The organism is Planifilum fulgidum (assembly GCF_900113175.1).
In the GTDB taxonomy this organism is placed as follows: domain Bacteria; phylum Bacillota; class Bacilli; order Thermoactinomycetales; family DSM-44946; genus Planifilum; species Planifilum fulgidum.
In genome coordinates this window covers 1-50,437 of sequence record NZ_FOOK01000026.1, presented here as the reverse complement: position 1 = coordinate 50,437, position 50,437 = coordinate 1, and the positions used below count along the sequence as shown (strand labels likewise).

The 50,437-nt window shown below is 58.2% G+C and carries 48 protein-coding genes, 1 pseudogene and 2 riboswitches; of the genes and pseudogenes, 11 read left to right on the top strand and 38 right to left on the bottom strand.

The window, feature by feature from the left end:
• The coding region (locus BM063_RS13275) for a transposase (RefSeq protein ID WP_143085360.1) at window positions 1-285 on the top strand (285 nt) is incomplete at its 5' end.
• Window positions 286-398: 113 nt separating this feature from the next.
• Here BM063_RS13275 and BM063_RS17350 read toward each other — a convergent pair.
• The 3 genes from BM063_RS17350 to BM063_RS13265 form a co-directional block, all read right to left on the bottom strand.
• Window positions 399-521 (bottom strand): MetS family NSS transporter small subunit, encoded by a 123-nt coding sequence (locus BM063_RS17350; RefSeq protein WP_143085359.1) that lies wholly within the window; start codon window positions 519-521, stop codon window positions 399-401.
• Window positions 521-2,002: a sodium-dependent transporter gene (locus tag BM063_RS13270; protein ID WP_092039872.1), complete on the bottom strand. Its 1,482-nt coding sequence runs from the start codon at window positions 2,000-2,002 to the stop codon at window positions 521-523. Before BM063_RS13270 ends, BM063_RS17350 begins: the two co-directional genes overlap by 1 nt.
• Before the next feature lie 212 nt (window positions 2,003-2,214).
• Complete coding sequence (locus BM063_RS13265; RefSeq protein WP_092039868.1) at window positions 2,215-3,522, bottom strand: serine/threonine-protein kinase; 1,308 nt, start codon at window positions 3,520-3,522, stop codon at window positions 2,215-2,217.
• A gap of 373 nt (window positions 3,523-3,895) precedes the next feature.
• On the opposite strand from BM063_RS13265, the gene BM063_RS13260 reads away from it, so the two are divergent.
• Window positions 3,896-4,246, top strand: coding sequence for a hypothetical protein (locus BM063_RS13260; protein WP_092039866.1), 351 nt, complete (start codon window positions 3,896-3,898; stop codon window positions 4,244-4,246).
• A 72-nt stretch (window positions 4,247-4,318) separates the two neighbouring features.
• On the opposite strand, the gene BM063_RS13255 is transcribed toward BM063_RS13260, so the two are convergent.
• The 9 genes from BM063_RS13255 to BM063_RS13215 all read right to left on the bottom strand — a co-directional run bounded on the left by BM063_RS13255 (window position 4,319) and on the right by BM063_RS13215 (window position 12,918).
• The gene (locus tag BM063_RS13255; protein ID WP_092039863.1) at window positions 4,319-5,329 is read right to left on the bottom strand and encodes an ArsA family ATPase; all 1,011 of its coding nucleotides are present in this window, start codon (window positions 5,327-5,329) and stop codon (window positions 4,319-4,321) included.
• The gene (locus BM063_RS13250) at window positions 5,320-5,535 is read right to left on the bottom strand and encodes a cory-CC-star protein (protein ID WP_092039888.1); all 216 of its coding nucleotides are present in this window, start codon (window positions 5,533-5,535) and stop codon (window positions 5,320-5,322) included. The genes BM063_RS13255 and BM063_RS13250 overlap by 10 nt, the downstream gene beginning before the upstream one ends.
• A gap of 87 nt (window positions 5,536-5,622) precedes the next feature.
• On the bottom strand, window positions 5,623-7,302 hold the full coding sequence (locus tag BM063_RS13245) for a carbon starvation CstA family protein (protein ID WP_092039860.1): 1,680 nt from the start codon (window positions 7,300-7,302) through the stop codon (window positions 5,623-5,625).
• A gap of 208 nt (window positions 7,303-7,510) precedes the next feature.
• Window positions 7,511-8,284, bottom strand: a complete 774-nt coding sequence (locus BM063_RS13240; protein WP_092039885.1) for a lipoate--protein ligase family protein — start codon at window positions 8,282-8,284, stop codon at window positions 7,511-7,513.
• Between the two features lie 119 nt (window positions 8,285-8,403).
• Complete coding sequence (locus tag BM063_RS13235) at window positions 8,404-9,384, bottom strand: NAD-dependent epimerase/dehydratase family protein (protein WP_092039858.1); 981 nt, start codon at window positions 9,382-9,384, stop codon at window positions 8,404-8,406.
• Between the two features lie 13 nt (window positions 9,385-9,397).
• Window positions 9,398-10,165 (bottom strand): 2,4-dienoyl-CoA reductase, encoded by a 768-nt coding sequence (gene fadH / locus BM063_RS13230; RefSeq protein ID WP_092039855.1) that lies wholly within the window; start codon window positions 10,163-10,165, stop codon window positions 9,398-9,400.
• 221 nt (window positions 10,166-10,386) lie between these two features.
• Entirely contained in the window at window positions 10,387-11,055 is a 669-nt protein-coding gene (locus BM063_RS13225) for a methionine ABC transporter permease (protein WP_245752274.1), read from the bottom strand.
• Window positions 11,033-12,070 (bottom strand): methionine ABC transporter ATP-binding protein, encoded by a 1,038-nt coding sequence (locus tag BM063_RS13220; RefSeq protein ID WP_092039850.1) that lies wholly within the window; start codon window positions 12,068-12,070, stop codon window positions 11,033-11,035. Before BM063_RS13220 ends, BM063_RS13225 begins: the two co-directional genes overlap by 23 nt.
• Window positions 12,071-12,105: 35 nt before the next feature.
• A complete protein-coding gene (locus tag BM063_RS13215) occupies window positions 12,106-12,918 on the bottom strand; it encodes a MetQ/NlpA family ABC transporter substrate-binding protein (RefSeq protein ID WP_092039844.1) in 813 nt (270 codons plus the stop codon).
• A 144-nt stretch (window positions 12,919-13,062) separates the two neighbouring features.
• Window positions 13,063-13,177: riboswitch (SAM riboswitch) on the bottom strand.
• 770 nt (window positions 13,178-13,947) lie between these two features.
• Between BM063_RS13215 and BM063_RS13210 the strand changes: the two genes are divergently transcribed.
• Window positions 13,948-14,403: a ferritin-like domain-containing protein gene (locus tag BM063_RS13210; protein WP_092039842.1), complete on the top strand. Its 456-nt coding sequence runs from the start codon at window positions 13,948-13,950 to the stop codon at window positions 14,401-14,403.
• Window positions 14,404-14,545: 142 nt separating this feature from the next.
• On the opposite strand, the gene gcvPB is transcribed toward BM063_RS13210, so the two are convergent.
• The 3 genes from gcvPB to gcvT are packed head-to-tail and all read right to left on the bottom strand — an operon-like array spanning window position 14,546 to window position 18,512.
• Entirely contained in the window at window positions 14,546-16,015 is a 1,470-nt protein-coding gene (gene gcvPB / locus BM063_RS13205; protein ID WP_092039838.1) for an aminomethyl-transferring glycine dehydrogenase subunit GcvPB, read from the bottom strand.
• Entirely contained in the window at window positions 16,012-17,358 is a 1,347-nt protein-coding gene (gcvPA, locus tag BM063_RS13200) for an aminomethyl-transferring glycine dehydrogenase subunit GcvPA (protein WP_092039836.1), read from the bottom strand. The genes gcvPB and gcvPA overlap by 4 nt, the downstream gene beginning before the upstream one ends.
• Window positions 17,359-17,417: 59 nt before the next feature.
• Window positions 17,418-18,512, bottom strand: a complete 1,095-nt coding sequence (gcvT, locus tag BM063_RS13195) for a glycine cleavage system aminomethyltransferase GcvT (RefSeq protein ID WP_092039833.1) — start codon at window positions 18,510-18,512, stop codon at window positions 17,418-17,420.
• A gap of 176 nt (window positions 18,513-18,688) precedes the next feature.
• A riboswitch (glycine riboswitch) is annotated at window positions 18,689-18,779 on the bottom strand.
• 240 nt (window positions 18,780-19,019) lie between these two features.
• Between gcvT and BM063_RS13190 the strand changes: the two genes are divergently transcribed.
• The 3 genes from BM063_RS13190 to BM063_RS13180 all read left to right on the top strand — a co-directional run bounded on the left by BM063_RS13190 (window position 19,020) and on the right by BM063_RS13180 (window position 22,513).
• The gene (locus BM063_RS13190; RefSeq protein WP_092039830.1) at window positions 19,020-20,735 is read left to right on the top strand and encodes a DEAD/DEAH box helicase; all 1,716 of its coding nucleotides are present in this window, start codon (window positions 19,020-19,022) and stop codon (window positions 20,733-20,735) included.
• Window positions 20,725-21,528, top strand: coding sequence for a YqhG family protein (locus BM063_RS13185; protein ID WP_092039827.1), 804 nt, complete (start codon window positions 20,725-20,727; stop codon window positions 21,526-21,528). The genes BM063_RS13190 and BM063_RS13185 overlap by 11 nt, the downstream gene beginning before the upstream one ends.
• 280 nt (window positions 21,529-21,808) lie before the next feature.
• Window positions 21,809-22,513: a hypothetical protein gene (locus tag BM063_RS13180; protein WP_143085358.1), complete on the top strand. Its 705-nt coding sequence runs from the start codon at window positions 21,809-21,811 to the stop codon at window positions 22,511-22,513.
• Between the two features lie 135 nt (window positions 22,514-22,648).
• Here BM063_RS13180 and BM063_RS13175 read toward each other — a convergent pair whose 3' ends face one another.
• The 3 genes from BM063_RS13175 to mobB form a co-directional block, all read right to left on the bottom strand.
• Window positions 22,649-23,986, bottom strand: a complete 1,338-nt coding sequence (locus tag BM063_RS13175) for a vWA domain-containing protein (RefSeq protein WP_143085357.1) — start codon at window positions 23,984-23,986, stop codon at window positions 22,649-22,651.
• A 65-nt stretch (window positions 23,987-24,051) separates the two neighbouring features.
• On the bottom strand, window positions 24,052-24,834 hold the full coding sequence (locus BM063_RS13170; RefSeq protein ID WP_245752272.1) for a carbon-nitrogen family hydrolase: 783 nt from the start codon (window positions 24,832-24,834) through the stop codon (window positions 24,052-24,054).
• Window positions 24,835-24,934: 100 nt separating this feature from the next.
• Window positions 24,935-25,450 (bottom strand): molybdopterin-guanine dinucleotide biosynthesis protein B, encoded by a 516-nt coding sequence (gene mobB / locus BM063_RS13165; protein ID WP_092039817.1) that lies wholly within the window; start codon window positions 25,448-25,450, stop codon window positions 24,935-24,937.
• A 79-nt stretch (window positions 25,451-25,529) separates the two neighbouring features.
• On the opposite strand from mobB, the gene BM063_RS13160 reads away from it, so the two are divergent.
• Together BM063_RS13160 and BM063_RS13155 are read left to right on the top strand one after the other, a co-directional pair.
• A complete protein-coding gene (locus BM063_RS13160) occupies window positions 25,530-25,970 on the top strand; it encodes a DUF4395 domain-containing protein (protein WP_092039814.1) in 441 nt (146 codons plus the stop codon).
• A 153-nt stretch (window positions 25,971-26,123) separates the two neighbouring features.
• Window positions 26,124-27,131: a zinc-binding dehydrogenase gene (locus BM063_RS13155; RefSeq protein ID WP_092039883.1), complete on the top strand. Its 1,008-nt coding sequence runs from the start codon at window positions 26,124-26,126 to the stop codon at window positions 27,129-27,131.
• A gap of 70 nt (window positions 27,132-27,201) precedes the next feature.
• On the opposite strand, the gene BM063_RS13150 is transcribed toward BM063_RS13155, so the two are convergent.
• The 10 genes from BM063_RS13150 to BM063_RS13115 form a co-directional block, all read right to left on the bottom strand.
• Window positions 27,202-27,714, bottom strand: a complete 513-nt coding sequence (locus tag BM063_RS13150; RefSeq protein WP_092039811.1) for an adenine phosphoribosyltransferase — start codon at window positions 27,712-27,714, stop codon at window positions 27,202-27,204.
• On the bottom strand, window positions 27,653-30,052 hold the full coding sequence (recJ, locus tag BM063_RS13145; protein ID WP_092039808.1) for a single-stranded-DNA-specific exonuclease RecJ: 2,400 nt from the start codon (window positions 30,050-30,052) through the stop codon (window positions 27,653-27,655). Before recJ ends, BM063_RS13150 begins: the two co-directional genes overlap by 62 nt.
• Window positions 30,053-30,910: 858 nt before the next feature.
• Window positions 30,911-31,168, bottom strand: coding sequence for a hypothetical protein (locus BM063_RS17345; RefSeq protein ID WP_143085356.1), 258 nt, complete (start codon window positions 31,166-31,168; stop codon window positions 30,911-30,913).
• Window positions 31,169-31,776: 608 nt separating this feature from the next.
• Window positions 31,777-32,679 (bottom strand): protein translocase subunit SecF, encoded by a 903-nt coding sequence (gene secF, locus BM063_RS17720; RefSeq protein WP_177199159.1) that lies wholly within the window; start codon window positions 32,677-32,679, stop codon window positions 31,777-31,779.
• Window positions 32,669-33,907: a protein translocase subunit SecD gene (secD, locus tag BM063_RS17715; RefSeq protein WP_177199158.1), complete on the bottom strand. Its 1,239-nt coding sequence runs from the start codon at window positions 33,905-33,907 to the stop codon at window positions 32,669-32,671. Before secD ends, secF begins: the two co-directional genes overlap by 11 nt.
• A gap of 136 nt (window positions 33,908-34,043) precedes the next feature.
• Window positions 34,044-34,355 carry a post-transcriptional regulator gene (locus tag BM063_RS13135; protein WP_177199162.1) on the bottom strand — a complete coding sequence of 104 codons (312 nt, stop codon included), beginning with the start codon at window positions 34,353-34,355 and terminating at the stop codon, window positions 34,044-34,046.
• Window positions 34,356-34,589: 234 nt separating this feature from the next.
• The gene (locus BM063_RS13130) at window positions 34,590-35,102 is read right to left on the bottom strand and encodes a DUF2269 family protein (RefSeq protein WP_092039806.1); all 513 of its coding nucleotides are present in this window, start codon (window positions 35,100-35,102) and stop codon (window positions 34,590-34,592) included.
• 244 nt (window positions 35,103-35,346) lie between these two features.
• Window positions 35,347-36,039 (bottom strand): response regulator transcription factor, encoded by a 693-nt coding sequence (locus BM063_RS13125; RefSeq protein ID WP_092039803.1) that lies wholly within the window; start codon window positions 36,037-36,039, stop codon window positions 35,347-35,349.
• Window positions 36,036-37,493 carry a sensor histidine kinase gene (locus tag BM063_RS13120; protein WP_092039800.1) on the bottom strand — a complete coding sequence of 486 codons (1,458 nt, stop codon included), beginning with the start codon at window positions 37,491-37,493 and terminating at the stop codon, window positions 36,036-36,038. The genes BM063_RS13125 and BM063_RS13120 overlap by 4 nt, the downstream gene beginning before the upstream one ends.
• A gap of 143 nt (window positions 37,494-37,636) precedes the next feature.
• The gene (locus BM063_RS13115) at window positions 37,637-38,515 is read right to left on the bottom strand and encodes a hypothetical protein (protein ID WP_092039797.1); all 879 of its coding nucleotides are present in this window, start codon (window positions 38,513-38,515) and stop codon (window positions 37,637-37,639) included.
• A gap of 240 nt (window positions 38,516-38,755) precedes the next feature.
• On the opposite strand from BM063_RS13115, the gene spoVB reads away from it, so the two are divergent.
• The gene (gene spoVB / locus BM063_RS13110; RefSeq protein WP_092039794.1) at window positions 38,756-40,339 is read left to right on the top strand and encodes a stage V sporulation protein B; all 1,584 of its coding nucleotides are present in this window, start codon (window positions 38,756-38,758) and stop codon (window positions 40,337-40,339) included.
• On the opposite strand, the gene BM063_RS13105 is transcribed toward spoVB, so the two are convergent.
• The gene (locus tag BM063_RS13105; RefSeq protein WP_092039791.1) at window positions 40,336-41,049 is read right to left on the bottom strand and encodes a DUF421 domain-containing protein; all 714 of its coding nucleotides are present in this window, start codon (window positions 41,047-41,049) and stop codon (window positions 40,336-40,338) included. The genes spoVB and BM063_RS13105 overlap by 4 nt on opposite strands.
• Window positions 41,050-41,174: 125 nt before the next feature.
• On the opposite strand from BM063_RS13105, the gene BM063_RS13100 reads away from it, so the two are divergent.
• Together BM063_RS13100 and BM063_RS13095 are read left to right on the top strand one after the other, a co-directional pair.
• The gene (locus tag BM063_RS13100) at window positions 41,175-41,570 is read left to right on the top strand and encodes a TIGR04086 family membrane protein (protein ID WP_342713752.1); all 396 of its coding nucleotides are present in this window, start codon (window positions 41,175-41,177) and stop codon (window positions 41,568-41,570) included.
• Between the two features lie 202 nt (window positions 41,571-41,772).
• The gene (locus tag BM063_RS13095) at window positions 41,773-42,612 is read left to right on the top strand and encodes a phosphatase PAP2 family protein (RefSeq protein WP_177199157.1); all 840 of its coding nucleotides are present in this window, start codon (window positions 41,773-41,775) and stop codon (window positions 42,610-42,612) included.
• Window positions 42,613-42,665: 53 nt separating this feature from the next.
• Here the strand turns inward: BM063_RS13095 and yajC are convergent, their stop codons facing one another.
• The 9 genes and pseudogenes from yajC to BM063_RS18015 all read right to left on the bottom strand — a co-directional run.
• Entirely contained in the window at window positions 42,666-42,959 is a 294-nt protein-coding gene (gene yajC, locus BM063_RS13090; RefSeq protein ID WP_092039786.1) for a preprotein translocase subunit YajC, read from the bottom strand.
• 56 nt (window positions 42,960-43,015) lie between these two features.
• Complete coding sequence (gene tgt, locus BM063_RS13085; RefSeq protein WP_092039783.1) at window positions 43,016-44,149, bottom strand: tRNA guanosine(34) transglycosylase Tgt; 1,134 nt, start codon at window positions 44,147-44,149, stop codon at window positions 43,016-43,018.
• 84 nt (window positions 44,150-44,233) lie between these two features.
• On the bottom strand, window positions 44,234-45,265 hold the full coding sequence (gene queA, locus BM063_RS13080; RefSeq protein ID WP_092039780.1) for a tRNA preQ1(34) S-adenosylmethionine ribosyltransferase-isomerase QueA: 1,032 nt from the start codon (window positions 45,263-45,265) through the stop codon (window positions 44,234-44,236).
• Between the two features lie 115 nt (window positions 45,266-45,380).
• Window positions 45,381-45,599, bottom strand: coding sequence for a DUF2905 domain-containing protein (locus BM063_RS13075; protein WP_092039777.1), 219 nt, complete (start codon window positions 45,597-45,599; stop codon window positions 45,381-45,383).
• Window positions 45,596-46,591, bottom strand: coding sequence for a Holliday junction branch migration DNA helicase RuvB (gene ruvB / locus BM063_RS13070; RefSeq protein WP_092039774.1), 996 nt, complete (start codon window positions 46,589-46,591; stop codon window positions 45,596-45,598). The genes BM063_RS13075 and ruvB overlap by 4 nt, the downstream gene beginning before the upstream one ends.
• Window position 46,592: 1 nt before the next feature.
• Window positions 46,593-47,219 carry a Holliday junction branch migration protein RuvA gene (gene ruvA, locus BM063_RS13065; RefSeq protein WP_092039875.1) on the bottom strand — a complete coding sequence of 209 codons (627 nt, stop codon included), beginning with the start codon at window positions 47,217-47,219 and terminating at the stop codon, window positions 46,593-46,595.
• A complete protein-coding gene (gene ruvC / locus BM063_RS13060) occupies window positions 47,216-47,716 on the bottom strand; it encodes a crossover junction endodeoxyribonuclease RuvC (protein ID WP_092039771.1) in 501 nt (166 codons plus the stop codon). Before ruvC ends, ruvA begins: the two co-directional genes overlap by 4 nt.
• A 337-nt stretch (window positions 47,717-48,053) precedes the next feature.
• Window positions 48,054-49,029 (bottom strand): annotated as a pseudogene (locus tag BM063_RS18020) (ISNCY family transposase); the annotation flags it as partial.
• A gap of 916 nt (window positions 49,030-49,945) precedes the next feature.
• A partial coding sequence (locus tag BM063_RS18015) for a hypothetical protein (protein WP_245752270.1) occupies window positions 49,946-50,437 on the bottom strand: 492 nt, incomplete at its 5' end.

Sequence of the window (50,437 nt, the reverse complement as noted above, 5' to 3'; positions counted from 1 at the left end):
AAAACGATCACTCGTCATGTTTGGGAAGACGCAAAAGAGTGGGCACGTCAAAACCGTTTAAGTGAAAGGGGCAAACAACTGTATAAACGACGGAGTCAGACCATTGAGCGCAGCTTCGCTGACGCCAAAGAACTTCATGGGCTTCGTTATGCACGCTACAGGGGGCTTGCCAAAGTCAGAGAGCAATGCCTCCTTATTGCCGTGGCTCAAAACATCAAAAAAATGGCCTTGCTCCTCTCGAAGAGAGGAAAAGGCTTTGTGATCCGCCTAATTTACCAAATCTGATTTCCTTTATCTGTTTATTTCCCATAAACATGCAACCCCTGGCGCTTTTCTTGCGAAAAGAGCCAGGGGGTTTGTCATCAATCTCAGCCCCCTGGTCGGGGGCTTTTTTTTGGTCAGGACTGACCTTCTTGCTGGACTTGCTTTTCCGCCTTGATGTGATGCCACAGGAAATAGGCCAATCCGCCCCACAAACCGGCGGCGCCGAGCAAAAACATGATCCACGCCGAAACGCCCATCACGCATTTCCTCCTTCCTGCCGCAATCTCGTGAAGTACAGGGCACCGATCAGGATGATTCCCAACACGCTCCACCCGAAGGCGAGCAGCCCGCTGTAGGGATAATCTTCATAGGGCTTGCTGAACTCGTTGAGCAGCGTCATCAACAGCATGCAGGTGAGCAGGACCGGCGTGATCCACCGGAGGCAGATGTTCCACCAGCCCCCGAGCCGCACATAGGAAATCCGGTTGGCGTGCTCGCGGTATTCGCCCAGTTTCCCGGCAATCCATGCGACCAGAATCACTTCAAGCAGCCCGCCGAGGACAATCCCGTACTGGTTGGTGAAATGGTCCACCACGTCGAGGTAACGGAGCCCCCCGCTGGTCGTATAGAGCAGTCCGACCAGGAAAGCGAAACCGCACACCCAGTTGACCGCGCTTTTGCGGGACAGGTGGAATTTTTCCCGGACCGCGGCGACAACAGGTTCCAAAATCGAAATGGCCGATGTGAACCCGGCGAAAAGAAGCGACCCGAAAAACAGCACCCCGAACAGGGAATTCCAGAAGGGAAAGGCGTTGATCACCTGCGGGAAGACGACAAAGGCCAAACCGACCCCCGCCGTTGCCACTTCCTCCACGGCAACCCCCTGCACGGCCGCCAAAAAGCCCAGGGTGGCGAAAACCCCGATGGCGGCCATAAATTCAAAGCCGCTGTTGGCCAACCCGGCGATCAAGCCGGAGTTGGTCAGGTCCGTCTTGTCGGGCAGATAGCTGGAGTAGGTAATCATGATGGCAAAGGCGATGCTGAGAGAAAAGAACACATGGCCGTAGGCCTGCACCCACACCTTCGGATCGGCCAGGGCCCCGAAATCCGGGGTGAACAGCACATTCAACCCCTCAGCCGCCCCGGGCAGCGTCACCCCGCGGATCGTGATGATGATCATCATGGCGATCAATACAGGCATCAGGATTTTGTTGGCCACCTCAATCCCGCGGCTCACGCCCCGCTGCATGATCCAGTAGGTGACGGCCCAAACGATGACGAAGGGAATGAGGACCTTCCACTGAATGCCTCCGAATCCCCAGAAACCCTCGGAAATGCTGAGATAATGGTTGAAGAAGAATCCTTCCGTGTCCTCTCCCCACTGGGTTCCGAAGGAATAGTAGGTGTAGCTGAGCGCCCACCCGAGAATCGCCATGTAGTACGTGATTACAAAAAAGGCCACGATAACCTGCCACCAGCCGATCCATTCCGCTCCTCTGCGAATTTTTCGAAATCCGAAAGGCGGAGAAGCCTTATATTTGTGGCCGATCACGTACTCCAGGAGCAAAATCGGAATCCCCGCGGTCAACAGGGCGACGAAATAGGGAATCAGAAAGGCGCCGCCTCCGTTTTCATACACCACGTACGGATAACGCCAGATGTTTCCCAATCCGATCGCCGAACCGACCGCGGCAAGAATAAAGCCCGCTTTAGACGCCCAACGTTCTCGCTGTTCCATAAACCATCTCTCCTCCACTCCACAAGTCATATTAATATTTTGTTTTTTTCTACATACGGAATACCATATTCGACAATACTCGACAAATTTCCTTCTTCAGAAAAAGGGTAATCCTTGCCAAAAACAAACTTGTCCGTCCGCTTCCCCAAAAAGCTGCATCTCCCGAGCAAAGTCGGCCCGGGAGATGATCTCGGCCCGCATCTCCACATTTTTCAGGAAAGACTGCTCGCGGTGCCGCCCTGGCTGTCCGTTTCGCTCAGATCGTCCAACCGGATCGCCTTCAACTGGTGCAGCACGATTCCCTCTCCCCCTTGAAACTGCACCCGGGAAGGGCTGACGGCCGGAATCGGACCGACGGCTCCCCTCTTGTTTCTCCCGCTGTTCTCCATGACGGTGACGTAGAGGGGTTCGTCCGGAATGTACACCATTTCAAGAACATATCGTTTGCCCGGCTCGACGGGAGGGGTTGTCCGATCCTGACCGCTTAGGAGGGGGTCCTCTCCATCCGCTTTTTCCAAAAACAGAACCTTCCCCTGCTCGTCTATGTATATTCCATATCCACGCCGCTGCTCTTCCGACACCAAGGCGAGGGTGAAGGAACGATTATCCACCCGGGTCAGCTCCGCCCGGATCCGGACCGGTTCCCCCTCCGGCAGGCCGAGGGAATACACCTGGCTTGCATCATCCAGCCGGAGCTGAGAAACGGTGGCCAGCCGGCGGGGTTCGGCTTCCAGGTTCAACGGTTCGGACATCGCCGTGTTCGATGTGAGCTGAATCCCCAGGAGGGCGCCGAACACCACCAGAACCGCCGCCGCCACCGGATACAGCCACTTCTTCAAGGGGTTTTTCTTCTCCGGCAGCTGAATGCGGGTGGATTCCGCGAGCGCCAATACATCGTGAATGGTGTTGGCGGGATCGAAGCAGGCGGCGATCAGCCGCCTCAATTCCGGAGGGATGTCCTGATGATCCTCGATCGACCGGCGCACATCCCCTTCCGGTTCCTTTCCGGTCAGCAAAAAATAAAGCAGTTCCCTCCACTTTTCATGAAATCGAGGCGGTGACAACTTCTTGAAATTGAGGAACAGGACATACGGGTTGTTTTCGTCCATGATCACGTTTCTCGGATCCAACGTGGTGGTCATCGGAAGGGGAAGATTGTACAAATCGACCATCGTCCTCAACAACCTGCGAAAAATGCGAAGCGCTTGGATGGGTGGCATCGGATGGTCCGGATCCACAAGCATGGAGAGGGGTTCCCCGATCATGGGCGGATGAACCAAAATGATCCGCCGATGTTCCTCGATGACGTCCTGGATGGGGGCCACATGGGGATGATCGAAATTTCGCAGCACCTCCCGGATTCCCGGGGGAACGAAGTGATTCATTTCGATCTCCTGGAGAAAAACCTGCCTGCCGTTCGGCTCCTTGGCGAGAATTAATTTTCTGTTAAAAAAATGGATGGTGTCCAGGACCTGAAATCGTTCATAATACCGCCCCGCTGCTCGGTTTTCCGACTGCATCGATGCACTTCCTTCCCACAAACAGATTTGCTCCGGCGGAGAAGCGGCAACGAAAAACGAAAAGAAGTCCTCTCCTTTGTCGCCCTAATGCGAAAAAATATTCTTCTATCAATGTAGCATAATTTCAGGATGACATACAGGGCATTAAGCGACGTTCTCGGTTTGATTCATCAATATCGATATGCTACACAATGATGCGGCCGATTGGCAATTCCGCTCCGGGCTGGAACCCGGCTTCTGTCCGGATTTGCCGCATAGAAAGGCGCCGATCGCGTCAAAATATAAAAAGATTTGACTCGGATCCAAAAAACGGAATTCCCCGCGCGCCCCTTCGCACCGCGAAGGATGCGGCAAACGGACGGGAGGTGAAGACTTGTCCCTTCGCAGAGGAGTGATCGCCGCCGTCACCCTTTTGTTTCTGTTGATGAACGCCGCCTGCCAGCTGACCGAACGGCCGGAACATCGGGAAGGCCTGTCCAACGACAGCCGCTCCTACAGTTACGTCTCCTATCAGAAGGACTATATCAAACGGGCGGCCCTCCAGACGCCGGGGGTAAAGGAGGCGGAGGTGTACTACACCGGTCGCCGGCTGATCGTGAAAATCACGCCGAAGCCGGAGGTGCGTCCCGACCGGTACGATGCCCTCCGGCGGGAAGCCCGCAGGAGAATTGCCGCCTCCGCCCCGAGAAACCCCGTTCACATCGTCATCGATCGGAAACGGTAACCTTCTCCGCGGAAGCAAAAAGGCCTCGCCTCCAAAAGGGCGGGGCCGTTAAAATGGGGCAGGCATCCCGGGTCAGATGCCCCCGAAATTTTCCCGTCGAAAGCGTTCGGAAACCGCGCGGATCCCTTCCATCCCTTGAATGTCTTTGGGTTCCAGAGGGATATGCAGAAGGGGAAGGTCGCCGAAGCGTTTCTCCACCTCCTGCAAATGCACCTTTTCCTGTTCCCGGCGTTGGGCCAAAAAAGCGCCGTCCGCCTGTTCGGGAATCACCCGGTTCACCACGACCCCTCCGACGGGAATCCCATATTTGTTCAACAGATTCCGGGCCTTGAAAGCTTCCAGGATGGACAGCCTTTCGGGATTGACCACGAAATAAAAGGAAGTGAAAGACGGATCGAGAAGCCGCTTCCGGGCGAAGGCAAACCGGTTTTTCCGCCTCTGGAGCAATGCGTACACCCGGTCCTCCGGTTGATCGTCATCGGCCAGTCCGGAGGCGTTGTGGAGCATCTTACGCAACTCGCGGGTTTTTCTGCGGCGGGCGAGCATCCCCTCGATCCAAACCCCCATCAGTTCCGGCAAAGAGAGCAGTCGCAGGGTGTGACCGGTCGGAGCGGTGTCAAACACAATCCGGTCGTAAGCCCCTTCCGCCTCCAGGATCACCGACACCATCTCATCGAAGAGCGCCGCCTCATCCGCCCCCGGGGAAGCGGCGGCAAAATCCATCTGCCGCTCCACCTCGTTCCACAATCTGGGCGCCGCCAGACCCCGCATATTTTCTTTCGCTTCCTCCAGATAACGGCGGGAAGCCCGCTCCGGATCGATTTCCCGCACATAGAGGAAATCGCGTACCTGACAGGCCTCATCCCCGGTCCGCACATTCAGCAAATCGCCCAGGGAATGCGCGGGATCCGTGGAGACCAGGAGCGTCCGCCGTCCCTTTTCCGCCAGCGCCAAGGCATAGGCGGCGGAGCAGGTCGTTTTTCCCACTCCGCCCTTTCCGCCGAAAAAGGCGATCCGTTCACCCGTGTGTTCCTTCACATCCGACGACTCCTTCTGTTTTTCCGAACCGGTTCCTAGCAGCATCGAAAACCATCCAGGGGCGATTTCTCCATTCCCATGCGCCGGTGCCAATCATGGAAATCCTCCAGCATGAAGGGGATCAGCTCCAGGGTGTAGTAAGAGACCGGATTGGGAATCCCCAGCATTTCGGAAAACGCCAACAGCTTGAAGACATCTTCTTCGTCCCGGATCTCCCGTTTCATCGTCCTGCGGTAGGGGACGAAATACATTTCCTCGTAGAAGTTCTTGACCTGTTTAAGATGCTTACGCCATTTCGAAAGGAAGGTTCGGCTCAACGGAAATTTCCTCCCTCCGGCTCATGTCGAAAGCCGGTTTTCTTGTCTCTGGCGGTTCACCGCCAGCAGCCCCTCCAAGATCAGCCAGGCATTCAGAGCCAGAATGATCGTTCCGATCACCACCAGCAGGGTGTTCCCTTGGCGGGTGAAATCGATGATGCTGAGCACCATGCTGGACATGGTCATGGCGACGATAAAGATCAGCGGAATCAGGGAAACGAGAAAGTTCCGCCCCCAGCGCCACAAAATGAGCGTCAGCACCAGCAGGGACAAACCGGCCGTCAGCTGGTTGGTCGTCCCGAACAGGGGCCACAGGATCATTCCTCCGGCTCCCGGATTGGAGGGATCCGCCAAAAAGGCCAGAGCGGCACAGGTGATCAGTGTGACGACGGTGCTTATATTGATGTTTTGCAGGGATTTGATCTTATATTGTTCCCCGATCTCGGACAGGATGAACCGCTGCAGCCGCATCGAGGTGTCCAGAGTGGTCGCGGCAAAGGCGATCACCATGATGGAGATGAAGGTCGTCCCGATCTCCGCGGGAATCCCCAGGTTGGACAGGAAGTTTCCGGCCCCCGTCACAAAGGCGGCCGTCCCGCCCGCACTGGCCGATTTCCAGCTGCCATAATGTTCGTTCCAGGCATCCAGGGAGGCAAAGCCCGCCGCGGTGGCCATGATGGCGGCAAGGGCCAGCATGCCTTCGCCCATCGCTCCGAAGTATCCGACAAAGCGGGCATCCGTTTCCTTATCGATCTGCTTGGAGCTGGTTCCGGAACCGACCAATCCGTGGAAACCGGAGATGGCGCCGCAGGCAACCGTGACGAACAAGAGCGGCAAAAGCGGCGGCGCATCCGCCGGGGCCTCCCGGAACGCGGGGGCGATGAAGTCCGGATTGGTGGCGAACAGCCCCAGATAAATGATGATCAGCCCCAAAAACAGCATGTGGGAGTTGATGTAATCCCGGGGTTGCAGCAGCAGCCACACCGGCAGGCGGGAGGCGATGGCCCCGTAAAGGAGCATGATCAGCACCCACCAGGCCGTGGAGGAAAGGTCGCCGATCTCCTTCGGCAGCTCCACCGGAAAGGCCGCCCCGACGAAAATAAAGGCGAACAGGAGGAAAAGGGCGACGATGGACGGCCAGAACAGTCCCACTCCCCGCTTGTACACCAACACCCCGACCGCGATGGCCACGGGCACCTGCAACCAGTACGGCAGCACGCTGGCCGGGAAGGCGGTGAACAGATTGGCGATGGTCACCGCAAAGACCGCGTTGACCAGAACCAGCAGGAAGAAAATGATCAGCAAAAACAGGTTTTTGGCGCGGTCGCCGATCACCTTGCGGGTGATCGATCCGATCGACTCGCCCCGGTTGCGCACCGAAGCCCACAGGGTGCCGAAATCGTGCATCCCCGCAAAGAAAATCGTCCCCAGGGTCACCCACAAAAGCGCCGGCCCCCAACCCCAGATCATCGCGATGGCCGGCCCGACGATCGGCGCCGCCCCCGCCACTGAACTGAAGTGGTGCCCCCAGAGCACAAACTTGTTGGTGGGAACATAGTCCACCCCGTCGTTAAATTCGTGGGCCGGGGTGCGAAAATTGGGATCCAGCCGGAACACCTTTTCGGCGAGATACTTTGAATAAAACCGATATCCCAGAAAAAACAAAATAAGTACGCCAATTGCGACAACTATCGGGCTCATTCTTGACCCCCCTGTTCAATTCAGAAAGTGGACGCTTTGCACATAATTATCGTAATCTGAATCATCCAACTTATCAAGGGCAATCCCTCCCCTGAAAAGGAATTGATTTCCATTTTAGGGCGCCCGGCTGCGCGTTCCGCCGAACCCTACAGAAAACCCCCGCGAACGCGCGTTCACGGGGGGCTTGCGTGCAGGGATTGCCTTCCCTTTATCTCCTCATGTTCCATTCATCGGAGGCATAGCGGTTTTCCGCCAGTTCCTCCGCCAACTTTTGTTCATAGGGCGTCAGCTCTCCTTCGACGAGTCGGACGCCCAATCCGCGGGCAAACCCTTCGGCGAAGGCCTCCTCCGCCTCCTCCGGGGTCACCGGCGACCGGCGAAGCTGGTTGATCGCCGCCGCCTTGTCCAAAAAGGTCCGCTTCATCCGCTCCTTGACCCGTTCCGAAGGGAACCTCAGCACATCGAACAGCAGATCCACATCCAGATCAAGCAGAATGGACCCGTGCTGCAAGATCATTCCCCGCTGCCGGGTCTGGGCGCTTCCGGCCACCTTCCTCCCCTCCACGACCAACTCGTACCAGGAAGGGGAATCGAAACAGGCGGCGGAATCGGGGGAGCCGCTTTGCGCCGCCTTTCCCTCGAGGGAAACCATCTCCGCCGCCAGTCCCAGCAGGCGGAACCCCTCCAAAAGCCCCGTGCTGATCACCCGGTAGGATTGAATCACCGAGGAGGGCATCCCCGGAACATCCTCCGCCACGATGACGCTGTAGGTCAGTTCCTGATCATGCAGCACGGCCCGGCCGCCCGTGGGCCGCCGCACAAATCCCAATCCCCGGTCCTTCAGCCGCGCAAAATCCACTTCGCGGGCTGCCCGCTGAAAATATCCGATGGAGAGGGTGGGGGGATCCCATCCGTAAAAGCGGATCGTCGGCGGAGCCTTGCCCTCCCCTCCGGCAATGAGAATCGCCTCATCGATGGCCATGTTTTCGGCGCCGCTCCTTTTTCCGGTGCGAAGCAGGCGCCACTGCTGTCCCGTCGCCAATGCGCGTCACACTCCCAGTCATTGTCCACCTCCCATTGTAGCCGGATGTCCGGGGCCGCTCAACCGCGGCCGGCCGACTTCCACCGCTCCTTCAGCCACCGCACCGTCTTCTCCACCGTCTTCTCGAAGGGGGTGGGGGAATATCCCAACTCCCGCGCGGCCTTGTCGGAGGAATAATAGAGCTTCCGCCCGGAAAGCTTGGCCAGATCCCACGCGAGGGCCGGTTCCCCGCCGCTCAGCATCGCCGCCGCCTCCGCCGCCAGCGATAGGGGAATCGCCACCGGCTTGCGGAGGAGGCGCATCCTCCCCCCATGTCCCCCCGCCTCGGCGATTTTTTGGAACGCCTCCAGGAAGGACAGGTTGGTTCCTCCCAACAGGTACCGTTCTCCCACCCTTCCCTTTTCCGCGGCCAGCAAATGCCCGCGGGCCACGTCCTCCACATCCACCAGGTTCACCCCGCCGTCGGGAGCGATCCTGAGCCGCCCCTTGGCCACCGCGGCAAAAAAGGAGGAGCTGTAGGTGCGGATGCCGATGACGACCGTCGGATTGACCACCACGGCGGGAAACCCTTGCGCCGCCCGGGACAAAACCGCCTCCTCCGCCTGGCGCTTGGCGATGGCGTAGCCCACGTTCAGGTCGTATCCGTTGAAGGGAAACGTTTCATCCGCCGGCTGCTCGGAATCGGGAAGGCCGACGGCGGCCGCGGAACTGGTGTAGACAAAGCGCTTGACCCCGCTTCGCTCCGCCTCGTCGAGGAGATTTCGGGTGGCTTCCAAATTGTTGGCAAACATCCGCTTCCGCAGGCGTCGCCCCCAGGTGACGTCCCCGGCCACGTGAAAAACCCAGTCCATTCCCCTGCAAACGTCGCGAATCGTCTCGGGGCGGGTCAAATCGCCCGTCACGCAGCGGATTCCCTCCGGCAGATCGATCAACCGGGAGGTGGGACGATGAAGCAGGGTGATGTCGTGTCCCTGTTCATGCAGGTGATAAAGCAGGTTTCTTCCGACAAAACCGGTTCCGCCCGTTACCAGCACGCGCATTCCGCCACCCCCTTCAAATCATCCGCCGCCCCGCCAGCCACAGGCCGGCGTCGACGGTGATGCATGCGCCGTTGATGTACTCGGCCCGGTCGGAAAGGAGGAACGCCACCACATCGGCCACTTCCTCCACCCGTCCCAGCCGGCCGAGGGGAATGTGGTCCAGCAGTTGTTTCCTCATGTCGTCGGAGAGAATCAGCTTCTCGGCACCGCCGGTGTTCTCGATCGGTCCCGGGGCCACGCAGTTGACGCGGATTCCGTACTTTTTGCCCCACTCCACCGCCAGGGTCTGGCTCATGGCCAGCACCCCCGCCTTGGCCGCCGCGGAATGAACCACGCCGGCACACCCCGTCCAGGCATAGGTGGCGACGATGTTGACGATGGAACCCTTCCCGCCGGAGGCGATCCAGTCCTTCGCCACCGCCTGGGAGCAGTACCAGGTCCCGTTCAACACGATGTTGATCACCGCGTTCCACCCGTTGATGGACAAATCCTCCGCATGGACGATGAAATTGCCCGCCGCATTGTTGATCAGATGGTCAATCCGGCCGAACCGCTCCTTGGTCTTTTTCACCATCTCCGCCACCTGATCCGGATTTCGGACATCCATGGGGATGGTCAACACCTGGCCGTCAAAGGTTTCGATCTCCTCCCTGGCCCGGTTCAGTTTTTCTTCGTTTCGGCCGATGATCACCACATGGGCTCCGTCCCGGCACAGCCTGGCGGCGATCCCTTTCCCGATCCCGCTGCTCCCGCCGGTGACGATCACGGTTTGTCCCTTCATGTTTTACCTCCCGCCCTGATGCTCTAAAACGACTCCCTTGCGCAACGATGTCCCTTTCGGCATCGCTGTTTCAAATTTCAGTCTCCTATGAACATCCTATTGTCATCGGAAAAGGCTTGTCAACATCCCGGCCCGGAACCCTTGCGTACAAAAAAAGATCTCCCCCCAGGGAGAATCTCCCCCCAGGGAGAAAGAGCCTTTTGCGACGGAAGCCGAAGGGCTCAATCCTTTTTCAATTTATCCGCAAGCCGGTTTCCGAGGGTTTGCAATCCTTGAACCAGCAGGATCAACAATCCCACGGTGAAATACATGACGTCCGCCTGATATCGCAGATGTCCAAAACGGTATGCCAAATCCCCCAGTCCTCCTCCGCCGACCAATCCCGCCATGGCTGTGGCTCCGATCAAACCGATGGTGGCGATGGTCAGGCCCAAAACGATGGAAGGCCTCGCCTCGCGAATCATCACGTGCCAGATGATGTCTCTGGTCCGGATCCCCATCGCTTCGTAGGCCTCGATCACTCCGCGATCCACCTGGAAGAGCGCTTGCTCCATCAATCGGGCGATATAGGGAGCGGTGTAAACGACGAGGGGAACGATCACTCCTCTGACCCCGATGGTGGTACCCGCAACCCATTTCGTAAACGGCAAGATGAAAAAGAGGAGAATGATAAAGGGAACGGAACGGATCATATTGATGATCAAATTGAGAATCTGGTAAAGGAGCGGATTGGACCAACTTTTCCCCGGACGGGTCAAAACCAACAGCACTCCCAAAGGCAGTCCGATGACAACGGAGAAGAACAGGGAGATGCCCACCATTTGAAACGTCTGCAGCGTCGCTTCCCAAAGGGTGTCCCCCCATCGGTCAAGAAATCCGCCGATTGAAATCTTCACGCCCATTCACTCCTTCGATCCGAACCCCCTGGTTTTGCAAAAAGAGCATCGCTTGTTCAATTTCCTTCTCATCCCCTGTAAAGTGAACCACCCACCTGCCCAGGGTTCCTTCCCTGAGGTGAAGAATACCCCCCGAAAGGATATGGGGAAACACGTTAAACCTCTTGCCCACCTGCGTCAAGACGGTCTCTCCGACGGGGAAGCGGACGAACAGGGAGACGAGCCTCCCGGTTTCGTACCGTCGATCAGACGGCGCCTGGGGTAATTGGACATGGAACAGGCTGTTGACGAATTTTCTCGTCGTCTCATGGACCGGGGAAGTGAAGATTTTCAGGACCGGACCGGATTCGACGATTTGACCCTTTTCCATGACCGCGACGCGATCGCAGATTTTTTGAATCACGTTCATTTCATGGGTGATCAGGAGGATGGTGATCCCGAATTCCTCATTGATCTTCAACAGCAGTTCAAGGATCGCATCGGTGGTTTCCGGGTCCAGGGCGCTTGTCGCTTCATCGCACAGCAGCACCTCCGGCTCATGCGCCAGCGCCCTGGCAATCGCCACCCGCTGTTTCTGTCCGCCCGACAACTGGCTCGGATAATCATCGCGCTTGTCCTTCAATCCGACGACATCCAAATATTTTTCCACCCGCTCCTTGATGTTCTTCTTCGACACTCCCGAAAGTTTCAGTGGAATCGCAATATTTTCATAAACCGTTGCCGTTTTCAGCAGGTGAAACCCCTGGAAGATCATCCCGATCTTCCGCCGGGCATCCCTCAGCTGTTTGGGCGACAGAGACATCAAATCAACCCCGTTCCACAGCACCGTTCCGGACGTGGGACGCTCCAGCAAATTAATGCAGCGGATCAACGTGCTCTTCCCGGCCCCGCTGTGCCCGATCACGCCGAAGATCTCCCCCTTTTTCAGTTCGAGGGAAACATTTTTGAGTGCCTCCACTTTCCCCTTTTTTGTGACAAAGGTTTTTGACACGTTGATCAGCCGGATCATCGTCCTCCCCCTTTTCAAGAGCGGCATTTTTCCGGTTACCAGGAAGGAACCACGGAACCTTTAAAGGTCTCTTCCACGAAACGCTTCACCTCTTCCGAATGGTAGGCCTTGATCAGCTTCTGGATCACCGGATCATCCTTGTTCTCCGTCCGCACCGCCAGCACATTCACCCAGGGGGAATCCTTCGGCTCCATAAAAATGGCGTCGCGGGTGGGCAACAAACCGTGTTCGACGGCAAAGTTGGTATTGATCGCGGCGGCGGCAAATTCATCCAGCTGGCGGGGAATCTGCGCCGCCTCCAGTTCGACCAACTCCAGGTCCAACGGGTTTTCCACGATGTCTTTCACCGTCGCTTGGATGCCGATGCCTTTCTTTAACTTGATCAGCCCGGCCTGTTCAAACAGGAGCAGCGCGCGCGTCCCGTTGGTCGGGTCATTGGGCAGACCGATTTTGTCTCCTTTTTTCAGCTGCTTCAAGTCCTTGATCCTGTTGGAGTAAATCCCCATCGGAAAGTTGACGGTATCGGCAACCGCCACCAGGTCCAGATTCTTGTCCTTTTTCATTTGCTCCAGGTAGGGCTCATGCTGAAAGGAATTGACATCGAGTTCCCCCTCCGCAAGGGCGATGTTCACCATCGGATAATCGTTGAACACCTTGATGTCGATGTCCAATCCGTCCTTGGCCGCCACCTCTTTGACCTTTTCCATGATCTGTTCATGGGGACCTGCCGTAACCCCGACCACCAACCGATGCGCGTCCAACGGTTTTCCGGCATCGGCATCGGTGCCGCAGCCGACCGCCGCAAGCAAAAGGACACTGATCAGTACCGACTGGACGAAATTTCTCACGGGTCATCCATCCTTTTCTTAGTATTTTGATGAGAATAACAGGAATTATGACAACGCCCGGGCGGGGGGTCGCACCCGAAAAAACCATGAAAAATGCCCCTCTGAAAGACAGAGAGGCATGCAACGACCATCTTCTTCCCGCCTCTCTTATCTCTCAAAACGGATTCACCGTTTTGCAGGAATTAGCACCTTTCCCGCTCAGCGCAAGAAGGTTGCCGGGCTTCATCGGGCCAGTCCCTCCGCCTACTCTGGATAAGAGCGCAGCGCCATATTCACATGTTATTCACATAAGAATTGTTTGGATTTATTATAGGAAAACCGAGGCGCGGCGTCAACTTTTTTCAACGGTCAGCCGGACGTGCATCTGGGACCGGATATCTTTCCGACCCAATGGCAGACACAGGGGAGATTCTAACGACCGCCATGATCGGCGCATGCAAGCCGGCAATGGGTTGCAATATGGGATGCAACCCGGCTGCAGCACCAAGAGTGCCGGGATGATCGAGACTCCTGACCACGATCGTCAACCGATTATTCATCGCCGCCTTTGGTGAAAGTCCGGCGCTTCGGCCTGCCGGCATTCCGGCTGCATTGTTGGCTGTGACCGAAAACAGGCGGTCCCAAGGCGAATCATGCCCGCATCACTCAAATGACGCTGGGAAGAAATCCGAAACGAGAGAATTTTCGATGCGTTTCATATGGATCGTCTTCGCCGAAACAAGCCCCGCAAGAAGCGCTCCAATGGCTTCCGCGACAGGTGCCGGGGGTCGGATGGTCCGGCGGCGAGATCTTCATCCCGAAACGCACGGCCTCTCCACCCCGCGAAACCGTCCGCCTCCAGGGCGACGGGGAGGGGATTGCCTCCCGACGGCGCCGCATCAACGGCGGCCTCGACAACCGCGTCTTTTTTCTTGCCTCCATACCCCCCCTTGGCGGAAGGGGCTTTCCCCCAAAATGGGCGCACCCATCGGGACACGCAACCATATGGTGAAATGAGCATTTAGCCTCAGTTTCCTGGGAGGGTCGCGGATGAATGCCTTTTATTGCCCCGGCACCGACTCCAGCAGTTCGGAACCGATCAACCGGCTCATCGCCGACATCGCGAAAGCGATCAACGGGGAATATCAGGCCATCGGCTATTACGAAGCGTTGGCCCGGCTGGCGCCGACGGAAAAGGAACGGACCAGCATACGGGAAATCCGCAGGGATGAAATCAAGCACTACAAACGGTTTCTCAGGATCTACAAAAAACTCACCGGACACAAGCCGATGGTGACGAAGGGATCCCTTCCCGAGAATTATCGGCAGGGACTGAAGTTTTCCATCGAGGATGAACTGGAAACGGTGGATTTCTACCTCGACATCTCCGACAGGGCCTTCGATCCCCACATCCGGCGGACCTTCAGGCGCGCCGCTCTGGATGAACAGCAGCACGCCGTCACTTTCAACTATTTCCTGACCAAATTGTGCTGCAAAGATCCGTAAACATCCCGCCCATCCCGGTCAGGGCGGGATGCCGGGCGGACAGGATTGATCCGCCCGGGCAGATCGCACGACGAAAAGCCTTCAAAACACCGGACCCCGACCGAAAACGGTCGGGGTCCCTTGTTGCGATCAGAATACAAGGTCACTGCGCCTTCTCGTTCTTCTCCCAGCGCAACACCGGTTTCCGGGCGGCGGTCACCTCGTCCAGGCGCTTCACCACCGTGGCGGTGGGCGCCTCCTGAACCCGTTCCGGGTTTTCCTCCGCTTCCCGGGCGATCTGGATCATCGCGTCGATGAAGCGGTCGAGGGTTTCCTTGCTTTCCGTCTCCGTGGGCTCGATCATCAGGCATTCCTCGACAATCAGCGGGAAGTAGATCGTCGGCGGATGGATGCCGAAATCCAGAAGCCGCTTGGCCATGTCCAGGGTCCGCACGCCCAGCTTCTTCTGCCGCTTGCCCGAGAGCACAAACTCGTGCTTGCAGTGCTGCGGATACGGCAGGTCAAAGTACGGGGCCAGCTTCCGCATCACATAGTTGGCGTTGAGGACGGCGTTTTCCGACACCCGGCGCAGGCCGTCCGGCCCCATCGTGCGGATGTAGGCATAAGCCCGTACCAATATGCCGAAGTTGCCGTAAAACCCCTTCACCCGCCCGATGGATTGCGGCAGATCCTCCTTCAAATAATATCCGTCTTCTCCCTTTTCCACGACGGGAACGGGCAGGAACGGAGCCAGTTCCTTCTTGACGCCCACCGGCCCGGCACCCGGACCGCCCCCTCCGTGGGGGGTGGTGAAGGTTTTGTGCAGGTTGAGGTGGACCACGTCAAACCCCATGTCCCCGGGGCGGGCGATGCCCAGGATGGCGTTGGCGTTGGCCCCGTCATAATAGAGGAGCCCGCCGGCCTGGTGCACGATATCGGCGATCTCCTGGATTTCCCTTTCAAACAGCCCCAGGGTGTTGGGATTGGTCAGCATGAGGGCCGCCGTATCCTCCCCCACCGCCGCCCGCAGCGCCTCCACATCGACGAGTCCCCTTTCGTCGGAGGGGACGGTGACGGTCTGAAACCCGGCGACGGTGGCGCTGGCCGGGTTGGTTCCATGGGCCGAGTCGGGAACGATCACCTTGTTCCTCCCCGTGTCGCCGCGGCTTTCGTGATAGGCCCGGATCATCATCAGGCCGGTCCACTCGCCCTGGGCGCCGGCGGCGGGCTGCAGGGTGACCCGGTCCATCCCGGTGATCTCCGCCAGATATTGCTGCAGTTCATACATCAGCTGCAGGGCGCCCTGAACCGTCTCCTCCGGCTGGTACGGATGGATCCGCGCAAAGCCGGGGAGCCGGGCCACGTCCTCGTGCACTTTGGGATTGTACTTCATCGTGCAGGAGCCGAGGGGGTAGAAACCGTTGTCCACCCCGTAATTGCGGCGGGACAGTTCGATGTAGTGGCGCACAAGGTCCGGTTCGGACACCTCCGGCAGCTCGGGTGGCTCATCGCGAAGCAGTTCCTCGGGGAGCACCTCCTCCGGTTCGATCGCAGGAACATCCGGCTCCGGAAGACTGTAGGCGACGCGTCCCGGCTTGCTGAGCTCAAAAATCAACTTTTTCCCCGGGTTCACAGCAATCCCTCCAATGCTTCGGCCAGTTGCTCGATCTCGCCTCTGGTCCGCACTTCCGTGACGGCCAACAGCATGGATCCGGCCAGTTCCGGGTAATCCCTCCCCAGGTCGTAGCCGCCGATGATCCCCTGTTGAAGCAGCCCGCGGTTCACTTCCCCCACCGGACGGGAGAGCTTCACCGCAAATTCGTTGAAGAAAGGTTGGTCGAACAAAGGCTGCACCTTGGGGATCTGCGCCAGCCGCTTCCGGGCGTAATGGGCCTTTTGCAGGTTGAGCCGGGCCATGTCCCGGATCCCTTGTTTCCCCAGGGCCGACATGGCCACCGCCGCGGCCAGGGCATTGAGGGCCTGGTTGGAGCAGATGTTGGAAGTGGCTTTTTCCCGGCGGATGTGCTGTTCCCGGGCCTGGAGCGTCAACACGAAGCCCCGCACGCCCTCCTCGTCGGTGGTCTGTCCCACGATCCGTCCCGGAATGCGACGCATCAACGCCCGGGTGGTGGCGAAGAAACCGCAATGGGGGCCGCCGAACCCGACGGGGATGCCCAGGGGCTGCGCATCCCCGACGACGATATCCGCGCCGCACGCACCCGGCGGCTTGATCAGGCCGAGGGCAATCGGGTTCGTGCTGACCACCAGCAGCCCCTTGTGCCGGTGGGCGATCGGCTCGGCGCGAGACACATCCTCCAGGTTTCCGAAGAAATTGGGGCTTTGCAGGATCACCGCCGCCGTATCCTCAGCCGCCTCCGCCTCCAGAAGGGACAGGTCGGTGATCCCCTCTTTGTGGGGAATCTCCTTCACCACAAGCCCCAGCCCCTTGGCCTGCAGGCGCAAAACCGCCCGCGCTTCGGGATGGACCGTCCGGGAGACGAGAACCTTTTTCTTGCGCGTCGCCGCCGCCGCCACTCCGGCCGCTTCCGCCAGGGCCGTGGGACCGTCGTACATGGAGGAGTTGGCCACCTCCATGCCGGTCAGCTCGCAAATCATCGTCTGGAATTCGAAGATGGCCTGCAATTCCCCTTGGCTGATTTCCGGCTGGTAGGGCGTATAAGCGGTGTAAAACTCCGAACGGGAAATGATGTGATCCACCACGCTGGGAATGTGGTGCTCGTACGCGCCGGCCCCCAAGAAGCAAATCGCCTGATCAAAGGTGGTGTTTTTCTGGGAGAGGCGCTGCATATGCCGGACCAGCTCCGGCTCCGACAGTCCGTCCGGAAGGTTGAGGCGCCCGCGGTACCGCACCCCTTCCGGAATGTCCGCAAACAGATCGTCAACGGAATCGACGCCGATGGCGGAAAGCATTTCCCGCCGATCCTCTTCCGTCATCGGCAGATAGCGAAATTTCATCGGATCCCTCCTCCGCGATGGACTCCCCATCTATTTATTGAAGCTTTCTATCACCGCATCTATTTTTTGGGCCGCCTGTAAAAGGGGGTTTTCACGACGGCGGCCCGGAGCCGCCTGCCACGAATCTCCACTTCCACTTCATTTCCGGGCTCGGCGTATTCCGCTCGGATCAGGGCCAGGCCCACACTCTTTTTCAGGGTGGGAGACTGGGTTCCCGTGGTCACCTCTCCGATTTTCTCCTCTCCGGCGTAAACCGGATAATGGGTGCGGGGAATGCCGCGGTCGATCATCTCAAGGCCCACCAGCTTCCGCGGAGGGCCTTCCGCCTTCTGTTCCGCCAGAACATCGCGCCCGATGAAATCCCCCTTTTCCGGTTTGACGGCAAATCCGAGCCCCGCCTCGATGGGAGTGATGTTCGGGGAAAGCTCCCTTCCGTACAGGGGCAGGCAGGCTTCAAAGCGAAGGGTGTCCCTCGCCCCGAGTCCGCAGGGAAGCACCCCTTCCTCCTTCCCGGCTTCGAGGATTTCCCGCCACACCTTCGGGGCATCCTCCGGGTTGAGATAGATTTCAAAGCCATCTTCACCGGTATAACCGGTTCGGGACACCATCGCCACGGTCCCGGCCAGCTTCACGTCGTCCCGAAAACGGAAAAACCCGATGGAGGAAAGATCCGCATCCGTCAGCTTGCCGAGGACGCGTTCGGCCAGCGGACCCTGAAGGGCGAGCTGCGCCATCTGATTCGACAGATTGCGGACCCTCACCTCGCCGGAGGCGTGCTTCTCGATCCATTCCACATCCTTTTCCACGTTCGCCGCGTTGAGCACCAGCAGGAACGAATCCGTCCCCCGGTAGATCAACAGATCGTCCACGGTGCCGCCGTTCGGGTAACACATGATGGAATATTGCGCCTTTCCGGGCACCAGTTTGGACGCGTCGTTGGTGGTCAGCCTCTGAATGAGATCCAGGGCGTCCGGTCCGCTGATCTCCACCTCGCCCATGTGGGAGACATCAAACAGGCCCGCCCGCGTGCGGACCGCTTCATGTTCCGCAATGATGCCGGAAAATTGGACGGGCAGTTCCCATCCGCTGAAGTTCACCATTTTCGCCTGATCCTTGTAGACTTCATAAAGCGGGGTCCGCTTCAGTTGCGACACAGTGCCACCTCCACTGGACTTGGCTTCAGTTTCTCACACTTTCCGCTTTTTCAAACAAAAAGGACAGAGAACCCCCCTTTGGTGCTGGCGTCTCTGTCCGGAAACCTGAGAGTTCTCCCGACATGGTCGGGATGCCCCGTGGGTGGCCCGCCCGGGGCGGGCTCTCTCCAGAGTTGCGTCCGGCGGGCCTCCTTTTGCCTGAGAGATTCACCCTTTACGGGCTTGCCCCTTCGGCGCCGCATGCGCGGTCTCTCCTCCCGCCTTCACCCGCATTTTTTCCGTTGTGACGAATCGATGAGTGCGAATGGCCCCTTTTCCACTGCATGCCTATGGCCTATTAGAGAGTGTACCACACCTTTTGTTCTCTTTCACCCTCGTGATCGAAGCGGTTTGTTTCCCGCCCGCCGAGGATGAACCGGCGCGAAGGAGGCGGAAATATCCCGGGTCTTATAATCTTCTTCTTTCCAACCCATACTACGTAAGACGGAATCTCCGGGAGGGATGACTGTGCGATCGGTTCCCATCCGCATGGATCGAACATGGCTGCGCCCGTTTCTGAAGCGGGTCGAAACGGACACCGGCTGGTCGTCGTGGGAATGGTTTCAATTGGCCCTCGAGGCGGCGGAAGCCCAGGCCGTTCCCGACTTCGACACGCTTCGCTGCCTGAAGGCCCTGAGCGGCTTCACCCCCCTCCCCCATCAAATCGACACCGTCCGCCGCGTCATCAACGAGATGAACGGCCGGGCCATCCTGGCGGACGAAGTGGGGCTGGGCAAGACGATCGAAGCGGGAATGATCTTGAAGGAATACCTCATCCGCGGCCTGGTGAAGCGGGCCCTGATCCTCGTCCCCTCCTCGCTGGTCCTGCAGTGGACGCGGGAGTTGAACCAGAAGTTTCAGATCCCGGCCATGGCCCAGAAGCAATCCTGGATGTGGGAGCAGTACGACATCCTGGTCGCCTCCATCGACACCGCCAAACGGGAACCGCACCGGGAAAAGGTCCTTTCCCAAACCTACGACCTGCTGATCGTCGACGAGGCGCACAAGCTGAAAAACCGACGTACGAAAAACTGGCAATTCGTCAACGAGATCCGGAAGAAATACTGTCTCCTGCTCACCGCCACCCCGCTTCAGAACCAGTTGGATGAGCTGTTCAACCTGGTCACCCTCCTCAAACCGGGCCATTTGGGGCGGGAGTCCACCTTCCAGAACGAATATGTGGCCGGCAAGCGCCTGCCGAAAAACGAGGAACGCCTGCGGGAAGAAATCCGCCGGGTGATGATCCGCAACCGGCGCAGCGACGGACACGTTCCCTTGACCAAACGGCACGTGACCACCGTGCCGATCACCCTTTCCCCGGAGGAGAGAGCCTTGTACGACGGGGTCACCCAGTTTGTCCGGAAGCGCGCCCGCCAGGGCGCCGGCGACTTGAAAAGCGCCCTCTCCCTGATCGTGCTCCAGCGGGAAGTGTGCAGCAGCCGGGATGCCGCCTTCCTCACCCTGTTCAAGCTGTTTCAACGTTCGGAAAGGGATGCGGAGGAAATTTCCCCCGAGGTGGCCCATCTGGTGGACCTGCTCCGGGCCGTCAGGCGGCAGTCCAAAGTGGACCGGGCGATTCAACTCATCAAGAAAATCGGGGAAAAGGTGATTCTCTTCACCGAATACCGCGCGACCCAGGAGATGATCCTGCGCTGCCTGGCCGCCGAGAACATCCCCGCCGTTCCGTACCGAGGCGGCTTTGCCCGAAACAAAAAGGACTGGATGATGGAACTGTTCCAGAAAAGGGCACAGGTCATGGTGGCCACGGAAGCCGGCGGGGAAGGCATCAATCTGCAATTCTGCCGGCACATCATCAACTACGATATGCCCTGGAATCCGATGCGGGTGGAACAGCGGATCGGCCGGGTGCATCGTCTCGGCCAGACCCGCGATGTGCACATCTACAACTTCGCCACCAAAAACACCATCGAAGAGCACATCATCTGGCTGCTCCACGAAAAAATCAACATGTTTGAAATGGTGATCGGCGAATTGGAAACCATTCTGGAGCGGCTCAAGCTGAAGGACAGCCTGGAACAGCGTTTGATGCAGATCATGCTGGAGGCGGAGGACGACCGGCAGATTCGAAGGAAACTGTCGGCCCTCGGGGAGAGCATCCGCGAAACCCGCGAGGAAATCCTCGCCGACAACCGGCGCCGGGAGAGGTGGCTCCATGGAGGCTGATCGGATCCGCTCGTTTGCCGAACGGTTTTTAACCGCCCACGGCTGCCATTTTGTCGAAAAAAGTCCGGAACATCTCGTCACGCAGCTTTCCATCGAAGCGGACAAGGACCTGGTCAACCGGCCCTTTTACTGGATGTACGTGGAGAAAATGGGGATTGAGCCCAAACCCTCCCTCCTCACCTTCGTCTTTGACCCGCAGCGATTGGGCGAACACGACCGGGGAGAACTTTTGACCTACGGTTCCCCCCGATTTGTTTCCATGCTGGAATCCGCCAAAAAGCGCGGAAGGTTTGTCCGCCTCTTCGAAGAAAAGCCCGCTCCCGTGGGAAGTCCCTTGACCTCCCGCCCCTATATCCCGTGGCTGGGAGTCAATTTTCAGATCTCTTTCGTGTGCGACCAAAAGAAGGACGAAATCTGCTGCCTGGGGATCAATCTGCACAGCGGTGAAATCGTCGAGGATTTTTTCCGCAAGATGTTGCGGCGGCGGTGGACCGCCAGGCTGCCGGCCAACCGGCACACGGTTCAACCCCAGCTGACGATCGTGGAGGGGGTGGGAGAGCTGGAACGGTTCCTGCAAGAACGGATCGAACAGCAGGATCTGGACTGGGCGGAACAGGCCTTGAACCGGATGAAAATGGAATTGGAACAGCTGGAACACTTCTACCCGGAAGAAGTGAAAAGCAGCGAAAAGGAGCAGCGAATCCGGGAGACCATCTGGCAACACCACCCGCGCGTCGAAGTGGAAGTGATCAATGCCGGCCTGTTTTATCTGGACGGTTCCGCCGCCGACTGACTCCCGGCGGGGCGGGGAAGGCCCGGCCGCTTCCCCGCATTTTTTTATGATTTTTTCTCGAAAATTAAAAATCGGTAGTTTTACAGAACCGGCAAATATGATAATCTAAGGATAACCAATGCGGAACGGGAGGGCAGGAAAAGCGATGAACCGATGGCACTTCTTCCTTCTCTCATTTTTTCTTCTATTTGGAATTCCTTCTGCTGTGTTTGCAACATCCGATGAAGCGGCGGAACATGTCGTGAAGGTCTCCCATCGGCCGGCCGGGGAGGGAAAATGGGTGTTCACCGCCACCCTTGAAGGGGAAGAAAATGTCCGGGGAGACTGGTCTTTCGTCCTGGACGGCCACGACTCCACCACCGTCGAATACGAGGGCGGACAAGCCCAGGCCAAATTTTCCATCACCTCTCCCGGCAAGCACCAGCTGAATGTCTCCTTCGAGGGCCAGCTGGGGGACCGCACCGGCAGGCTGAACAAGGAATACATATTTGAGATTCCTTCCCTTTCCGTGAAGATCGACGGTTCAAAGATCTCCGCCGACCTCCACTACGCGGAAAATGCCGAAGGGAAATGGAGCTTCGCCCTGGGCACGGAGAGCGGAGAGATGGTGGAACTCAGGGAAAGCCCGTCGAACCACGGTCCGCGTTTTGTCAAAAATCTCGCCGAACTGAAGCCCGGGAAATACCACCTGTTCGTCGCCTTCCGGGGCAAGATCAACGGGGTGGAAACGGGCCTTCAAAAATCGCGGACACTGCAGGTGGACGAGCAGGGTCGCCTGACGCTCGCTCCCCTTGAAAAGGGAGAAGCCCCCGCGGTGACCACCGCCCCCGAAAAGGTCGCCCAGGTCATCGAAAATTCCAAGCAGGGCGGAAAACTGCCCAAGACCGCCACGCCCCATCCCACCCACGCATTGATCGGTCTCCTCCTCCTCCTCGGAGGCTGGGCGCTGTTCAAACTGCATCGAAAGCAAACGGCGGTCTCATGAGGCGCCGATCGCCGGAAACGAAAAAAGGCCCGCATTCGGGCCTTTTTTCTTGCGGGTCAAAACGGGAACCTGGAAACCGGCCATGGGGTCACGGACAAACAAGCGGGCAGTTCCGGCCGCCGAGCGCATGGTGCTTCACGGGTTCAGCGCCCCGTCGATGTTTTCCTCCATCTTGCGATTCGCTTTCTCCAGGGCTTGATCCAGCCGGTCGTGCAACTCTTCCTTCTTCTCATCCCGATATTTCCGCATCAATTCCAAGCGGCGATCGATCTTTCCGCGCAGGTCCTCCCCGGTCTTTTCGTCGATTTTCCCAAGGGAAGCCAGCAGATCCGCCGCCTTCTTCAGGCGCTGATGCTCCCGGTCATAGACCTCCATGAATTTGCTTCCGACAAACGGATTGCTTCCGAGCAGATTTTCAATTTCGTCGATCATGTCCAGTTTATAGGCGTTCATTTCGAAGAGGTTGCCGACCCGGTACCCGGTGGTGCGGAACAAGTCGCCGATGGAATCCTGATTCTTCTCGAACAACCTTTGAAGATCCTCCCCGGTGCGGGCGGTCTGATACTCTCCGCCTCCGGCTTCGGCCACCTTCTTGAGGGCCCGCTGCCCCGCGTTGTCCACGTCAAAGCCGATGATGTTGACAATGGCTTGGATATCCGATTCGTGCAGCGCCTTGGCCTCCTTCACCGGATCCCCGCCGCAGGTTTCTATCCCGTCGCTCACCACATAGACCACGTTCTTGACCTTTTCACCCTTTTCCGCGGACAGATCCTGCCCCGCTCCCCGGATGGCGGAGGCCAGCGGCGTCCAGCCCGTGGGTTTGAAACGGCCGAGCGCCTCTTTAAACCGGCTTTCATCGTACGCCCCCAGGGCATACACCTCCTCCGTGCTGTCGCAGGAAACCTTTTTGTCCTTTTCGCTGTTGCTGCCCTTGTGGCCGTAAACCCTGAGGGACACCCGGCTTTGCTCAGGCAAATGGGACACGAACTTTTGGATCGCTTCCTTGGCCAGATCCATCTTGACCCTTCCGTTCACCTTGCCGGCCATGCTTCCGCTGGCGTCCAAAAGAATGGAAACGTTGACCCGGTCCGGCGGCTCCTCCTTCTTCTCCTCCGAAGCGTTTTTCGACCCCTCGAGATTGCCCACGTCAAAGGACGGCCTGAAATTTTCGATCTCCTCCACAACGGGACCGTAATCCTCCGCCAGCAAATAGATCAGGCGGTTGTATGCCTCCTCCGCCGACAATCCTTCCGGAAGCCCGTTAAGTTCCTTTTTCAGCTTCGCTTCGTCATATTTGTCCCCCGCCAGCTTGCCGGGGCCTTCCTTCAGCATCCCGTCGATGTCGGTCGCCGCCTGGAACGATTCCGGATCGCCGCCTTCCGGACTTTCGGCGCCCGGGTTCTTGGACAACAGGGAACATCCTTCGACAACAATCAGGCTGAAAATGACCATCAGGATCAAAGACCGTCTCATCCAGAACTTTTCTCCTTTCCGATGGGGCAAATGATGCGTAGACTTCCGCCTTTGGTTTCCCGAAACTATTTCCGTTCGTACGTCTCCGGCCGGCGATCCTCAAAGACGGGAATGGTCGTGCGCACCCGGTCGACGGCGGTCGGATCGATTTCCACGGTCAAAACCGCCTCTTCCCCGTCTCCCTCCGCGAGAACCTCACCCCAGGGATCCACCACCATCGAGTGGCCGCCGTACAGGGTCCCCTCTTCCTCCCCGACCCGGTTGACCGCCACGACAAACATCTGGTTCTCCACCGCCCGCGCCTGGTTCAGAATTCGCCAATGCCGGATTCGGGCCCGGGGCCATCCCGCCGGAACGAACAAAATCTGCATGCCGTCCAGGGCCATGGACCGAACCAACTCCGGAAAGCGCAGGTCGTAGCAGATGATCGTTCCCGCCGTGACATCCCCGAGCCGGAAGAGGCAGCGCTCGCTCCCCGGCTTCAGGTGCCGCTCTTCCTTCAACAGACGGAAGAGGTGGATTTTCCGGTAATGTCCGATCCTCCGGCCGTCGGGGGCGAACATGTAACTGGCGTTGTAAAAGCCCCCCGCCTCCTCCTCCGCGATCGAACCGGCAACGAGATAGACGCCGTGCTCCGCGGCCACCTCCGACAACCACCGGGGCAGTTCCCCCCGGTCCGCCAGCTCCCCCAGCCGGGAAAAGAGAAAGCCCATGTTCCACATTTCCGGAAGAACCACCACATCGGGACGCTCTTTCTGCACCGTCCTCCGGATTTTTTCGCCGATGCGCTTCCGGTTTTCCTCCGGCCGGCCGGCGACGACATCCGTTTGCAAGAGAGAAATCCGCATGCGCTCCCACCTCTTCCGAAGCATCGTCGTCCCCTCGTCGCAAACAACGACGATTCTTCCAATTTTACGGATAATATTATATTTTCTTTAAGAAACCTTTTCAAGCGAACCCGTCCCCATTTGATTCCCGCAGGACGGAAAGCACTTCCCCGGCGACCGCCTCCACCTGGTCGATTCCATACCAGGGGAAAAAAGGCCGATCGGGCGGAAACCAGCTGACGACGGCCCGGATGTTGGTCAGTCGCTCCAGAAGATGCGCGTGCTCCTTCTCCCGGAGGACGACCAGTTTGGGATAGTCCGCTTCCTTGAAACCTTCCGCCAAAACCACATCCACCCCGGCATAATGGGTCAGGAGTTCCTCCATCCTCCGGGGCTCCCGGTACCACACCGCCGACTGATTCTCCGCCGCAATGGAAACAACCCGGGCCCCCGCCTCCCGGTGGCGCCAGGTATCCTTGCCGCGCCGATCCAGATCCAGCGCTCCTGCGTGATGCTTCAGGGTTCCCACCCGGATCCCCCGTCGGGCCAACAGGGGAATCAGCCGGCAGATCAGAGTGGTTTTCCCCGAATTGGAATACCCCACGACCTGGACCACCGGGGGAATCCACCGCAACATGTCTTCACCTCCCGGAAGCGCCGAGTCTTTTCGGCGGAATCCTCCCTTTCAAAGGTGCTTCCGCCAAGGTATAATAAATATGCAAAATAATATCGGAAAAGTGGTGATTGATGTGAAGGGAATTCCCCTCCCCTTTGTTCGGACCAATCAATGGTTTCTGGTGATCACCGTCGCTCTCGCCCTCCTTCTGAATCAGCCGTGGATCTTGGCCATCGCCTGGGCCCTGGGGGTTTTCAGCCTGATTGCCGGAACGAATCCCCTCTTTTTCCTTGTTCGACCCCTGCTTTCCAAATCCCCCTCCGATTACCCGATGGAAGACCCCGCCCAACAGCGCTTCAACCAATGGATTGCCGTCCTCTGCCTCTCCCTGAGCCTTCTCGGCTTCCTGGCGGGGTGGCACGCCGTCGGCATCCTCTTTGCCCTGATGGTGGGCATCGCCGCCCTGGGGGCGATCATGGGATTCTGCATCGGCTGCTTTATCCGGTATCACTACCTGCGGTACAAGCGGCTGAAAAGTTGAAATCGTCCCGGTTTGTGGTACAGTGAAGACGGACGCACCATCATCGGCCCTTTGTCCAAAACTCCCCACCGAAAATTTTGTCCGAAAGGAGGCGAATTTCCGGTCGGAAGCCGCCTGCTGGGCTTGAAAGCCGGCGGCCCGTACCGGGTTTTTATGAAAGCCATCGTCTTGAGAGAATTCGGCGGTCCGGAAAAGCTGCGCTACGAAGAGGTGCCCGATCCGACGCCCGGTCCGGGTGAAGTGTTGATCCGTCTGAAGACGGCGGCCCTCAACCGCCGGGACTATTTCATCACCCGCAACCAGTACCCCGGCATCAAGCTTCCCACGATCCTGGGCTCCGACGGAGCGGGGGAAGTGGCCGCCCTCGGGGAAGGGGTCGACGGTTTTCAAATCGGTCAGGAGGTCATCATCAATCCCTCCCTCAACTGGGGTGACAATCCGCGGGTCAGCGGCCCCGACTTCACCATCCTCGGCTCTCCCAAGGACGGGACCTACGCGGAAATGATCGTGGTTCCGGCGGAAAACGTCTTCCCCAAACCGGCGTACCTCACCTGGGAGGAGGCCGCGGCGATCCCCCTCGCGGGCCTCACCGCATACAGGGCTCTGGTGACGCGAGGTCGCCTTCGGGAAGGGGAAGTGGTGGTCATTCCGGGCATCGGCGGCGGTGTGGCCACCTTCCTGCTCCTCATCGCGTCCGCCCTGGGAGCCCGGGTTTTCGTCACATCCGGCAGCGATGAAAAAATCAGACGGGCCATGGAGCTGGGCGCCGCCGGGGGCGTCAATTACAACAGCGAAAACTGGGTCAAGGAGCTGCAAAAGGCGACCGGGGGCGGAGCGGACCTCTGTGTCGACAGCGTCGGCGGAGACATCTTTCCCCAGCTGGTCCGCCTGACAAAGCCCGGGGGACGGATCGTCACCTTCGGCGCGACCCGGGGACCCGTTCCCCAATTGGTGATGCCCTTCATCTTCCTGAAACAGCTGGACATCCTCGGGTCCACCATGGGCAATGACGAAGAATTCGGACAGATGCTGAACCTCTTTGAAAAACACCGCATCCGGCCGGTCCTCGACAAATCCTATCCCCTCGAGGAGGCGGCGGAGGCTTTGAACCGCATGAAGGACGGGCGTCAGTTCGGAAAAATTGTCCTTCGGATTTCCTGAGGGAAAAGGGGGTGCATGCGCACCCCCTTGATTTGTCGGACCCGCATCCGGCACCTTTCGCTTGGAGCGATCAAAAAGTGACCAGCGAAAGCACCTCCACATCCGACAGCTTTTCCCGGCCGTTCAGATAGGAGAGCTCGATGAGGAAAGCGGCGCCCACCACCTCTCCCTGGAGCTTTTTCACCAGTTCGATGGTGGCCGAGATGGTTCCGCCGGTGGCCAAGAGATCATCGGCCACCAGCACCCGCTGCCCCGGCTGGATGGCATCCCGATGGATGGCCAGGCGGTCCTTTCCGTACTCCAGGCTGTACTCGACCTCCACGGTCTCCGCCGGCAATTTGCCGGATTTGCGGACGGGGACAAAACCCACCCCCATCGCGTAGGCCAGAGGGGCTCCCACCACGAATCCCCGCGCTTCCGGCCCCACGATCACGTCGATTTCCTTCTCCTTCAGCGAATCGACCAGTGTGTCGATCGCCGCGTGGAAAGCCTTTCCGTCCTTCAGCAGGGTGGTGATGTCCTTAAACCGGATTCCCGGTTGCGGAAAGTCGGGAATCACCCGAATTTTTTCCTTGAAGTTCATGTTGGTCCGATCCTCCCATTCTGATGTCAAGGGATGTGACGGCGGAAAGATACGCGCACAGGTCCCTGTAAGAGGAATAAACCAGCCGGTTCCACACCCGCTCCCGCTCCAGTTGGTCGCGATATGTTTTTGATTCCTCCAGAGAGCGTTTGGCGGGTTTTTCCACCACGTTCCACCGCTCACCATCCCTCTCGAGAAATCCCAATTCGAAAAAGACCTTTAAAATGAAGGCGATCATCCGCTTGGACATTCCGGTCCGGCGACGCAGCCCCTCCAGGTCCCGCCGGGGGTGCACCCATTTTTTCCGCAGCAGGATCGCATACAGAAGCTTGAACCGCTCCCGATTCGGAACATGAAAAAAAACCGGATCCAAGGATGCGTCCCCATAGGCAAAATAAAGGCGTTCCACCCGGGAGGCGGTCCGGACCACCCGCTCGAACCGCTCCAGCGAAGGGGGCAGATCGGCGAAAACGAGCCGCCTGAAGGAAGTGAGGTCCGGCATCTCTTCCATGTCCCAGGACAGGCGGACGCCACCTGTCCCGTTCCCCTCCGGGGAGGATGCGAACACCGCCGCATCCGGTCGATCGGCAACGGCCCGGAGGCGCTCCTCCGGAATCCGGTTGCTCCGCCAGTCGAACACCTGGACGTGATTCACCGCCGCATCCCGGATCTTAAGCTGCGGAACGCGCCGATTGTTCCACTCATTGAAGGTGAGCTCCCCCAGGAAGTCGGGGCGGGAATGGGGAGCGATCTCCTCCGCCAGGTTCCCCATGCGGAAACCCACCGCCTCCAGGGAATGCCCCTGTCGGATCAGGGTGAGCTTCAGGTGGTTTCGATCGGAACCCACCACCTGCATCCGGCTCATCCCCGCTCCTGAGACCCGGAAACAGGGGGTGGGATTGCCGTAGCCGCAGGGTTCCAGCCGGTTCAGCTGCTCAATGAGCCCGGGACCGACATCCTCCAGGTCCAGGTCCGCATCCACCCGCATCAGGGGAATGTAATCCTCCTCGGTCAGCCACTCTTCCGCCAGTTCCGCAAGCCGCTCCTGCAGCTTTGGAAGATGGTCCGCCGGAAGGGTCATTCCCGCCGCCATCGGATGGCCGCCGTAATGCGACAGCAAATCCGCGCAGGCGGTGAGGGCCCGGTAGATGTCGAAGCCCTCGATGCTTCGGGCCGACCCCTTGGCCGTGCCGGTTTCCCCTTCGATTCCGAGCACGATGGCCGGCCGGTAATAGGTTTCCACCAGCCGGGAAGCGACAATCCCGATCACACCGATGTTCCATCCCTCGGCGGCAACGACGATCACCCTCCGGTGGCGTTCGGGATTTTCCCGCACCTGGGCTTCGGCTTCCGCATAAATGGCCTCCACCAACTGTTGCCGCTCCCGATTCATCCGGTCCAACTCTTCCGCAATGCGCCGGGTTTCAGACGGGTCTTCGGCAAGCAGAAGCCGAACCGCCCGGTCGGCCGAATCGAGACGACCCGTGGCGTTGATCCGGGGCCCCAGAAAAAAGCCGACGTGGCCGGCCGTCACTTCTCCCTTGATTCCGGCGACATCCATCAGCGCCGTCAATCCCGGGTGACGGCGCCGGTTCATCCTCTCCAGGCCCAGGGAAGCGATCACCCGGTTCTCATCCAGCAGGGGAACCAGATCGGCGATGGTTCCCAGGGCGGCCACTTCCAGGAATTCCTCCGGGACCCGCCCGAGGAGCGCATGGGCCAGTTTAAAGGCCACGCCGACGCCGGCCAAACCCTTGAAGGGATAGGGGCAGGAGGGCTTTTTGGGATTGATCACCGCCAGCGCCTCCGGCAAGATCGAAGGCGGTTCGTGATGATCGGTGATGATCAGGTCCAGACCCAGCCTCCGGGCCTCCTCCGCCTCCTCCGCCGCGCTGATCCCCGTGTCCACGGTGATGACCAGATCGGTTCCCGCCTCCCGCGCGTGATGAAGGGCCTCCCGGTTCAAACCGTATCCTTCCCGGAAGCGGTTGGGTATGTAATATCGGACATCGGCCGCCAATCCGCGGAGCAGCTGCATCATCAAACCGGTGCTGCTGACACCGTCGGCGTCATAATCCCCGTAAACCAGAATCTTTTCCCCCTTCTCCAGGGCGAAGCGAATCCGCTCCACCGCCGGCGCCATGTCCTCCATCAGCAGGGGATCGTGAAACTGGGTGGGATCGACGCTCAGAAACCGCTTCGCTTGCTCGGGACTCTGAATGCCGCGGCTGACCAAAATTCGGGCGACCACCGGATGAATGCCCAGCGCTTCCGCCAGAGTTTTGGAAAGCTGCTCGTCCGCCTCCACCAACCGCCAGCGGGTCTTGGGCCGCAGCAAAAAACCATCACCTCGCTTTGCCGCTTCCATTATAGCACAACAGACACGGACCCAAGCACCGGATGATCGAAGGCGAAATCGTTTTTCCCCCGCCTTCCGGAATCCGGCGCCAAATTCCGAAGGGAAAAACAGCCCCTTTGTCAATTGACGAAATTGTTCCCGGGGGGTATAGTGAAAATACACAGGACGTTTCAGAAGTTTGCGGATCACCGTGAAAAATTGCCCGCATGCCTGCGTTTCCGGGTTGCGACAGAGTCCGATCCGTCCTGTGAGGAATCGATTTTGCGAACACCGGGAGCTTCGGCTCGGACCCGGGGGGTGTTCGCAAACGCGGAAACCCGCATCAGACAAGGAAAAACGGTGTTTCACCCCCTTCGCAGCAGGCGTCAGATATGAAAAAATTCGGTTTATTGGAGATGGTGTTCGCAAATCGCTCCGCGGGTCCAAGCATATCAAGGAATTCGGCGACCGCTGTCACAAAGAGAACACCTCAATAAAGAGGATTGAAACTACCAGAGGAGTTCCGGCCCCTCTGAGAACAAACGCGTCACAAAGAGAACACCTCAATAAAGAGGATTGAAACGCCCTCCCCCTTCCAGCCGGTGTATTGGTCCAAGACGTCACAAAGAGAACACCTCAATAAAGAGGATTGAAACTGACCGTTGCCGCTTCGTCGATGACGAGGAAATGCAGTCACAAAGAGAACACCTCAATAAAGAGGATTGAAACTCTTCTGCATAGGCCGCCCCCTCTTGCTCACCCCCATGTCACAATGAGAATCCTCAATAAAGGGGACTTAAACGTATGCCTTCCGCTTCATCCGATTGATATGGCAAAGGGAGCCACAATGAGAACATCTCAGCAGAAAATTGAAACTCCCGCCACCCACAGCGGTTCACCGGCAACCACATCAAAAAGAGAGCACCTTAATAAAAGCTCATCCTTGCGGAATGCCGGGTGAATCACAATAAGAACCCATTGGCAGAGGGATTGAAACGCTTGCATGGATGATGTCGTATTCCGGCGCAGCAATGAGCCCACCAACAAAAAGGATGGAAACAGCGAACCCTCAAGTCCACCGGGGGGGAATTCCCGGGTCACCAGGGGAACGCGCACCCACCCCCTTCAAAAACGGCGGAATCCAAGGATTCCGCCGCTGCAGCATGTAGAGAGAAGCACTTTACGCGGTCCGCGGCCGACAGAATGGTTACGATCACCGCCGCTGTGCGGGATTGAAACGGACAGGTTTCGAAGCATGGATCGGGCGGCTTCACTTTATCTGCCTCGCCTCTCCATTCGGGCCGCATTTTATGAAACGGCCCGGCAAAGTTCCCGCCGCTTCCTTGGTGGCGAAAAACATGTCGCCCCAATTACACCCCTAAGCAAAGAAGATTAAAACGGAAGCCCGATGAACTTCCGCGAAACCAGGCGTCGCCCTTCCGACGAAAAACATTGGAACCCGACGGCGCGGGATCAAACGCCGAGGCCACAGGGCAAAGCGGCTTAAAACCGGTCCCCTTCCCGCTCCGTTCCCAATTCCCTAAAAAAGAAAAGGCGGGGCATGATGCCCCGCCTTTTTTGCATCAAGCCGGGATGATTCCGTCCTTTTTCTGCAAACGCCATGAGCGCAAATCCCTTCTTGTGGCAGCCGGTCCCATTGTTGTTGTGGGACCTTTTCCGATTCTCTGCGCATTTTCTCCGGGCGCTTGGCGGCACATCTTCCGTCAGTTGGCAGGCCGCTCCTTCACCCGCTGCATGGACCGCCATTTCCATACCACCCAGACCTGGCTGGCGAGACAGAGGGACGAATAGGTTCCGGCAAAGAGGCCCAACAGGAGGGCGAGGGAAAAGTAGCGAATGCTCTCCCCGCCGAAGAGGAAGAGGGCGGCAGCCGCAAAGACGACGGTCAGCGCCGTGTTGAGCGATCGGATGAGGGTCTGATGGATGCTCACGTTCACCACCCGGCTCAAATCCTCCCAGTTCTTCGGTTTGACCTGATCCATGATCTCCCGGATCCGGTCGAAAATGACGATCGTGTCGTTCACCGAATAGCCGATGATGGTGAGAATGGCGGCGATGAACACCACATCCACTTCCAACTGCAGAATCGAAAAGATCCCGATGACAAAAAGGACGTCGTGCAGCAGGGCCAGCACCGCGGCGACGGCAAAGCGGTACTCGAACCGGATGGTCACGTAGAGGATGATGCCGACCGATGCCAAAAGGGTGGCGATGATCGCATTCCGGGCCAGTTCCCGACCGATCACGGGATCGATCCGCTGCTCCTGAAATCCGGCGAAGTTGTCGCCGTACACCTTCCGGAAATGTTTCTGGATCTGAAGCACCTTTTCCTTGTCCAGCGCCTCATCCGTCCGGAAGATCAACACCTTCCCCTCCTGGCCGGACCGGACAGAGGGATGTTCATAGCCCAGCTTTTCAAACTCCTTTTTCGCCTGCTCCACATCGACGGGTTGCTTCACCGAGATGTCGATCCGGGTCCCGCTCTTGTAATCGATGCCCAGATTGAGCCCCTGGATCAGGAGGGAAAGGATCCCCGCCCCCAGCACGACGGCGGATATGAGGAAAAACAGTTTCCGCTTGCCGACAAAATCCCAGTTATAGCTCACCGATCTCATCCTCCTTCACGCCGAACAACCCCGGCCGTTTGGCCACGTTGGCCCGAACCAGCAGATTGAGCAGGATCCGCGACAGGGCGACGGCGGTCAGGAAACTGACGGCGATGCTGAAAATCAGGGAGACCGCAAAGCCGCGCACGCCGGCGGTTCCGAAATAGAACAGGACGGCCGCCGCCAGCACCGTGGTGATGTTGGCGTCAAAGATGGTGAGGAAGGAGCGGCGGGAGCCGGCTTTCACGGCAGCGGGAATCGACTTCCCGTGGCGCATCTCCTCTTTGATCCGCTCATACATCAAAATATTGGCGTCCACCGCCATTCCGATCCCGAGGATGAAGGCGGCAATCCCCGGAAGCGTGAGGGTGACGTCCAGCAGGACAAAGGAGAGCAGAACGAGATACGCGTAGGCCACCAGGCTGATGGACGCGACCAGCCCCGGCAGCCGGTAATACCCGATAATAAAGATGAAAATGACCAGGATGCCGTACAGACCCGCCTCCAGGCTCTGCTGGAGGGACAATTTCCCCAGGCTGGCATCCACGGCAAAGCTCTGTTTCTCCACCAGTTTGACCGGCAAGGCTCCGGCGTTGAGGAGATCGGCCAGCTCCTTGGCTTCCTCCACCGTGAAATCGCCGCTGATAATCGCCTCTCCGTTGGGAATCGGCTCCCGGATCACCGGAGCGCTCAGTTCGTTCTCGTCCAGATAAATGGCCATGATCCGGCCCACGTGCTCCCGCGTGATCCTGGCAAACTTGTCCGCATCCTTCAATTTGAGTCGGACCGCGGGCTGACCCGTCTCATCGTAATCCTGGGCCGCGCCCCCCTCCTTGAGGTCCTGACCCGTCAACAGCACTTTGCCGCTTTCGTCCCGAAAGGTGAGCTTCGCGGGAGTGCCGAGGACCCTTCGGGCTTCCTCCTGATCGGGAACCCCGGCCAATTGCACCCGAATCCGGTTGGGCGGTTCCACCGACAGTTCGGGCTCCGTCACCCCGAGCACGTCAATCCGCTTTTGCAGCGCCTGAGCGGTGTCGGCCAACACTTGAGGAGTGATCTTCTGCCCCTTTTCCAGAGGCTGGGCCTCGTACAACACCTCAAAGCCGCCCCTCAAGTCCAGTCCCAGCGTCAAGTTGTTCAGAATATCGCGGGTGGTCAGGGCGATCGTCGACAAGATCGCCGCCACCAAAACAAAAAACAGCGCTAACCTGCCCCAACGAACCTTCATGCTCTGGCTCCTCCTTCACGCGAAGACAACCATTCCCATTATCCCAAGCGGATAGAGCCGTGTCAATTTTTTCCCCGCAGGAAACGAAAAAACCATCGGCAAAAGTTCCGATGGTGTCTTCAGGCCCTCCAACCGCTCATTTCTTCATCGGATCCGATTTGTAGACGCTGATCATCAGCCAGTTCATGAACCGGGTGGCCTTCAGGGACAAGATATCATTCACCAGGCGATTCAGCCGGGGCCATCCTCTCCGGTAATTTTCCGACACGCAGGCCCACACCTGCTCTCCCGTCACATTCTCGTACCCGTAAAAGCGAAACTCCTCCGCTTTGCTGTTGCACAGGTTCTCAATGCACTCCATCAATTCCGATTCACTCAGCAGCTCGACGGAAGATTTCGGTTTCCGGTTGACCGGCTTGAGCGGCTTTCTCGCCTGCTGCCGCGTCATGGGCACCCTCTCCCCCTGTCCAAAATCCTGCGGGCTTGAGACAACGGGCCGCGAGGGCTCGTGCGCCCTCCCTTCCCACGTCCAACCGTCCAAGCCCGTCTTTATTTAGTATAGCACGCCGAAAATGTTCAAACAAATAAAAGATCGCCCTTCGGGCGCAAATTCCCCCGGACCGCCCGCGCCGCGGTGCCGCCCGGGGACGCGCCGGCTAAACTCGCAGGAGATTGTCAAAAATTATACCGCCTTCTCCTTCGCCCGCTTTCCCCACGGCTTGAAAACCGAGATCACAAAAATGGAAACCAGGGACAGGATTTGGAGAACAATCCCGATGAACAACTGCTCCCGGTTTACGAGAAAAACCGGGTCCTGCAGCGCCCCCATCCCCTTCGACGAAGTCAGGGTGAAGGCCTTCAGCGTCCAGAAATACATGCCCACAGGGCCCAGCAGGATGGCAAGCGCCGTCAACGCTTCCTTGGCAATCAGCCAGTAATGCTTAAACAGCCCCCACCGGGTCAACACGGAAAGAAGAATCCCGGTGACCAAGGTGCCGATCGTCGACGCGCGAACCGAAGTCTTGGCCAGAATGTGCATGCTGGCATAACACGCCTTAAGGATCCCTTCATCCTCCGTGCCGGCCGCGACGATGCTCAAAACCAAAAAGACCATCGCCACGCCGAACATAATCGCCGAAAACAGCAGGTGAATCGTAAGCAACCAACGCCTCTGGGCAACGCTCAGCTTGACCATCTTCCGCCCCCTTCGCTTTTTTTCTCCATGATAAAGGGCGCTTCTAAAACGGCTCTAAACCGAATCTAAAAAAAGGCTAAAACCCGTCCGAAGGCACAAAAAAAGACCTTTCACGGGAGGATGTCGACCCTGCGTCGATTGAGCCGGGACAGGACTCACCGCGACTTTCTCCTCCAGCGTAAAACCTGTCCCCTCAATACTTTGTCAACAACCGGCATCCTCCATGGAAAGATCTCAAGCCCTCTTATACGTTCAGGCGGTACCCGACGCCCCAGATCGTTTCAATATATTGCGGGTTGGACGGATCCGCTTCGATTTTCTCCCGCAGTTTGCTGATATGAACCGTCACCGTGGCGCTGTCCCCCAAGGCATCCAGGCCCCAAACCTTCTCGAACAGCTCTTCCTTGCTGAACACCCGGTTGGGATGGCTGAGCAGAAAGAGCAGCAGGTCGTATTCCTTGGAAGTCAAGGCGATTTCCCTCTCATTCACAAACACCTTCCGGGACCACCGATCGATCCGGATTCCGCGCACTCGGATCTCGTTCCGCTCTTTCGCACGCGCTTCGGCGGTCAAGCGTTCGTAACGGGAAAGATGCGCCTTGACCCGTGCGACCAGCTCCCCGGCACTGAAGGGTTTCGTCACATAGTCGTCCGCGCCCAGCCCCAGCCCGCGGATCTTGTCCACATCTTCCTTTTTTGCCGAAACCATGAGGATGGGGATGTTTTTCTCCCGTCGAATCCGCCGGCAGATTTCAAAACCGTCGGTCCCCGGAAGCATGAGATCGAGAATGATCAAGTCCACCCCTTCCTCCAGCGCCTTCTCCAACCCCTCCTCCCCGTTGACCGCAATGTCCACCTTAAAACCGCTCGCTTCCAGATAATCCTTTTGCACTTCCGCGATCACCGGATCATCTTCGATGATCAAAATGCGCTTCATGGCCGCTCACCCCCCTGTCCGAGCTTCGGCAGCGCAAAATAGATGCTCGTCCCTTCTCCTTTTCGGCTTTCCGCCCATACCCGTCCGCCATGTTCCTCGATGATCTGTTTCACGATGGCAAGGCCCAGCCCGCTGCCTCCCGTTGCGGCATTTCTGGAGGGTTCCCCCCGGTAAAAGCGATCAAAGATCTGTTCCAGCGCCTCTTCTCCAATCCCCGGTCCGTTGTCCCGGATGCATACCGTCGCTTCCTCCGCGCCGGACAGTTCCACGCGGAGGTTCTTTTCCGCCTTGTCCATGTATTTGAGGCTGTTGTCGACGATATTCATGATCACCCTGCGCAGCTTCTCACGGTCCGCCTTGACATAGACCGGTTCCCGGGGAGCGGAAAGCCGTATCGCAACCCCCTTCGTCCGCGGATCGAGGCGCAGCTCCTCCACAAAGTCCCGCAAAAAAGCCGCCAAGTCAATCGTTTCCCAGTGAAAGGGAACCCGCTTCAGATCGAGCTTGGAAAACAGCAGCAACTCATCGATCAGGCGCTCCATGTCCTCCGCTTTTTTCGCGATCATGCTCAGATATTTTTCCCGCATCGGCCCGGTCTCCGCGATGCCGTCCCGGATGCCTTCGACGCACGCCTTGATCCCGGTGAGCGGCGTCCGCAAATCGTGGGAAATATGGGACAACAATTGCTTTCGGTTTTCTTCGTACTGCAACTGGAGACGGATCGACTCCTTCAGCCTTTTCCGCATCTCCTCGAAGGCCGCCCCCAGCTCCCCGATCTCATCCCTCCGATGCAATCGCACCTCTTGATCCAAATCCCCTTCCTTGATCCGTTCCGCCGCGCGTTTCAACAGGGACAACGGTTTGACAATGCTGCGGGAAACCAGGAAAGTCAGGATCCCGTTGGTGGATCCGATGACCAGCAGCAGGGAGAGCAAAAGCAGCGGGAAAAACCTTTTTCCGTTTTCAACAAACCAGCCCATGTCCGAAAAAACATACACCGCGCCCTGGGTGCCGTCACTGAAGGAAACATCGCGTTTTTCCACCGCAAACCGTTCATCGATCGGATGTTCCCACGGCCCCCGATCCGGCTCGAGGGACCGCTCCCGGAGGCGGGCACCGAGGTGCGGGATGTCCACAAGCGGGGATTGGTAGGTCACGCGACCGTTCCGAACGACGACAAGTCCCGCTTTTACCCGGTTCAACTGCTCATCGGCCCTCTTCAGGAACTTTCGGTCGGAAAACCGGTCCGGATCCGTATCGGCCACGAACCGGACTCCGGCAACCGCTTCGTTGCGCCGTTCGAACTTTTCCCGAAAAGCGGGTTTTCCCTCCCCGGTGCGGGCCGCATCGGGAAACAATGCGGAGGAAAGACCCCAGGCGATGAGGGCGAACAGGACGGCGGGCACCACGGTCATGGCGATATAGGACAAAAGGAGTCTCGTTTTGATGGACATAAGTTCCGCTCCTTCAAAGGGAGGACGTGATCCCAAGAAAGGAACAAACCACGGGCTTCGACATGGCTGCCCCGATTTCCCTCATTTTCACACCACCGCTTTGCGAAAACAACCGGATTACCAAGCGATCCGGCTGTTTACTCTTAATGTTGCCACACGAATTTCATCCGATCCGCTTCCATTTTCCTCGTTTTCTTCCCCGTCAGATCGATCCGTTCCGGCACCGTCTCGTCAATTCCGGAGAAGCGGACCCGAATCCGCAGGGCGAGATCGTGGCGCTTTCCGGAATCATCCGTTCCGGTCATGCGGATCTTGACCGTTTGCTGCTCGAGCGAATTTTCCGGAGCGACGTCCGCCGTCAAATCAATGCCTTCGATCTTGACCTCCTTTGTCAGCGCGGGAAGCTCCACCCTGCACGCGCGAACCGGCCGTAACGAATGGAAACGGGACGCTTTGGAGACGGCCATGGCGCCGATCGCATCCGCAAACGCGGGAATCTGCCGCTCGGAAAGCGTGAGCTCCACCCGTTTTCCTCCGTTCGGTCTCCGCTCAACGGTCAGATCATCCCGCAGCGAACGCATCAGGGCATTCGCGACGATACCCGCCGCCTTGGGCCGGCCGGGAGGCCCCGCCTTTCCCTTTTCTCCCTTCGGATGTTCCATCCACCGATATACATCCTCATCGCCCTCTTTGAGAATCACTTTTCCGTCCTGCCAGTATACCTGCCGGGAAAATGGCTTGGACCCGTCCCCGGATTCATCGCGGAAAGTGGCTTCCACGCTTCCGGCTTTCATCTCCTTGTTCAGTTTGACCGTGGCGCGCCCCGTCATCAACTTCGCCCCGTTGTCGGTGATGAGGACGTCCACATCGGCCGTCAGGCTCCTTGCTTCCTTCGTCTTTTCCAGCGCCGTTTTGTAAACCTCATATCCCTTTGCGCTTGCCGGCGAGGAAAAGACGGTGACAAAGAAGACCACGGCTCCGAGGACCAACGCCGCAACCGCCGCCAACCCTTTTTTTCGCATGTCAACCTCCTCCGTTCCAGTCATCGAAAGATCAGGCTTCCGCCGCCTGCGCGAAGGGTTATTCAGCCCTTCCGTCCTCATGATAAAGGCCGTGTCTAAACCCCCTCTAAAACAATTCGAAAGAAAGTATAAAAAAACCGGCGGAACGCCGAATCCGTCACGCCGGCAAGTCATCAGAGAGGGGAAGGGGGGCATAGGCTTGTATCAGGGACAAATATAACGGGAAAGAAGGAACGGCCTTTGACCAAGCAATCCTTTCTTCGGGGAACCCTCATTCTCGTCGGAGCGGGTTTTGTCACCAAAGTGCTGGGTTTTGTATACCGGATCGTTCTTTCGCGAATCATCGGGGACGAAGGAATGGGCCTGTTTCAGATGGCCTACCCCATCCTGCTGTTTGCGATCACCCTGACCACGGCGGGGCTACCCGTGGCCATTTCCAAATTGGTCTCCGAGGCGGAAGCGACGGGAGACGAGCGGAGGATCCGCAACCTCCTGATCGTCTCCACCGTCATCGTCACCGTCACAGGGCTTTTGTTCACCGCGCTGACGATTCTGCTGGCGCCGGTGATCGCCAATACCCTGCTGACGGACGAGCGGGCGGTGTATCCCCTTTTGGGGATTGCGCCGATCATTCCGATCGTCGCCGTCGCCTCCATCTTTCGAGGATATTTTCAGGGAAGGCAGCGCATGGGCCCCTACGCCTTTTCCCAGATCGTCGAACAGATCATCCGCATCTTCACGGTGTTGATCCTGGCCCAAGTTCTGCTTCCTTACGGGGTCGAATACGCCTCCGCCGGCGCGATGGCCGGCATCATCTGCGGCGAATTCGCCGGGCTGATGATGCTGATCCGCTCCTACCGAAAGGACCCCAAAAGGCCGGTTCTCAAGCTTCGCGGCCGAATTGCGCGGGAAAGGGCGGCCCTCCTCCGCCGGTTCGAATCCACCCTCCACCCGCTTCTGCGCATCTCCGTTCCGGTGACGGCCAGCCGCCTGTTCGGCTCCCTGGCCTATGCGGTGGAGCCCATCGTCGTATCCCAAAGCCTGGCCCTGGCCGGAATCGGCACGGCCACGGCGACGGCCCTGTACGGTCAGTTGGAGGGAATGGCCTTTCCGCTGATCGCCTTCCCTTCGTTCATCACCTACGCCCTGTCGGTCTCCCTCGTGCCCGCCGTCTCGGAGGCCGCCGCCCGCAGGCAGAATCTCCTGGTGGAACACCGCTTGAACCAGGCCATCCGCCTCTGTCTCATCGTCGGCGCGCCCTGTGCCGCTATGATGTATGTTCTGGCGGAGCCGCTCTCCCTCCTGCTGTACAACGAGGCCGGCGTCGCCCGAATGATGAAAATTTTGGCTCCCTTTGCCATCTTCCTCTACCTGCAGGGTCCGCTGGCCGCCGTGTTGCAGGGATTGGACCGGGCGAAGGAATCGATGCGCAATTCGATTTTCGGCACCCTCATCAAAACGGGGCTGATCTTCGCCCTGGCCTCGCACCCCCGGTTCGGGATCGACGGCGTGGCGCTTGCCATCAACTGCGGCGTCATCATTGTGACGGTCCTTCACTTCCTGACGATCCTGCGCATTGTTCCCTTCACCATCCACCTTCGGGAATGGGCAAAGCTGGGTGTGGCCGTCGCCTGGATGGGGGCTGTTGTCCACTGGATCTATGCCTTCCACGATGCGCCGATGCTGCCGCGGGCGCTCACGGCCCTGACAGCCGGCGGTCTGGCGTATCTTACAGCCCTGCTTTTGCTCTCCCTGGTCAAAAAAGAGGATGTCCTTCGCCTGCCCGTCGTCGGCGAATGGCTGGCGAGGCTGCTGCCCCGTTAATCGGACCCGGACGCACCCTTTCCCCCATCGTCCCGGCCGTCGAGATGGAGACGGCCGCGACTGTCGATGGTGGCGAGGAAAATCTCTTCGACACCGCGATGCCCCCTGCGCCGCACCTCTTGCTCCAGCCAAAGGCGGTCCCGTCCAATCTGCTTCAGCCCCTCCTCCACCACCCGGCCTTCAACGATCAGAAAGACGGGCATTGGGGAGGGCTTGGCACTTTGGAGCGGGAAAAGATCTTCCTTGGATACCGGCTTCTTTCCCTCCTTGGGAAAGACGCTCAGCTTTCCCGATGTTTCCAGAATGGCAAATTCCACGTCGGCGACATTGTCGATGCCCTTTTCCCGGAGCTGCGCCATCAGATCATCCAGATTGTATCGATTTCTGGCCATCTCCCTCACCTGGATCCGGCCGTTTTTGATCAGCACCGCGGGCTTGCCGTCGACGAGATGCCGAATGGTCCTGTTCTTCAAAGACAAATAGGACAGTCCGATTTGGGTCACCATCAGCGTGGCGATGGGCAAAATCCCGTGAACCAGCGGCCGGTCCCCGTTTTCGATGGAAATCACCGCCAGGTCGGCGATCATGATGGAAACCACCAGATCAAAGACGGATAATTTCCCGATCTCCCTCTTCCCCATCAGGCGCATCACTATCAAGACAAAAAAATAGATGAACAGGGTGCGAAAAAACGCCTCGGTCCATTCCATCCGACTTCGTCCCCTTTCTCCCCGTCTACCATCGTAGTTTGACCAGCCCGCTCCGTTTTTACCCTCCGCATAAACGAGCCCCTCCGATCATAGGATGTACAAACCGTATTCGGGAGGGGGTTTCGGTGAAACACCCATCAGCGGAATCGACGCCGAGGAGAACCGGTTCCCCGCTGCTCTTCGGTCTGGCGGTCGTTTGGGGGGTGGTGCTGGCCGGTTCGCTGCTCGCGGCCTTCCTTTTGCGATACGCTTCGGTGGATGAAGGATATCTTCCCTATTTCACCTATGGGATCAACGGAGCGGCGCTGTTGGGGGGCGGGTGGATCAGCGGCCGGCGCGCCGGGGAAAGGGGCTGGCTGTACGGCGGATCCGTCGGATGCCTATATGCGTTGATTGTCATCCTCATCGGGTTTTTGGCCTATGACGCCTCGATGCAGATCCATCCCTTCCTCTTTGCCGCCGGGGCCTTCTCCCTCGGAGCGCTTGGGGGCATTTTCGGTGTCAACACCCGCGGCGCATAGCGTCGGAACAAGCCATTGAAGGAGAAAACCGAAAAATTCCCCTCCGCCCTCCGGATTCTCCCCTTTCCCCCGACAATCGGCCCTGAAACAAAGAAATGCGAGTTTACCTTTATCCCCCGGATGGAATAAAATTAGAAGAGTCGCCGTTTGGTCCCTCCGGGGCATTTCTTTTTCGGGGAAACCGGATGTGGGAGGGTTTTTTGTGTTTCAATCCGTCGTCTCCATTCTGATCACAGGTCTCGTCACCCTCTTTCTCGTTTTGATCGTCACCTTGAAAAAAAATCCCCTCGCCGTCATCCTTCACTTCGGCAGGGATCTGATCAAGAGCAAGATTCTTCTCGCCCACGTTTTGGGCGCCCTTTTCATTCTCCTGTTCAACAAGTTTGAACTGATCGTGGAATCCCATCTGAACACCCCGGATTTCACCCAATACATATACCTGTTTGAAGGAAACATCACTCCCCTGGTGCAAAAATGGCTGGAGCATGACGCGCTCACCCGGGTGACGACCTTCTTTTATGTGATCGTTTTCACGGTGATGATGTTCGCCTCCCTGTTCGTCTATCACCACGAGCAGGACCGGCGGTCCCTCTATGCGCTCTTGTACGGTCTCGGGCTCAATTACGTGATCGCCATCCCGTTTTTCCTGTTCGTACCGGTCAATGAGGCCTGGTACACACATCCCGAGGTTTCGCCCTTGTATCTGAAGGCATACCCGCTTTTTGAGGAGCAATACCGCTTTTTTTCCGGATTGGACAACTCCTTTCCCAGCCTCCACACATCGATTTCCCTGACCCTGGCGACGATCGCCCTTAGATCCCGCAACGTCCGCTTGGCGTGGATCGCCGCCGTTTCCGCGGCCGTCATCCTGTTTTCCGTCATCTACCTGGGCATCCACTGGTACGCCGATGTGATCGCCGGCATCGTGCTGGCCTCGACCACCACGAGCCTGGCCTATCGGCTGAGCGAATATCCCCTGGGAACGCGTCAACTGGTTCTTTCCTCGGCGAACAAGACCCGCGCCGAACATTCCTCCTTTTAAGCAAAAAAGGACCCGCAACGCGCGGGTCCCGGGATATCCTTATGTATCCCGGCTTACTTTTTTTTCTCTTCGTTTTCTTCCTCCGGACGGATCACCGTGTTGACCGCCGTCCGCTCAAAAACCAGCCGGGTGTTGTCGTTCACCTTCAGAGTCACGCGATCTTCGGTCAGGTCGGTGATCGTCCCGTGCAATCCGCCGATCGTGATCACCTTGTCCCCCTTCTTCAGGGATTGCAGCATGGCATTCCTTTCCTTCTGCCTTTTCTGCTGAGGACGGATGATAAGAAACCAGAAGACGACAAGCACCAAAATAAATGGAAGCAGTTGGGCCCAAAACGCGCTGTTCAACGCGACTTCCCCCTTTTTATGAATTTTTCAAAGCCGGAAAGGCGAAAATCTCGTCATCAGAAAGCCTTGATCGGGTCCTCGCCGTAATACCGGGCGAAAAACTGGTCCCGAAAGTCGAGCAATCGGTCCTTCCGGATCGCTTCCCGGATCCGCTCCATCAGGCGGGTCAAAAAATAGAGGTTGTGATACGTGGTCAGTCGGAGGCCGAAAATCTCGTCGGCTTTGATGAGATGGCGGATATAGGCCCGCGTGTAATGCCGGCACGTGTAGCAATCGCACTCCGGATCCAGGGGCGAAAAATCCCGGGCATACCGGGCGTTTCTCACCACCAATCGCCCCTGGCTGGTCATGGTGGTGCCGTTTCGGGCGATCCGGGTGGGGAGCACGCAGTCAAACATGTCGATTCCGCGGATGACTCCCTCGATCAGGGCATCGGGAGATCCCACCCCCATCAGATAGCGGGGCTTATCCGCCGGAAGCAGCGGAGTGGTATGGGAGAGGATCTCGTACATCAACTCCTTGGGTTCCCCCACGCTCAACCCGCCCACGGCATACCCCGGAAAATCCATCGCCACCAGCTGCTTGGCGCTCTGTTCCCGCAGGTCCTTGTACATCCCGCCCTGAACGATCCCAAAGAGGGCCTGGTCCTGCGGGCGGCGGTGCGCTTTCAGGCAGCGCTCGGCCCAGCGGGTGGTCCTCTCCAGGGAAGCCCGGACGTATTCCCGTTCCGCCGGATAGGGCGGACATTCGTCAAAAGCCATGATGATGTCGGCACCCAAGGCGTTTTGAACCTCTATCGACTTCTCGGGGCTGAGAAACAACGGTTCGCCGCTGATGTGCGACCGAAAGGAAACCCCTTCTTCCGTGATCTTCCGGAGCGGGCTGAGGCTGAACACCTGGAACCCCCCGCTATCGGTCAATATTCCGCGGTTCCAGTTCATGAAGCGGTGCAGCCCCCCCGCCTCCCGGACGATTTCGTGCCCCGGGCGGAGGTACAGATGGTACGTGTTGGCCAGAATGATCCCGCTTCCGATCTCCTCCAGCTCCTCGGGGCTCATCGTCTTCACGGTGGCCTGGGTGCCCACCGGCATGAACATCGGGGTCTCAAAGGTTCCGTGAGGAGTGTGGAGCCGCCCCAGGCGGGCTCCCGATTGCTTGCACACCTTGATCAATTCATACCGAACAGCCAAGAACCGCGCCTCCCGCTTGTACCATTATACCTTACAACCCGATCGGGTTAAACCTGTCGCGACGACATTTTGGACGCCGACGCGTCAAAGAATCAGCATGGCGTCCCCGAAGCTGAAAAAACGATACCGCAACTTCACCGCCTCTTCATAGGCGGCCAGGATCCGCCGCCGAGAGGCAAATGCGCTCACCAGCATGAGCAGTGTGGAACGGGGAAGGTGAAAGTTGGTGATCAAAGCATCCACGACCCGAAACCGGTATCCCGGATAAATGAAGATATCGGTCCAGCCTTTGGCCGGAACGATCCTTCCGTGCAATCCGGCCACGGTTTCCAGGGTGCGAACCGAAGTGGTGCCGACCGCCACCACGCGGCCGCCCCGCTTTCGGGCCGCGCGGATTTTCTCGGCGGCCTTCTCGCCCACTTCATAGTATTCCGCATGCATCCGGTGATCCTCCACCCGTTCGGCGGTGACGGGGCGAAAAGTCCCCAGTCCCACGTGCAGGGTGATCGAGGCGATGTCCACGCCTTTGCCCCGGATTTCCTCCAGCAGTTCCGTTGTGAAATGCAAGCCGGCCGTCGGGGCCGCCGCCGAACCCACCGCCCGCGCGTACACCGTCTGATAGCGCTCGGGGTCATCGAGGCGCTTCCGGATATAGGGCGGCAGGGGCATTTCCCCGAGCCGATCCAACAGCGCCTCCAGATCCTTCCCCTCGTAGCGGAGACGGACGATCCGCCCCCCCGCCACGCCGGATTCCCCTTCCACCACCGCCTGAAGCTCCCCGTTTCCGAACAGGAGCGTGCTCCCCGGTTTCAGCCGCCGGGCCGGCTTGGCCAATACCTCCCACCGATCCTCTCCCAGCGGTTTCAACAGCAGAATCTCGACGCGGCCGCCGGTCTCCTTTTTCATCCCGATCAACCGGGCCGGACGGACGCGGGTGTCGTTGATGACCAGCACGTCCCCCGGCCGCAGATACTCGGTCAGATCGGAAAAGCGCCGGTGTTCCAGCTCCCCGGTCTCCCTGTGCAGCACCATGAGCCGGGAGTCGGTGCGGCGGGGCGGCGGCGATTGGGCGATCAACTCCTCAGGCAGATGAAAATCGAACTCGGACACATCCATGCATGCAACCTCTCCCGTCATCGAGGGCAAAAAAAGACTGCCCCCGGTAACAAATATCGGTCCAGGCGCCGCCCGCCAGGCAGTCATCCGCAAACCTGAAAGGGATATCACCAGTTTACCGGAAAAAACGGAGGAGATAAAGCGCCAAAGAGAGCACGACGCTCAAGAGAAGGCTCGTGACGATGGGAAAATAGAAACGGAAGTTTTCCTTTTCGATCACGATATCCCCCGGCAGGCGGCCGAGATGAAGAAAGCGTCCGCCCACCTGCCACAGCAAGCCGATCACCACGAGGACCACGCCGGTGACGATCAGGAATTTCGGAAACTGGTTCATCTTGGCATCTCCATCCCGAAGTGTTGATAACAACGGGGGGTGACCACGCGCCCGCGGGGGGTCCTTTCCAGAAAGCCGATCTGCATCAGGTAAGGTTCGTACACATCCTCCACCGTCTGGGCTTCCTCTCCGATCGTGGCGGCAATCGTCTCCAGTCCGACCGGTCCGCCGCGGAACTTTTCCATGATGGACATCAACAGCTTGTGGTCCACCTGGTCCAATCCCATTTTATCCACTTGGATCCGGTCCAATGCGTCCCGGGCCGCTTCCAGCGTGATCACATCGTCCCCCTTCACCTGGACGAAATCGCGGACCCGTTTGAGCAACCGGTTGGCCACGCGGGGGGTGCCCCGGGACCGGACGGCGATTTCCCGGGCGCCTTCCGTCCGGATGGGCATCCCGAGCAGCTCGGCGGTCCGGAGGACGATCTGCGTCAATTCCTCCACCGTGTAATATTCCAGGCGGCACACCACGCCGAACCGGTCCCTGAGGGGGGATGAAAGGGCCCCCGCCCGGGTCGTCGCCCCCACCAGGGTGAAGGGGGGAAGATCCAGCCGGATCGATCGGGCGCTGGGACCCTTGCCGATGACGATATCCAGGGCGAAATCCTCCATCGCCGAATAGAGAACCTCTTCCACCGACCGGTGCAGGCGGTGGATCTCGTCGATGAACAGAAGATCCCCCGGCTGCAGGTTGGTCAGAATGGCCGCCAAATCCCCGGGGCGTTCAATGGCCGGGCCGGAGGTGGTCCGGATCTGAACCCCCAATTCGTTGGCGATAATGGTGGACAGCGTCGTCTTCCCCAGCCCCGGAGGGCCGTGCAGCAGAACGTGATCCAGGGCCTCCCTCCGCATCTTGGCCGCCTCTATGTATACCTTCAGGTTTTCCTTCACCCGGGATTGACCGATGTATTCATGCAGGTATCGGGGGCGCAGGCTGACCTCCATCGCGTCTTCCGCCGATTGACGGGCGGAGATGATCCGTTCCTCCACGCTACATCCCCCCTCCCAGCCGTTTGGCGGATACCTGGAGCGCCTGACGGATCCACTCATCGAGAGCCGGTTCGGCATCTCCCAGCCGCTTCCGGGCTTCCCGAACGGCCTCGCTGGCTTCCTTCTCATTATATCCCAGGGCCATCAGGGCTTCAATCGCCTCGCCGGCGGCCCCGGAAGCCGTCCATTCCGGCCCGGCGGAAGAGACATCCTCCCCGGCGGCAGGGGCGTCAAAATCCCTCAGCTTGTCCTTCAAGTCGAGGACGATGCGCTGAGCCGTCTTCTTCCCGATGCCCGGGAAGCGCGTGAGAAAATGGAAGTCTTCCCTCCGGATGGCGCCCACCACCTCACCCACCGTCCCCTGGGCAAGGATGGCCAGTCCCGCCTTGGGCCCGATCCCCGACACCTCCAACAGCAGGGAAAACAGATCCCGCTCAATTCGGTCGGGAAAACCGTACAGGGTCCAGCCGTCCTCCCGGATGACCGGATGCGTGTACAGGCGGACGCGTTTCCCCTCATCCCACAGATAGGGACGGGGACACACCACCCGGTAACCGATTCCGCCTTCCCGGATCACCAGATAATGGGGTCCGGCCCAAACCACCTCGCCTTCCACAAATTCGATCACGCCCATCCTCCCCTTTCCAACCTCTTCAACCCGGTCGAATGGGCCTGGCAGATGGCGATGGCCAAGGCATCCGCCGCATCGTCCGGCTTCGGGACCTCGGACAGGGACAGAAGCAGCCGGACCATTTCCTGCACCTGCCGCTTCTCCGCCTGGCCGTAGCCCACGACGGCCATTTTCACCTGCAGCGGCGTATATTCGGTCACCGGCACCCCCGCTTCTTCCGACGCCAGCAACAGGACGCCCCGCGCCTGCCCCACGGTAAAGGCGGTGGTCACATTTCGATTGAAGAAAAGTTTCTCCACCGCCACCACGTCCGGACTGTATTCCCGAAAAAGAGACCGCGCCTCATCGTAAATCCGCTTCAAACGGGCCGGGACGGACAGATTCGCCTCCGTCCGGATGCAGCCGTAATCGAGGGGAATCAAGCGGTTTCCCCGCTGTTCCAGCACGCCGTAACCCACAATGGCGATGCCGGGATCGATCCCGATGATTTTCACACTGTTTCCTCCTCGGGTGCGAACGCACATTCCCTCTACGATTATAGCATATTTTTTCGTTCCGGAAGATACTCCCGATAATCTAAGTTCATTCTAAACTACTAAAGTGCGGATTTTAAAGGGTTTTTCGCTACTCACATTAACCCTAGTTCACCCTAGTTAACATAAGTGTGTGGTCAAAAATGTGGTCAATGTGGTCAAACCCCGTCTCTATGTAGGCGGGGTTAGTAATTTTACTTAATTAGTTTCCCCTGAAAAAGTCCGCAAATCGGGGACCTTTTGATAGCAAAAGAGGGGAGGAGAACGGAATGTCCGATCCGTTCTCTCCCTGTTTCCATTATGACGCCCGCATCATTGCCGCTTTTCTCGAATTATGGGCCATGATTCCCATTCCGGCCCACGCTTTGGAGCCCTCATACCCCCGAAACCGACTGCGGGAAAGTCCGTACTTCCGTTTCAGAAGGCTGATCTTCGCTTCTCCTCCTGCACGGAAACGCTTCAGGTTTTGAAACCAGGGTTGCCGTTCGTATTCGGTTCGCTGCTTACTCTTTTTTCCCCGTCGAGGAACGCTGACATACGAACCCCTATCTCCGTCAGCTGCTCTTTGTTTTTCTGACTGAAAAACCCTCGATCCGTAGCGACCGCATGGGGAAGAGAGCCGAAAAGGTCTCGGTGATTTTCCACAGCAGAAAGAAGCACCGCCTCATCAGAAGGGTTGCCTTGGTACACCTCGTATCCGATGATAAACCCGCTTTCCATTTCGTCAATCCACTTTGTAGCTGAATTCCGTGGTTTTGGAGAGTTTCCCCTTCTTGATCGGCCGAGCGTCCGGGTTATGGAAACTTACCCATACGGTCCGGAATGATCCGGTTCCTTGACACCACCTGTTTGGCCCTGGTCCAGCAGTCGACCGGTCCGTTCGATGGCTTCCTTCAGGTGTTGTCGTTGGGCTTGGGCCTTGTCCTTGGCTTTCTCCAGCACCTTCCGTACCTGGGAACAAACCGCTTCCGTCACTTCGATCACTTTTTGGGTGATCCGGTTCACTTCTTCCCAGGACTCGCGTCAGCGGCGGCGAAGCACCTTGGTCATGGAAAAGAGGTGCTCCTTAACTTCCCGGGTTCGGTCTTGAAATCCTTCCACGGCATGAGACACTGTTTTTTGATCTTTCGGACCGTTCGGGTGATCTCTTTTACCCCGTCCTGTAAGAGGCCGGCATCGGTCGGGTGATGGATGTCCGCTTCCATCACCGTATTGTCCGTCCGAAGTTTGCGGTGCTTGAGGATTTTTTCTTCCCTCAACTTTTGAACGAGAGCAATGGAGGCTGTCGGAGACTTCCCGAACATTCTTTTTCCTTTTGACTGCGTTTTTCAGGGGGAAACTATTTAACCGTATGCGGGTACAGGGAATCCCGTTGGACCTCCGAAAAAAACGGGGCCTTCCAGAGTTTCCCGCTTTGAAACGAAGCCGGGGACTGTGATTCCTCTGACAGTTCCGGAGGTGCGACGGCTCTTGGTTCCTTCATGTTCCTTCACACATAAAATAGGAAGAAAGGCTTTCCGTTGTGAATGGTATGTAGAAAGGTCGTCTCTTTTTTACGGCTTTAAAAACTCCTTTCAGTTAAATTGGAGAAGAGCCACTCTCAAAACACCTCGGTTAGAATCCCTTCCAATCGTGGCGATTTGAATAGCTCAATACCATATCATATATTCGAAGACTTTAAAAATAACGGAGGAGATCCTGAGGGAAATACTGGTGAAGGGCGTAACTGTGGACGAGCTGAAATTCCTGGTGCATCTTTTGGCCCCCAGCATTTTAGGGTTGTCTCCCCACCTAGGTCATTCCCATTGCCCTTTGCCCACTCTACAATTTTTACGCCAAGGATCTCAACCCTTTTTGTCTGTGATCCCTTTTTCCTCGTCCTTGCTGATCGCATCGTTAAATTTGTGAAACGTAATCAAGCTCGCTTTCGTAATGGCGATTCCAATTTCCTGTACAACGCTACTCGGTCGTCATCCTTGAGATCCGACTTATGATTTTAATCCAATATTACAATCAAAAAAGGCAGAGAAGGGATCGGAGAGGCCAAGGGGGAAAAGTTTCGGGGAAACGGTCCAGAAACGAACGTTTTTTAACCAAAGAATAAGGAATAAGCCCGCCGAAAGAATAAGCCCGCCAGCCCGCCGAAGCGGTCCGGCGGGGTCAATAGCGGGACAGGAATCAGTTGCAAAGCTATTTGTCCAGTCGTTTACAAGCTATTTCAAAAACATGATCTACCAATGTAAAATGGAAGCATGAGTACGAGACATGAGCTGACAGACGAACAATGGGCTGTGATTGAGCCGCTGCTTCCCAAACCCAAACCGGGACCCGGACGACCGCCCGCCGATCCGAGAAAAACCCTGAACGGAATTCTGTACGTGTTAAAAACGGGTTGTACTTGGGCGGACATGCCTCGACAATATGGTTCTCCCACCACCTGTTGGCGGCGATTGAAGCAATGGTCGGAAAACGGGACGTGGGAGCGGATTTGGCGTGCTCTGTTAAGTCGAATGGATGCGGAAGAAAAAATCGAATGGGCTCAAGCTTTTCTTGACGGTCGATTTGTTCCCGCCAAAAAAGGGGAGACGGGATTGGAAAAACCAAGGTGGGCAAGGGAACCAAGGTCATGATGGTATCGGATGGAAACGGGGTGCCGATCGGTCTGTATCTGGACAGCGCCCA

Coding starts and splice junctions, on each gene's coding strand:
- BM063_RS17350 (WP_143085359.1), bottom strand. CDS start 521: ATGGGCGTTTCGGCGTGGATCATGTTTTTGCTCGGCGCCGCCGGTTTG.
- BM063_RS13270 (WP_092039872.1), bottom strand. CDS start 2,002: ATGGAACAGCGAGAACGTTGGGCGTCTAAAGCGGGCTTTATTCTTGCC.
- BM063_RS13265 (WP_092039868.1), bottom strand. CDS start 3,522: ATGCAGTCGGAAAACCGAGCAGCGGGGCGGTATTATGAACGATTTCAG.
- BM063_RS13255 (WP_092039863.1), bottom strand. CDS start 5,329: ATGCTGCTAGGAACCGGTTCGGAAAAACAGAAGGAGTCGTCGGATGTG.
- BM063_RS13250 (WP_092039888.1), bottom strand. CDS start 5,535: ATGTATTTCGTCCCCTACCGCAGGACGATGAAACGGGAGATCCGGGAC.
- BM063_RS13245 (WP_092039860.1), bottom strand. CDS start 7,302: ATGAGCCCGATAGTTGTCGCAATTGGCGTACTTATTTTGTTTTTTCTG.
- BM063_RS13240 (WP_092039885.1), bottom strand. CDS start 8,284: ATGGCCATCGATGAGGCGATTCTCATTGCCGGAGGGGAGGGCAAGGCT.
- BM063_RS13235 (WP_092039858.1), bottom strand. CDS start 9,384: ATGCGCGTGCTGGTAACGGGCGGAACCGGTTTTGTCGGAAGAAACCTG.
- fadH (WP_092039855.1), bottom strand. CDS start 10,165: ATGAAGGGACAAACCGTGATCGTCACCGGCGGGAGCAGCGGGATCGGG.
- BM063_RS13220 (WP_092039850.1), bottom strand. CDS start 12,070: ATGATCCGGCTGATCAACGTGTCAAAAACCTTTGTCACAAAAAAGGGG.
- BM063_RS13210 (WP_092039842.1), top strand. CDS start 13,948: ATGAATGCCTTTTATTGCCCCGGCACCGACTCCAGCAGTTCGGAACCG.
- gcvPA (WP_092039836.1), bottom strand. CDS start 17,358: ATGAAATTTCGCTATCTGCCGATGACGGAAGAGGATCGGCGGGAAATG.
- BM063_RS13185 (WP_092039827.1), top strand. CDS start 20,725: ATGGAGGCTGATCGGATCCGCTCGTTTGCCGAACGGTTTTTAACCGCC.
- BM063_RS13175 (WP_143085357.1), bottom strand. CDS start 23,986: ATGAGACGGTCTTTGATCCTGATGGTCATTTTCAGCCTGATTGTTGTC.
- BM063_RS13170 (WP_245752272.1), bottom strand. CDS start 24,834: ATGCGGATTTCTCTCTTGCAAACGGATGTCGTCGCCGGCCGGCCGGAG.
- mobB (WP_092039817.1), bottom strand. CDS start 25,450: ATGTTGCGGTGGATTCCCCCGGTGGTCCAGGTCGTGGGGTATTCCAAT.
- BM063_RS13160 (WP_092039814.1), top strand. CDS start 25,530: ATGCAAAATAATATCGGAAAAGTGGTGATTGATGTGAAGGGAATTCCC.
- BM063_RS13155 (WP_092039883.1), top strand. CDS start 26,124: ATGAAAGCCATCGTCTTGAGAGAATTCGGCGGTCCGGAAAAGCTGCGC.
- BM063_RS13150 (WP_092039811.1), bottom strand. CDS start 27,714: ATGAACTTCAAGGAAAAAATTCGGGTGATTCCCGACTTTCCGCAACCG.
- secD (WP_177199158.1), bottom strand. CDS start 33,907: ATGAAGGTTCGTTGGGGCAGGTTAGCGCTGTTTTTTGTTTTGGTGGCG.
- BM063_RS13135 (WP_177199162.1), bottom strand. CDS start 34,355: ATGACGCGGCAGCAGGCGAGAAAGCCGCTCAAGCCGGTCAACCGGAAA.
- BM063_RS13130 (WP_092039806.1), bottom strand. CDS start 35,102: ATGGTCAAGCTGAGCGTTGCCCAGAGGCGTTGGTTGCTTACGATTCAC.
- BM063_RS13125 (WP_092039803.1), bottom strand. CDS start 36,039: ATGAAGCGCATTTTGATCATCGAAGATGATCCGGTGATCGCGGAAGTG.
- BM063_RS13120 (WP_092039800.1), bottom strand. CDS start 37,493: ATGTCCATCAAAACGAGACTCCTTTTGTCCTATATCGCCATGACCGTG.
- BM063_RS13115 (WP_092039797.1), bottom strand. CDS start 38,515: ATGCGAAAAAAAGGGTTGGCGGCGGTTGCGGCGTTGGTCCTCGGAGCC.
- BM063_RS13105 (WP_092039791.1), bottom strand. CDS start 41,049: ATGGAATGGACCGAGGCGTTTTTTCGCACCCTGTTCATCTATTTTTTT.
- queA (WP_092039780.1), bottom strand. CDS start 45,265: ATGGATGTGTCCGAGTTCGATTTTCATCTGCCTGAGGAGTTGATCGCC.
- BM063_RS13075 (WP_092039777.1), bottom strand. CDS start 45,599: ATGAACCAGTTTCCGAAATTCCTGATCGTCACCGGCGTGGTCCTCGTG.